Source organism: Kitasatospora sp. NPDC001539, from assembly GCF_040298565.1.
GTDB lineage: Bacteria > Actinomycetota > Actinomycetes > Streptomycetales > Streptomycetaceae > Kitasatospora.
On record NZ_JBEPAK010000026.1, the window covers coordinates 1 to 41,731 of the forward strand.

A 41,731-nucleotide genomic window follows, 5' to 3' on the forward strand; every position below is an offset into this window, starting at 1 on the left:
GTGGCCGGCTTCGCCCGCCACTGCGACGCCCGGGGCTGGACGCCCTGCTTCTACAGCGTCTCCGCGGAGACCAGGGCCGCCGCCGCCCGGCTCGGCTGGCGTTCGGTGCAGGTCGCCGAGGACACCGTGGTGCCGCTGCCCGAGCTGGCGTTCACCGGCCGCAAGTGGCAGGACATCCGCACCGCCCTCAACAAGGCCGGCAAGCAGGGCATCACCGCGGAGTGGTGGGCGTACCCGCAGGCGCCGCTCGGGCTGCGCGACCAGATCCGGGCGATCTCCGAGGAGTGGGTCTCCGAGAAGGGCCTGCCCGAGATGGGGTTCACGCTCGGCGGGCTGGAGGAGCTGGACGACCCGGACGTGCGGGTGCTGATCGCGGTGGACGCGCAGGGGACGGTCCACGGGCTGACCAGCTGGATGCCGGTGTACGAGGACGGCGTGCCGGTGGGCTGGACGCTGGACTTCATGCGGCGCCGCTCGGAGGGCTTCCGCGGCGTCAACGAGTTCCTGATCGCCTCGGCCGCGCTCGGCTTCCAGGGCGAGGGCGCGCGCTTCCTGTCGCTGTCGGGCGCGCCGCTGGCCCGCAGCGGGCAGGACGAGGAGCCCACCGGGCTGCAGCGGATGCTGGACGGGATGGGCAAGGTGCTGGAGCCGGTGTACGGCTTCCGCTCGCTGCTCGCGTTCAAGGCGAAGTTCCAGCCGGAGTACCGGCCGATGTACATGGCCTACCCGGACCCGGCCGCGTTGCCCGGCATCACCCGGGCGATCGGGAAGGCCTACCTGCCGCACCTGACGCCCGCCCAGGGCGTGCGGCTGATGCGCCGGCTGACGGGCTGAGCGAACCGACGGGCCGAGCCGGCTGCCGGCCCCGGCGCCGCGCGGTGCGCCCCTTTCATGGGAGCCGGGGCGCTCAGTCGAGCAGCTGGGCGAGCGCGCGGTCGGCGTCCAGGTGCAGGTGCTCCTCGCCCTCGGCGACGAGCAGCCGGCTGCGCCCCAGGAAGCGCCGCAGGTCGGTGCTGGCGAACCGGAGCAGCGCGGTGCCCTCCGGGGCCCGCAGTTCGACCATGGTGTGCCGGCCGGGCGCGGGGCGGACGTGGACGTCGCCGACGCCGGCGGGCGAGTCCAGTCCCGCGGACAGCAGCTGACGGGCGAAGACCCAGACGATGTCCGCGCCGTGCCCGCCGTCCTCGGGGTCGTCCAGCGAGAACTCGGCGGGAAAGGCCATCCGGACCGCGAACGGGTCCTCCGGCCGGTAGGACAGCACCACCCGCAGCCGGGCGGAGCGGTGCGCGGAGAGGATCAGGTGGGCGTGGGCGGTGTCTTCGACGCGGTGGTGCACGGCGGGTCCCTTCGAGCGGTGGGGTGGGGCGGCCTCACACCTGTGAGAGCGGTGGGACGGCTTCCGATTACGCGCTTTCCATGGGCCGTGCGAGTGACCCGCATCACGTCGATTTCCGGCCGACCCGCCCTCCGCCGGGGCCGGGTCGCAGCGCCCGGACGGCGCCCGGGCCGGTAGGCTGGGCGGGTTGTCCGATCGCCGCCCGACCGCGGAACGGGGCCAGAAAACCGCCTCTGACCTGCGATGATCCCCCTCGGAGACCGTGAGTACTGCCGCCGCCTCCTCGATGCCGCTGTTCTCCGACGTACCGGAGACCCAGACGCCCGTCCGGGCCGCCGGGCATGCCGCGCCCGCCGCCTCCCACCACCTCTCCCCGGCCTTCCCCGGCCGCGCCCCCTGGGGCACCGCCGGCAAGCTGCGGGCCTGGCAGCAGGCTGCGCTGGACAAGTACATCGAGACCCAGCCGCGCGACTTCCTCGCGGTCGCCACCCCCGGCGCGGGCAAGACCACCTTCGCGCTCACCCTGGCGTCGTACCTGCTGCACAACCACCTGGTGCAGCAGGTGACGGTGGTCGCGCCGACCGAGCATTTGAAGAAGCAGTGGGCCGAGGCCGCCGCGCGGATAGGCATCAAGCTGGACCCGGCGTACTCCTCCGGGCCGCTGTCCCGGGAGTACCACGGGATCGCGATCACCTACGCGGGCGTCGGGGTCAACCCGATGCTGCACCGCAACCGGACGGAGTCCCGCAAGACCCTCGTGATCATGGACGAGATCCACCACGCCGGTGACTCCAAGTCCTGGGGCGAGGCCTGCTTCGAGGCCTTCGAGCCGGCCACCCGCCGGCTGGCGCTGACCGGTACGCCGTTCCGTTCGGACACCAACCCGATCCCGTTCGTCTCCTACGAGGCCGGCGCCGACGGCATCCGCAAGTCCGTCGCCGACTACACCTACGGCTACGGCAACGCGCTCGCCGACCACGTCGTCCGTCCGGTGATCTTCCTCAGCTACAGCGGCAACATGCGCTGGCGCACCAAGTCCGGCGACGAGCTGGAGGCCCGGCTCGGTGAGCCGATGACCAAGGACCTGATCGCCCAGGCCTGGCGCACCGCGCTCTCCCCGCAGGGGGAGTGGATCCCGGCCGTGCTGCAGGCCGCCGACCGCCGGCTGACCGAGGTCCGCAAGGCGATCCCGGACGCGGGCGGGCTGGTGATCGCCACCGACCAGACGGTGGCCCGCGCGTACGCCAAGATGCTGCGCGAGATCAGCGGCGAGAAGGTCACCCTGGTGCTGTCCGACGAGGCCGAGGCCTCGCAGCGGATCTCCGACTACGCGGCCGGGACCTCGCGCTGGATGGTCGCCGTCCGCATGGTGTCCGAGGGCGTCGACGTGCCCCGCTTGTGCGTCGGCGTGTACGCGACCTCGATCTCCACCCCGCTGTTCTTCGCCCAGGCCGTCGGCCGCTTCGTGCGCGCCCGCAAGCGCGGCGAGACGGCCTCGGTGTTCCTGCCGACCATCCCGATGCTGCTGGGCTTCGCCAACGAGATGGAGCTCCAGCGCGACCACGTGCTGGACCGGCCCAAGAAGGAGGGCGACGGCCTCTTCGACGAGGAGGACCGGCTGCTCGCCGAGGCCGAGCGGGCCAACGACGGGCCCGACGGCGCGGGCGGCGAGGAGTTCTCCTACGAGGCGCTGGGCTCCGACGCGGTCTTCGACCGGGTGCTGTACAACGCCATGGAGTTCGGCATGCAGGCGCACCCGGGCAGCGAGGAGGAGGACGACTACCTCGGCATCCCGGGCCTGCTGGAGCCGGACCAGGTGCAGATGCTGCTGCAGAAGCGCCAGCACCGCCAGATCCAGCGCAGCAAGACCAAGCCCGCCGAGGAGGCCGACCTGCTGGAGCTGCCGGCCGAGCAGCGGCCGGTGGTCACCCACCAGGAGCTGCGCGAGCTGCGCAAGGAGCTGAACGCGCTGGTGGCCGCCTGGCACCACCGCACCAGTCAGCCGCACGGGACGATCCACAACGAGCTGCGCCGCCAGTGCGGCGGGCCGCTGACCGCGCAGGCCACCGCCAACCAGCTGAAGGCGCGGATCGCCCGCATCCGGGAGTGGGCGAAGTAACGGTCCGGCAGGCGGCGGGCCCGCTCCCGGGCGGCCGGGCCCGTCCGCCCGGCCCGTCTGCCCGGCCCGTCCGGTCGGCCCGTCCGCGATTCGCCCGGGTCCGTCCGTCCGCCCCCGTCCGCTCCGCCCGTCCGCCATTCGCCCGGGTCCGTCCGTCCCGTCCGTCCGCTCCGGCCCGTCCGCCTGGCTCGTCCGCCCGGCCCTTTGCCCCGGTGTGTCCGGAGATCGGACCGGAGTCGAACTCGTGCTCCGGTGCGACGGGCGAATTGGGGGTGTTCGTCCGGAATTCCGGGCGGTGTCGGTGACGATCACGCCCGAATTTTGGACAACCACTTCCGCCACGACACTTCCTTCACTACCTTTCCCCCACGCTCTTCCGCCGGGCAACCCCCGCGGGACGGGCTCCGCAGGACCGCGCTGCCGTCGAGGACGGCGCCGCCGGTCCGAGCGCGGCCACCCCCACCTGCGCGCGACACCGACCTTGGACCGGCGCCGCCTGCCCCGCGAGCGCCGCGGAAAGGATTGTCCGTCGTGACTGCCGAGACCTCCCAGACGCTGGACCGCGGTGTCCGCGTCCTCAAGCTCCTCGCCGACTCCGAGCGCGGGCTGACCGTCACCGAGCTGGCCGCCCGGCTGGCCGTCAACCGCACCGTCGTCTACCGGCTGCTCGCCACCCTCGAGCAGCACGGCCTGGTCCGCCGCGACATCGGCGGCCGCGCCCGGGTGGGCCTCGGCGTGCTGCGGCTCGCCCACCGGGTGCATCCGCTGCTGCGCGAGGCCGCACTGCCGGCGCTGCGCAGCCTCGCCGAGGACCTCGGCGCCACCGCCCACCTCACCCTGGTGGACGGCAACGAGGCGCTGGCCGTCGCCGTCGTCGAGCCGAGCTGGACGGACTTCCACGTCGCCTACCGGACCGGCCTGCGCCACCCGCTCACCGAGAGCGCGGCCGGCCGGGCGATCCTCGAGGCCCGCGGCTTCCCCAGCCAGCGCCGCCCCGAGCAGGGCTTCGTCATCACCCGTGCGGAGGAGCAGTCCGGCGCCAGCGGGGCCGCCGCCGCGCTGCTCGGGCTGAGCGGCATCGAGGGCAGCGTCGGCGTGGTGATGCTCAACGGGCTGGTGCCGGAGCGGGTCGGCCCCCGGGTGGTGGAGGCCGCCACCGAGGTCGCCGACGCCCTGAGGTAGCACCCGCGCCCGCTCACCGCGACGGCAGCAGGGCGGCCTCAGCACGCGGCGGCGCCGGGTGTGTTTGGATTCCCCTTGTGTCCGACACCAAGCTGCCCAAGGCCCTCTCCTCCCCGCGGACCCGCGTGCTCGCGATCTGCGGGGTGCTGGTCGCCGCGCTGTTCGCCGTGGCCGCCTTCGTCCCGCTGCCGTACACCCTCACCTGGCCGGGGCTGACCGCGGACACGCTCGGCACGTACGAGGGCCGCCCGGTGCTGACCATCAGCGGGGCGCCGCTGCGCACCACCGAGGGCGAGCTGCGGATGGTCACCATCACGGCCACCAACGTCGAGCAGCGGACCACCTTCCGGCGCGCGCTGCAGGCCTGGTTCGACACCGAGGAGGCGGTCCGCCCGACCGAGACGGTCTACCCGCAGAGCGATCCGGCCAAGGCCGACGAGGAGACGGCCCGGCAGATGTCCGAGTCGCAGGACAGCGCGACCGCCGCCGCGCTGAGCTACCTCCACCTCTCGCCGGACCAGGTGAAGGTCAAGGTCGACCTGGGCGCCGTGGGCGGGCCGAGCGCCGGCCAGATGCTGGCGCTCGGCATCGTCGACAAGCTGGCCGGGGACGGCAAGGGCGGCGACCTCACCGGAGGGCTCAGGATCGCGGGCACCGGCACCATCGACAACGACGGCACCGTCGGCCCGGTCGGCGGCGTGCCGCTGAAGACCCTGGCCGCCGCCCGGGACGGCGCGACGGTCTTCCTGCTGCCCAAGGACGAGTGCTCGGACGCCAAGGTGAACACGCCCAAGACGCTGCGGCTGGTGCCCGTCGGCACGCTCGCGGAGTCGGTCTCCGCGCTGGAGGCGCTCAAGGCCGGCGGCGCCGTCCCCAGCTGCTGACGGCGGCGGGCGGGCTCACCGCGGGCGGCCGCCCTACTCGGCGGCCGCCTGGTCCACCAGCGGCAGGATCCGGTAGGGCACCGGGTTCTCCAGCACGATCGCGGTGGACGAGCGGACGATCCCGTCGAACCCCACCACCCGGTCGATCACCCGCTGCAGATCGGCGTTGGAGCGGGCCACGATCCGCACCAGCATGTCCCCGATGCCGGTGATGGTGTGCAGCTCCAGCACCTCCGGCACGCCCGCCAGGTGGGCCCGCACGTCGGCGCCCTGGCCCTGGGAGATCTCCAGGGTGGCGAAGGCCGTCACCGGGTAGCCGATCGCCGCCGGATCCACCTCCGGGCCGAATCCGCCGATGACGCCCCTGGCCTGCAACCGGTCCAGCCGGGCCTGCACGGTGCCCCGGGCGACCTGCAGCCGGCGCGAGCACTCCAGCACGCCGATCCGCGGCTCCTCCGCCAGCAGCCGGATCAGCCGGCCGTCCAGGGCGTCGATCGCGTCGTTCCCGCCGCCCGGCGGCGGGGCGGACCCGCCCGCGGCGGCCGGGGCACCGGGTGCGCCGGGGGCACTCGGGGAGTGGACGGGGGGCATCGCGGCTCCTCTCCGGTGGGCATCGCGTGGTCCGGTGCGGCGATTCTCCCGCCCCGGGGCACCGCTTGACCAGGTCGGAGGCCCTCCGGGAGCCGGTGGCGGCGGTGCCGCGGCCTCAGCGGATCGCCGTCTCCACGACCGGCGGGTGCCCGTTCCAGTACACGAACACCGAGTTGGCCTGGTTGTCCTTGGTGAAGTCCACCCGCATCCACTGCGGACCGTTCCACACCTGCATCTGCCAGCCCGGGTCCGGGGTGGCGGAGACCAGCGAGGCCTCGTCGGCGCGGACGTCCAGCGCGACCCGGCCGCCCGGGATCGGGTAGCTCCTCACCGTGGAGGTCGGGGTGGCGGTCGGCGACGGCCGGCGGGCGGGTGGCGGGGTGGTCGGGGCGACGGCCGGCGGGCGGGTGGCGGTGGCGGTCGGGGCGGCCGACGGGGCGGTGGGCCCGTCCTGGGCGGCCGTGGGCGGCTGTTCGGTCGGGGCGGTCGCGGTGTACGGCGTGCCGTCGGCCTTCGGGGAGGGCAGCGGCAGCGCCGCCGGCTGCTCGAAGGCGGCGCCGGTCAGCACCGCGTGCACGCCGAACCAGGACAGCGCCACCGCCGCGCCGGTGGCCGCCGCCCAGGCGCCGAGCTGTACCAGTCCGTTCCGCATCGTCCGCACATCCTGCCGTACCCCGGCACCGCCCGGGACGACACCCCCCGGGACGACACTCCCCGTACTCGGCAGGGCAGTTGCCCGATGCCCCGGGCCGGCCCCCACCGGCCCCCGAGGTACAGACCACTGCCCGCCGATGGCGTACCGTGCAGGGCCATGGCAACAGTGCTCGTGGTCGAGGACGACCCCTTCGTACGCTCCGCCCTCATCCGCCACCTGACCGACACCGGTCATGCGGTCCGCAGTGTGGGCACGGCCCTGGAGGCGCTGCGGGAAGTCGCCCAGGTCGGCTGCGACCTGGTGATCCTGGACCTCGGGCTGCCCGACCTGGACGGCAGCGAGGCGCTCAAGATGATCCGGGGGCTGACCAACGTCCCGGTGATCATCTCCACCGCCCGGGACGACGAGGCCGAGATCGTCCGGCTGCTCAACGACGGAGCCGACGACTACCTGGTGAAACCTTTCTCCGGAGAGCACCTGAGCGCCCGGATGACCGCCGTGCTGCGCCGGCTCGGCAGCGGGGCCGCACCCGTCGCCCAGGTGCTGCGGGTCGGCGGGCTCGCCATCGACGTCCAGCGGCGCGAGGCCGTCCTGGACGGGCGGCCGCTCGACCTGACCAGGCGCGAGTTCGACCTGCTGGCCTTCCTGGCCGCCCGGCCCGGGGTGGTGGTGCCGCGCAAGGAGATCCTCGCCGAGGTCTGGCGGCAGACCTACGGCGGCGACCAGACCATCGACGTCCACCTCTCCTGGCTGCGCCGCAAACTCGGCGAGACCGCCTCCAACCCCCGCTACCTGCACACCGTCCGGGGCGTCGGGGTCCGGCTGGAGGCCGTCGACGGGCCCGGGGAGCCCCGGACGTGAAGCGCTTCGCGCACTCGCTGCGGTGGGCCATGATCAAGGCCGCCGTGGCCGGGACCACCATGGTCGCGCTGGCCTTCCTCATCCCGCTCGGGCTGATGGTCCAGCAGACCGCCCGGGACCGCGCGTTCACCGCCGCCGAACGGCAGGCCGCCGCCCTCGGCCCGGCGCTCGCCATCACCACCGACCAGGACGCCGTCAACCGGGCGCTGGCCAGTACCGACGCGGGCGCGCAGGGGCGGATGGCCGTCCACCTCCCCGTCCCCACCGGCGTGCCGACCGGCGGCGGACCGGACGGCCCCACCATCGGCGAGGGGCGCGCCCCGCTCGGCGACGTCGCCACCGCCGGCGGCCAGGGCCGCTCCTTCACCGTCGCGGTGCCCGGCGGGTACACCCTGCTCCAGCCGGTCGCGGTGGACACCGGGCGCACCGCCGTGATCGAGGTGTTCGTGGCCGAGAGCGACCTCACCAGGGGCGTCTCCACCGCCTGGCTGGTGCTCTCCGCCGTCGCGCTCGGCCTGGTCGCCATCGCGGTGCTGGTCGCCGACCGGATGGGCGGCCGGATCGTCGCCTCCGCCCGGCGGCTCGCCGCCGCCGCCCGCTCGCTCGGCACCGGGAACCTCGCGGTCCGGGTACCGGTGACGGGCAGGCAGGCCGACGGCAGTCCGGAGGAACTGCGCGAGGCCGCCCACGCGTTCAACGCCATGGCCGACCGGGTCGTCCAACTACTGGCTTCCGAGAGGGAGTTGGCCGCCGACCTGTCCCACCGGCTGCGCACCCCGCTGACCGTCCTGCGACTCAACGCCGCCTCCCTGGGCCACGGCGACGCGGCCGACGCCACCCGCCACGCGGTGGCCCAGCTGGAGCGCGAGGTCGACCAGATCATCCGCTCCGCCCGCCGCGCCCCCGAGGACGCACCGGCCGTCGCGGTCGGCTGCGACGCCGCCGAGGTGATCCGCGAACGGGTGGCCTTCTGGTCCGCCCTGGCCGAGGACGAGGGCCGCCAGTGGCAGCTGGCCGGCGCGGAACAGGCCGCCCCGGTGCCCGTCCAGCGCGCGGACCTGGCCGCCGCGCTCGACGCCCTCCTCGGCAACGTGTTCCGGCACACCGCCGTCGGCACCGCCTTCTCGGTGGACGTCCTGGTCACCGACTCCTCGGTGATCGTGCTGGTCGGCGACGCCGGGCCCGGCTACAGCGACCCGGCCGCCGCCCTCAAGCGCGGCGAGGGCCACGGCGGCGAGGGCTCCACCGGCCTCGGCCTCGACATCGTCCGCAAGCTCGCCGAGTCCACCGGAGGGGACCTGGCGCTCGGTCAGTCCGCCATCCTCGGGGGAGCGGAGATCAGGCTGCGGCTGCGCACCCGGCCGGCGGAGGCGTCCGCCGCGCGGGCCGGACGCCGGCGGCCGCGGGGCCTGCTCTTCCAGAGGTGAGGGGGCGTCGGGCCCGCCCCCGGCCGGCGGCGTGGCGTGGCCTGCTGTTCCGGACGTGAGGGGGCGTCGGGCCCGCCCTCGGCCACCTGCGCCGACCGGGCCGCGGCACCCGACCCTGCGCTGTTCCTTAACGGCGGCCTAAGGGAGTTCTACCCCTGGCTCAGCCGCCCGCCGGAGGCCCCGCGGCGCCGCTAGCGTCGGGTCGCGCCGGTCGCCCGACCGGCGAACGCACCCGGAGGTAGCGCGTCATGACCAGCCAGCCCAACCGCCGTTCCGGCCACCACAGGCGCAGCCGCAAGGGCGCCGTCATCGCGGCCGGCACGGTCGCCGCCGCCGTGGTCGCGGGCGGGGTCGTGGCGCTCGCCTCCTCGGCCAGCGCCGCCTCGCTCGGCGCCGTCTACAGCCGGACCAGCAGCTGGGACTCCGGTTACACCGGGCAGTACCTGGTCACCAACCCGGACAGCCGGCCGATCGACGACTGGACGCTCAGCTTCGACCTGCCGGCCGGGGCGAGGATCGACTCGCTCTGGAACGCCACCTTCACCGCCGTCGGCCGTCACGTCACCGTCAAGCCGGAGTCCTGGAGCAAGCGGCTGGAGCCCGGCAAGAGCGTGGTGGTCGGCTTCGTCGCCCAGGGCTCGGGCGCGGCGCAGGCGGAGCCGGACAACTGCCTGATCAACAACACCTCCTGCCGGGCGGGCGACGGCGGCGCGCCCACGCCCTCGGGGCGCCCCACGGCCACCGGCACGGCGGCCCCCACGGCCTCGGCTTCGCCGTCGGCGAGCGCCACCGCCAAGCCCACCGCGACCGCCACCGCCGAGCCCACCCGGACCGCCACCGCGAAGCCGACCACCCCGGCGCCGGTGCCCACCCCGACCGCCACCCCCACGGCGACCGGTGTGCCCCGCCCCCCGGCCGGCGCCGGGGCCGGCTTCGCCCCGTACGTGGACACCTCCCTCTACCCGCCCTACGACCTGGTCGCCACCGCCAAGGCCACCGGAGTGAAGGACTTCACCCTCGCCTTCGTGGTCTCCGGCGGCGGCTGCGAGCCCAAGTGGGGCGGTGTGAGCGACCTGTCCGCCGACGCGGTGGCCGCGCAGATCGGCGCGCTGCGGGCGGCCGGCGGCGACGTCCGGGTCTCCTTCGGCGGCGCCAACGGCAGCGAGCTGGCCCTCGCCTGCGGCTCGACCGCCGACCTGACCGCCGCGTACCAGAAGGTCGTCGACGCCTACGGGGTGACCAGGCTCGACTTCGACGTCGAGGGCGGCGCGATCGCGAACACCGCCGCCAACACCAGGCGCGCCCAGGCCGTCGCCCAGCTGCAGCGGAACGCCGCCGCCAAGGGCAAGGCCCTCGACGTCTCCTTCACGCTGCCGGCACTGCCCTCCGGCCTCACCCAGGACGGCGTCGGCCTCGTCGCCGACGCCAAGGCCAACGGCGTCGCGATCGGTGCCGTCAACATCATGGCGATGGACTTCGGCGACGGTGTGGCCCCCGACCCGCAGGGCCGGATGGGCGCCTACGCGATCGCCGCGGCCACCGCGACCCAGGCCCAGGTCAAGAGCGTGCTGGGGCTGGACGACGCGGCCGCCTGGCGCAAGGTCGCGGTCACCCCGATGATCGGTGTCAACGACGTCGCCAGCGAGGTCTTCACCGTGGCCGACGCCAAGCAGCTCGCCGACTTCGCGAGGACCAAGCACCTCGCCTGGCTGGCCATGTGGTCCGGGACCCGGGACAAGGCCTGCGAGGGCGGGGCCAAGGGCTACGCCGACGCCACCTGCAGCAGCATCGTCCAGCAGCCGCTGGAGTTCACCCGCACCCTCGGTAGCTACACCGGCTGAGGTCCGCCGGTCGCCGGTCGCCGGTCGCCGGTCCGCCGGTCCGCCGGTCCGCCGGGGCCCCTGGCCGCTCGGCCTCGGCTGCCCGGCCCCTGTTCAGCCCCGGTCGTCCGTGCTCAGTCCGCAGCCGTGCACGGGCGGCCGGGGCACCGGCATCCCCGCGCCGCTCCCGCTCGTGACGCTGGGTAGTCGGCCGTGCCCAGGCCGCGTCGGGCGCCATCCGGTATCGTCGCTGGTTGGCCGAGCGGTGGACGGAGTGGACAGTGACAGCGGTGCAAGACGAGCGAAGTCCGGTGCGGACCGTGCCCGATCCCGCGCCCGCCCCGCTGTCCGACCGGGTGCGGCTCGCGGTCACCGCTCCGGTGCGCGCACTGCGCGAGGCGCCCCGCCGTCCGATGCTGGCCGCGTCGGCCGTGGCCCTGCTGTCGCTGGTCGTGTACGCAGTGGTCCGCCACTTCGTCCACACCTCGATGGTGGACATGATCGTCTACCGGGCGGAGGGTGCCGCCGTCGCCAACGGCACCGACCTGTACGCGCTGCGCGTCACCGAGTGGAACCTGCCGGCGACGTACCCGCCCTTCGCGGCGATGCTGTTCGTCCCGACCACCTGGTTCCCGATCCCCGTCCTCCGGATGGCGATCACTCTCGGCAACCTCGCCCTGCTCGCCCTGCTCGCCCACCTCTCCTTCAAGCTGGTCGGCTGGCCGCGCCGCGAGCTGCGGCCGATCGGGGTGGTCCTGGTGACCGGCCTCGGCGTGTGGCTCGAACCCGTGTTCACCACTCTCCGCTACGGCCAGATCAACCTCGCGCTCGCCTGTCTGATCCTCTGGGACCTCACCCGTTCGGACGCACACCGCAGCAAGGGCATGGCGATCGGCATCGCCGCCGGGATCAAGCTCACCCCCGGCCTGTTCGCCGTCTACCTGCTCATCACCGGACGCGTCCGGGCCGCCTTCACGGCCGGCCTCACCTTCCTCGGCACCTTCCTGCTCGGCGCCCTCCTCCTGCCCGACGCCACCTGGGGCTTCTGGACCGAGTACCTCTACGACTCCTCCCGGGTCGGCAAGACCGAGATCGTCGACAACCAGTCGCTGCGCGGCGCCTTCGCCCGCCTGCTGCACACCGCCGACCCCGGCCTCGCGGCCACCGCCGGCGCCGGCCTGGTCGCGCTGGCCGGCCTCGCCGTCGCCGCCTGGGCCGCCCGCAGCGGACGCTGGCTGCCCCGCTCCGAAGCCTGGGGCGTCTGCTGCGCCGCCGTCACCGCCGTCCTGATCTCGCCGATCAGCTGGACCCACCACTGGGTGTGGTGCGTGCCCGTGCTGGTCCTGCTCGCCGCCGAGGCCTCCGTCGAGCATGCCCGCCCGGCGGGCGTGCGCAGGCTGCGCTGGCGGGCGGTGTTCTGGGCCACGGCCCTGGCCTTCGCCTCCTTCGCGATGTGGGCCGCGAAGCCGCTCGGCCCCGCCGTCCTCCACATGTCACCGCTGCGCCAGCTGCCCACCTCGATCTATCCGTGGGTCGGACTCTGCTTCCTGCTCGCCGCCGCCATCCGGATAAGGGCCCGGCGGCGCTCCGCCGGGGCTCCCCTCGTCCGGCTGCCCGGCCAGCGCAACGGCGGCGGCGGACCGGACGCCACCCGCGGTCGTCAGCAGGCCCCCGCGGCCCGCTGAGCCGGCGGGGGCGCCGTCCCCCTGCTCCCGGTCCTGCTCCTCCCGCCGGCGCCGGTGCGCCTCGTGGACGTGCCAGTGCACGCTGCGGCGCACGCCTACGCGAGCAGCTCGGCGAGCGAGCCGTCCATGTCCAGGGCGGCCAGCTCGCTGCCCGGCGGGACCAGCCGGTGCGCCCGCTCCAGCCAGGCCGCGACGGCCGGCAGCGGAGCCTCCAGCAGCGCGTCCCCGGCGGGCGAGCTCAGCGCCATGCAGAGCACGCTGCGCCGACCGGAGCGGGTCGGCCAGATCCGCACGTCGCCCTGGCCGCACGGGCGGAAGGTGCCTTCGACCAGCAGCTCGCGGGCGAACACCCAGGTCACCGGGGAACCGGTGTCCAGGTGGAAGGTGATGTAGACGGCGTACGGGTCGTGGCTGCCGTAGGTCAGCCGGGCCGGGACGGGGACGCTGTGCTCGGGGGAGAGCACCAGGCTGAGCTCCAGCTCGTGCTCCACGACGCTGACGGGGCGGTCCATGATCGTCTTCCTCTCTGGCTTCGGTTCGTGCCCGGTTCCGGGCGCTGTGACCTTTGAGAGGGCGGTCCACACCGGCTCTTACAGACGTTTCCTGTTTTTCTTCGGGAACTTCCGGGAGGGGTGGTGAAGGGGGCGGGATGCGGCGCGTGCAGCTGCGTCGCGCGCCGGTTCCCTTACCCCGGGCGGCCCGCCGCTGTCCGGCGATTGGCCAACTTCTCCTCGGCACTCCGGTGAGGTACTACCCTTTGTGACTGCTCGGCGACAGTCCGCCCATCGCCGGCGCCCCCACTCGCGCGCCGAGCGCCCGGGGCGCGCGCGGGCGCACCGCAGTGGCCGGCGACCTCGTTGAGACCTTGCGTGTTGAGACCCGTTCCGATCCGTTCCGACCGTGCCGACCCCCTTCGGCCCCGTCGAGACCTGGCAGGAGAGGAGACCCCCATGGCGGACCGCCCCTTCGCTGCCGACGGCGACCCGGCCGTCGCACCCGAGCCGGGCTACTACCCCGACCCCTCCATCCCGGGCTTCGTCCGGTACTGGGGCGGCGCGGCCTGGGTGCCGGGCACCAGCCGCCCGGCGCCCGCCGAGGGCGAGGTGCTGGTACCGCCCCGGTTCGCCACCCGGCGGCCGGGGCCCGGGCTCGGCTCCGGGGCCGGCCCTGGCTCCGGCTCCGGGCTCGGCCCTGGTCCCGGCCCGGCCGGGCCGCGGGTGGCGCCGCTCCCGGTGGTGCCCGTGCCGCAGGCCCGCTCGCACTCGCCGATGACGCCGTCACCGGCACCGTCACCGTCGCCGCCGGTGCCGTCGTCCCTGCCTCCGGTCTCGGAGCGGCCGCCGTCCCCGTTCGCCCCATCGCCCGTGCCGGCGCCCTCGTCCGCGCGCCCGTCCGGAACGTCCGGTGACACCGGGCCGGTCTACCTCGACCAGACCACCGGCGGGGCCTCCTTCGTGGTCGGGCCGCGCGTGGCCGAGGTGATCGGCGGGCCGGTGTTCCGCACGGTCGAGGCCGGCGCGGATGAGGCTCAGGGAGGGTCCGGCTGGCAGGCCGACCCGCGGGAGCAGCGGGGCCTGATGGAGACCGGCGGATCGCCGCGCTGGGTCTCCTGGGGGGTGCTTCCGGGGGCGCCCGAGGCGGAGGAGGGGCGCGCGGAGGTTGAGCATGCTCCGGTTGCCGTGGAGATCGCCGCCGCGACCGCGCCCGCCATGGCGGTGACCGTCCGGGAGGCGCCTGGGCCGACCGCGGTCGCCGCCGCGGTGGCGTCGCCGACGGCCGTGGCGGAGCCGATCGTCGGGGCGGAGCCGATCGTCGGGGCGGAGCCGATCGTCAGGGCGCAGCCGGGGCAGGAGCCGGCTCCGGATCCGGAGGCCGGGGCCGAGGTCGAGATCGAGGTGGAACCGGCGGCCCGGGCACGGGTCGTCGGGGTCGCCGAGGCCGAACCGGAGACCGTGCCCGTTCCCGGGCGGGAGGCGCCGGTGCCGGTTCCCCGGCCGGCTTCCGCGCCCGCGCCGGCACGCGTCTCCGGTGCCCCGCTGCCCGCCGTGCGGCCGGCCCGCACGACCGCGGTCCGGCGCCGGCCCGGCTCCGCCGCCCCGGCCGCCGCCACGGTGCCGGCCGGGCTCGGGCGGCGGCTGGCTGCGCGCGCGGTGGACACCGGCGTCCTGCTGGTGGTCGCCGTCGCCGCCGGTATCCCGCTCGGCCGCTCGGTGGCCGACCACCTCCAGCAGAAGCTCGACCAGGCCAAGATGGCCAGCTTCCTCGCCCGCCGTGAGGTCCAGGTCTGGCTGGTGGACGACGTGGTGCTGGGCAAGCTGGCCGTGCTGCTCGGCATCCTGCTGTTCGCCGGCCTGCTCTACGAGGTGCTGCCGATCGCCCGGACCGGCCAGACCTTCGGCAAGCGGCTCGCCCGGATCCGGGTCGTGGACGCCACCCGGCCCGGTGCGTCCAGGCTGAGCCTCGGCCGTTCGCTGCTGCGATGGGCCGTCAGACAGGTCGGGCTGGTGCTGCTGCTCGGCCTGGTGTGGCCGGTGTTCGACCGTCCGGCGCGCCGCGGGTGGCAGGACCGGGCAGCCGGGACCAGGGTGGTCCGCGGCTGAGCAGGCGGGCGTACCAGGCCCGGCTCCGAGGTCGGGGCCGGGGCCGTTTCGGCCCCGTGGCAACAAAACGGACAAAATGTCCTGAGCCTCGAGAATGTGCGGTGTTCTACTCGGGGAATGAGCACCCACGACCCCTCAGGCCCCCAGCCGGAGGGGGGCGGTAAGCCCTCCTTCGACAAGCAGCCACCGAACCCCGGCGGCGGCGCGCCGGAAGGCGAACCGCCGGGCCCGACCCCCTCCGGCACCCCGGCCGGCACCCCGCCCGAAGGCCCCGGCGCCTACCAGGGCACCTACGGCGGCTCCGGCTACGGCCAGGACCCGTACGGCCGACCGCCGTACGACCAGCCGCCCCACGGCCAGGTCCCGCCCGGCTACGGCCCCGGCGCGTACGGCACCCCCGGCGCCGGGCCCGTTCCCGGCATGCCCCCGATCGGCACCTGGCCCAGGCGGATCACCGCCCGGCTCATCGACTACGTCCTCATGCAGGCCGTCGGCGTGCTCGTCGTCGGCCCCTTCGTCGACCTCGGCACCCGCGAGGGCTCCACCGGCGCCTTCTGGCTCGGCTGCGCCATCTACCTCATCTACGAGGGCCTGATGCTCAGCCGGGACGGCCAGACCCTCGGCAAGAAGGCGATGAAGGTCCGCGTCGCCATGCTGATCGACGGGAACTCGCCCACCCAGTCCGCCGCCTGGACCCGCGCCGCCGTCTACATCCTCCCGGCCGTGCTCTGCTGCGCCGGCCTGTGGTGGCTCATCGACGGGATGTTCGGCGTCTTCGACAAGCCCTACCGGCAGTGCATCCACGACAAGGCCGCGAAGACCGTGGTGGTCACCACCGAACTCTGAGCGCGGCGGCGGTACGACGCCCGGCGGCGGATCAGCGCTGCCGGGCGTACGGGCGTCCGGCTCCGGCGGGGGCGGCCCCGGCCCGCTCGGCCACGACCGCCGAGCGGGCCGAGCCCGACCGCGGGAACACCGTCACCACGGTGCCGAGCACCAGCGCGACGACCACCGGCACCGCGACCCCCAGGACGCCCGAGGCACCCGACACGGCCAGCAGGGCCACCGTGACGGCGACGACGGTGAACGAGCCGAGGCAGAACCGGGCAGCGGACGGACGCGGCATGGCGGGGCCCTTCGCACGTCGGGGGAAACGGGCGGCGACGGTGCCGGCGCCAAGGGGCCCGTCCGTCAACGGAGTTCGCTGAGGCCAGGCTAACCCGCAGGATCGGGGGGCACGGGGGGCGCACGGGCTCACCCCGGGGTCGTCCGGGCCCCTCGGTACGGTGGGAGCCGCCCGCACCAAGCAGACCGGGGGAACCGACCGTGCCCATTCCTGCCGACTGGCCGACAACCGAGGCCCAGGCACTCGCCGAACAGGAGCGGCTCCGGCCGCTCGTCCAGGCCGTCGACGACGGACCCGGGGAGCGGCTGATCGCCGGGGTCGACGTCGCGTACGACGACGACCACGACCTCGTCGTCGCCGCAGCCGTCCTGCTCGACCGCGACACCCTGGACGTCGTCGAGGAGGCCACCGCCGTCGGCCGGATCGCCTTCCCCTACGTCCCCGGACTGCTCGCCTTCCGCGAACTCCCCGCCGTCCTCGACGCCCTGGCCGCCCTCACCCGCACCCCCGACACCGTCGTCTGCGACGGCTACGGCCTCGCCCACCCGCGCCGCCTCGGCCTCGCCAGCCACCTCGGCGTCCTCACCGGACTGCGCACCCTCGGCGTCGCCAAGACGCCCTTCACCTTCCACCACCGCGAACCGGACGCCGACCGCGGGTCCTGGGCCCCGCTCACCGACCCCGCCACCGGCGAGGAGGTCGGCCGCGCGGTGCGCACCCGCGCCGGCGTGAAACCCGTCTACGTCTCGGTCGGCCACCGCATCGGCCTCGACACCGCCGTCCGCACCACCCTCGACCTCGCCCGCCGCTACCGGCTGCCCGAGACCACCCGGCACGCCGACTCCCTCTGCCGCCGCGCCCTGGCCGACGCCCTGCGCACCCGGACGCCCTCGAACTGACCGTGCCCCGGGCGGGATTCGGGCCCGGTGTGTTAGACATGGGGCACCGGGGCCCGGCCCCGCGACCACAGGGGAACGGACGCACGGGGGAGGCGCCGAGGTGGGATCAGGAACCGGTTCGACCGGCGGCAACGGACAGGGCTACCGGGTCGAGATCGAACAGCTCCGCACCTTCGCCGGCCAAGTGCGGCTGCTGCTCAAGGCGTTCGAGAAGGACGCGAACGGCACCACCGCCCACGGGGTCAGCGGCATCGGCAAGGACGCCTTCGGCACCTTCGCCGAGGCCACCGAGATCCACAGCCGCTACAGCACCATGCGGGACGCCCTGCGCGACGTGCTCAACCAGCTCCAGAGCGCCGTCGACGAGGCCCAGAAGAGCGCCGAACTCACCGCGACCAACTACGAGGAACACGACCAGCACGTGGCCAAGAAGCTCAAGCTCGCGGACGACGGCTGGTCGGTCGCCGACCCGTCCGCCACCAGCCGGGCCGCCTACGCCGCGAACCAGGTCCCGTCCACCCGCGGCAACGCCACCCGCTAGCCCGCAGCCCGCCACCCGAACGGAGGGGAACCACCCGTGGTCTACACCGACTTCACCAAGTACAGCCACGCCCAGCTCCGCACGATGGCGCAGGCCCTCGACCCCGGCGCGGTGATGGCCGCCGGCGACCCCTGGCGCAAGGCGGCGACCACCCTCAAGGAGATCCGCAAGACCCTCACCAAGGCCAGCACCGAGGCCGCCACCTCCTGGGAAGGCCCCACCAGCAACGCCTTCCACACCCGCATGCTCAACCTCGCCGCCAGCATCAACGAGGCCGCCGCCTACGCCAACGACGCGGCCAACACCCTCCACAACATGTCCGAGGCCATGGCCAAGGCCAAGCGCGACATGCCGGAGGAACCGGGCAACTGGGACAAGCTCAAGGACACCGTCGGCGACGTCTTCAGCACCGACGACGAGCACGTCCCCATCGCGGACCGGAAGAAGGCCGAAGCGGCGGCGGTCATGCAGACCCTGGCGATGCACTACCGCATCGCAACGCCGGCGTTGAAGGCTCCGCCGTTGAACGGAAAGCCGTCGGCAAGGCGAGACGAACCCGATTCGGGATCACAGAACGACCCGAGTGGGGAAGCTGCAGTGGCGGCCGCCGTTGTCGCGGGGACGTCGTTCGGAACTGGGGGAACGTCGTCGAGGTCCACGACCGTACCCCCGTCGCAGTCGCGGAAGTCTTCCGTACCTCCGGCGGGATCCGGGTCCGCATCCAAGAATGTGGTGACCGACCCCGGTATCAAGGGAGGTACGGCACAGGCTCCACCGAAATCGTCGACCCCAGCGGGTCGTGGTCCCGAACCCGGCATCTCCGGCACTCCGGTGTCCCGCCCGGCTGGAACCGTGCCGAGTCCTGTGACATCCGGGACCCAGACGTCCGGCCTGAACACCCCACCACCGGCAGGTCCCGCGAGCGGGCCTGCTGGCGGTGGCGGACAGACGACTGCCACTGCTCCCCAGCCGATGCTGCAAGCCGCCCCGGTCGGACCGGGCTTCGAGCAGGACAAGGCGGCCGGAACCGCTGGCAAGGGGCCGCGCGGCACGGCACTAGTCGAGAGTGCCGGCCCCCACGGGCGCGGGGAAACATATCCGGGCATCGGAGCCGGCGGCCGTGCCGCACCCGTAGCCAAAGAGGTGGCCGGAAAACTGGCCCGGCCTGGCGGAGCGGTTCCTGAGAGAACCCCGCCCAGCTCCGGAGCACGCGGCGCACAGGCCTTCACGGAGGGCGGGACCGGGCTAGGCGCCCGAAACAGAGTGGCTGCCGAGTCCGGAATCCCTGGTACAGGCATCATGGCGTCCGGCGGTCCGGCTCCCGATGCGCAGCGCCGCAGAAAAGACCGGGGTAAGAGCGGTCAGCGGCCGGACTTCCTCGTCGAGGACGAGGAAACCTGGGCGTCGGACAAGCCGTCCAACCCGAACGTGGTGGAATGAGGCCGGTCCGTGAGCGGACCGGCGATCTGATCGCATCCCGCAGATCAGTGATTTGCGGGATGCCTCGTTGAATGGGGTGACCGGGTTTGACGAGCCGCCTGTTGGCGCGTGGTACGTCGGTGTTTGCCGCCGGGGCATTGGTCTGGGTCGCCCTACCGGTGGCATCAGCTGATCAGATCAGAGACCAGCAGTGGGCTTTGAAGTCGTTTGCCGCAGAGACGAAGGTCTGGCCGAGCAGTCAGGGCGACGGGATCGTCGTTGCTGTCATCGACACCGGTGTGAACCAGGAACACCAGGACCTGATCGGTCAGGTGCTTCCCGGAGCCGACTTCTCCGGCGGTGGAACGGACGGGCGCGTTGACACCGACGGCCACGGCACCGGAATGGCGAGCCTGATTGCCGGGCATGGCCACGGCGCACAGGCAGGGATCATGGGACTGGCCCCAAAAGCCAAGATCCTGCCAGTGAAGGTGCGCACGGATGGCGACGGGCCTGATTCCCAGCCGAGTCCTGATTCTCAACAGAACGACCTGGCAGATGCGATCCGCTTCGCGACGGACCACGGCGCGAAAGTGGCCAGTATCTCTCTCGGAGGGCGCTCCCGTTTCGACTCACGACTGCGAAAAGCCGTCAACTACGCGATTTCGAAGGACGTTGTGCTCGTCTCCAGTACCGGCAACACCGGGGCGGACATGGATGTCGAATATCCTGCTGCATTCCCAGGTGTGGTAGCCGTCGGGGCCGTCGATGTCAACGGAGCTGTCTGGGAAAAGTCCACTTCGGGCCCCGAGACCACACTCACCGCGCCCGGTGTGGGAATCTATCGAGCCACGGCCAAGTCATCGACCGATGCCGAGCGCAGGAGCGGCACCTCCGACGCCACCGCCTACGTCTCCGCCACCGCTGCGCTCATCCGGTCCAAGCACCCCAGCCTGTCCGCCGGCCAGGTGATCAACCGGATGATCAAGACCGCCACCCCTCCGGCCAACGGCTCGGTCGTCCCCAACAACCACTACGGCTACGGGACCGTCGCTCCCGCGAAGGCGCTTGAGGCCGATCCGGCCGTGGACAACGGGCCCACCGAGAACCCGTTGGTGAAGCGGCCGGAGTCCAAGGGCGCCCCGCCGGTCGATGACGATGCGGACGCGACGGACCAGCCCTCCGTGGCGCCCGTGGTCCCCGCAGCGGACGGTGGGGGCAACGGCGGCGACGGCACGGGCCTGGTCCTCGGTGCCGCGGCCGCCGGTGCCGTGGTGATCGGTGCGTCGGTGGCCGCGGTGCTGGCGGCTCGGCGACGGCGGCGGAGGCGGACGGCGACGGCCGCCGCCGCAGCATGGCAGCAGCAGCAGCCGCCGCCGTACCAGGACTCCCAGCAGTACTCCCACCAGCCCCCGCAGGACCGCCGACCCCCGCACGGCGGCCCCGGTCGGTGAGCGGCGGGCCGGCCGCGCTATTCGGCGACGGCGATCTGCTGCCGGTGGTGGGCCGGGTCGGTGACTTCGTCGACGACGGCGAGGGCGAGGTCGGCCTGGGCGATGCGGGTGCCGAGGACCTGGGGGCCGCCGACCCGGTAGCGGCCGGTGCCGGGGGCGGTGCGGTCGAGGTCCATCGACGGGGTGACCACGACCCAGTCGAGCTCGGCGGGGGAGCGGCGCAGCAGGTCGAGGGCGGCGGCGTGGCCGAGGGAGAAGGTGCGGTACTCCTCGGGGAACGCGGGGTCGTCGTGGACGGCGACGCCGGGCGTGGTCTCCAGGGTGGTGGCGACGCCGACGCTGACGAGTCGCCGTACGCCGGCCCGGCCGAGGCCGGTGACGAGCGCCGTGGTGGCGGCGGTGTAGAAGTCGGCGGACGGGGTGTCGGGGGTGTACACGGAGCTGACGGCGGCGGTGTGTCCGGGGGCGCTCGCGGCGACGGCGGCCGGGTCGGTGACGTCGCAGCGCAGCAGGGTGACGCCGTCCCCGGCGAGGTCGGCGTGGCGTCCGGGGTCGCGGACGGCGGCGGTGACGGTGAGGCCGCGGCGGCGGGCTTCGGTGAGGACGGCTCGGCCGACCTGTCCGCCCGCGCCGTAGACGATGACGTCCGCGCGGTGCTGTCCGGTCGTGGTGCTGGTCATGGGCGCTCTCCTGTCCGGTGGGGCGGGCGTGGCGTGCCGCCGTTGCCGGGACGGTAGTGCGGAGGGTGCCGGTTACTTCAACGGTACCGACCGCGGCGGGTACGGTCGGGGGTATGACGCGACCCGTTCCCGAGCCGCTTCCGGCGGACTTCTTCCCGGCCGACTGCCCGGTGCCGACGGTGCCGGTGCTGGGCAGCCGCAAGTGGGCGTGGAAGATCATCCGCTGTCTGGAGGGCGGCCCCCGCCGCTTCTCCGAGCTGCGCGTCCCGTTGGTCGGCATCACCGCCAAGGTGCTGGCGGAGTCGCTGCGTTCGATGGAGCAGGACGGGGTGGTGGCCCGGACGGCGTACGCCGAGAACCCGCCGCGGGTGGAGTACGAGCTGACGCCGCTGGGCCGTACGCTGCTCGTGCCGATGGACTCGCTGTGCGAGTGGGGCCAGGAGCACCTGGGCAGCCTGCTGGCGGCCCGGCTGGAGCACGAGCGCCACGGCGGCTGAGCCGGACGTCCTGGCAGTATTTCGGCGACCGCTGGCGCCCCTGCCGCTGGTGGACGGACGATCCGGGCGGCGATGCTGGCCCCATGACCACTGCTGAGAACGCCCCGAGCCCCGCCGACGCCGTCGTCCCGGACACCAAGGACTGGACGTGGGTGCTGGAACGCCCCTGTCCGGACTGCGGGTTGGACACCCCCGGGGTCGTGGCCACCGATGTCGCCGCGATGGTGCGGGCCAACGCGGACCGCTGGCTGGCGGTGCTGGCGGGGGACGAGGAGGAACTGCGCCGCCGTCCGTCCCCGGGGGTCTGGTCGGACCTTGAGTACGCCTGCCACGTCCGGGACGTCTTCCGGTTGTTCCTCGTCCGGTTGAACCTGATGCTGGACCAGGAGGACCCGCTGTTCGCCAACTGGGACCAGGACGAGACGGCGGTGGCCGAGCGCTACGGGGAGCAGCGGCCGCAGGCGGTGGCGGGGGAGCTGGCGGAGGCCGCCGAGGCGCTGGCGGCGGGGTTCGAGGCGGTGGCGGCCGGGCAGTGGCAGCGGACCGGGAACCGCAGTGACGGGGCGCGGTTCACGGTCGAGTCCTTCGCCCGGTACCTGATCCACGACCCGGTGCACCACCTGTACGACGTCACGGGCGAGCGGGTCTGACGCCTCCGGGCGAAGGCCGGTTCACCAGCCGGAGGCCTCGTGCAGCATGGTGCGCCGCAGTCGCCCGGCCACGCTGGCGGTGTCGGTGCCGATGACGTCGGCGATCTCGGGTGCGGCGAGGCCGACGACGTAGTGGAGGATCGCCAGGTCGTCGTCGGCGGGGTGGCGGTCGGGCGTGCCGGCGGCCTGCCGGCTGTGTTCGGCGACGGTGGTGCGCAGGATCTGCCAGGCGAGCGCGGTCGGGTTGGGGCTGGTCAGCAAGTCGCGCCAGTGGACGGCGATTTCGGCGAAGGCCTGCTGCACGGCGGTGGCCGCGTCGACCTGCTCGGTCAGCCACACCCGGGCGTAGCTGAGGTACCGGGGGCGGTGGAGTTCGCAGAAGGCCGCGAATTCCAGTGGTAGGTCCTCCGGTTCGCCGGGCTCGGGATGGTGCTCGGCGGCGCTCGTGTGACGGTTGGTCATCTCGTCTTCTCGGAAGGGGAGATGGGTTTGTGACGGTCGATCATCTGTGCTCACTCTACGGTAGGCCCTCGGTGCGCTGGGTGACCAATCTGATGGAATGCCCGGAACCCGCCGCCGCGCGACCGGTTCCGGCGAGAGCGGGTGCGGCTCGGGCGGCGGTACTGCCGGTCGGGGTCGGGCGGGGGTCGGCCGGGGACCGGACCGGGAAGTGCTGCGCAGTGGAGCGGGGGGACGTAGGTGCGAGCGTGTCGCTGCTGGTCAGAGGGTGTGGCAGGTCGATTGCTGCGGGCAGTTGAGGTGCCACCGTAGGGCCTCGCGGGGCCTGCGTCCACGCCCACGGCGCGAAGCGGCGCCCGCACAACCATCCGCGCAACCGCACTCACGGCGGGTGTTTCATCCGGGCGGGTCGGGCTGGACGGTCGGCGTGCGGGGATGGTCGTTGTGCGGGGATGGTCGGCGTGCGGGGGCGGCCGACGTGCGGCGACGGCCGGCGGCGCGGGACGGCCGGCCGCAGCGGCTCCCAGCGGCTCGCAGCGCCCTGAGCGCCCTGAGCGGCCCGGGGCGCGGGGCTCGGCGTTCGCGCCCCGGTGGCCTGCGGCGACCGGGGCGCGGGGCGGGGCGGCGCGGGGCCGCCCGGTCAGGAACCGGTGCGGACTTCCGAGGGGGAGAACCGGTCGCCGACGGTGCTGCCGCGTTCGACCTGGGCCGGAAAGCCCTCGACGGCGCGCCGCCGGGCCAACTGGGCGGCCGCCGCGGTGGTGTCCTCGCGCTCGCACCGGTGGGTGCCGAGGCTGCCCGGGCCTCCGAGGCCGCCGGAGCCGTTGAGCCCCCCGGAACCGCCGGGACCGCCGGCGGTGCAGGTCGGGTGCCCGCCGGCCCCGTGCCCGTCGGCGGGGTGCCCGCCACCCGCATGCGTCGTCCCGGGGTGCCCGCCACCCGCGTGCGTCGTCCCGGGGTGCCCGCCACCCGCGTGCGTCGTCCCGGGGTGCCCGCCACCCGCGTGCGTCGTCCCGGTGTGCGCCCCGCCCGCGTGCGACGCCCCGGCGTGTGCCGCCCCTGCGTGCGCCCCCGCCGCCCGTCGGCGCCGGCCGAGCGCGATCCGCTCGGCGTGTTCCTCGGCCGCCTGTCTAGCCGCCAGATAGGCCTGCACGGCCGCCATTCCGTAGACCGGCTGGATCAGCTGGTGCCCCTTGAAGAACGGTCTGGCCGGTGCGAATCCGGCGGCGACCACCAGGTCGCGGATCTCGGCTATCTCCGCCTCGCTGCGGGCGGTGAAGCGGACCTCCCAGCCCTTCTTGTACGTATGGCCCTTCTCGCCGCTGCGGCGCGCCGGGTCCGGGCGGCGGACGTATCCGGGCAGTCGGCCGAGGCGGAGCTGGGCCGCGCGGAGGCCGGCGGTCTCGTCACGTGACATGACGCAAGCCTAGGCAATCGCGGGGGCGGGTTTGACGCCCGGAGGGTCCCTCGCCGTATGCCCTTGGTCACTCTGGGTCAGGCGACCAGGTCGACGATCGTTTTTGATCGAACCTGATAGGCGCATGAACGTCATTTACTCCAAATGGGTGAGGGTATGGGGACTTTAGTGCGGGCTGGTCCCGGTTTCGCGACGGTTGGGTAACAGTACGTCAGGCTGCGACTCACGGGCCGCGGTCGTTGGGGATGGTGTCGGCATGAGTTACCGGATCCCCTCGCCGCCGCCCTCGCTCGAGGAGTTGGCGAAGCGTCAGCAGAACGTCGTCACCGCGAGCCAGCTGCGCGCCCGGGGCGTGCCGACCCGGGTGGTCACCGAGCACTGCCGCCGGGGCGGCCCCTGGCAGCGGCTGCTGCCCAGGGTCTACCTGCTGCAGTCCGGCGAGCCCACGCCGGAGCAGCGGATGTGGGCCGCGCTGCTGTACGCGGCGCAGAACGGCCGGGAGGAGGGCCGCCGCGAGGGCGCCGTGATCACCGGCGCGGCCGCGCTGGCCCTGTACGGCTTCGCCGCCGTGCCCCGGCTCCCGGCGGTGACCGGGGTGGACGTCCTGGTGCCGCGCCAGCGCCGGCTCAAGGACGCCGGTGAGGTGCGGATCCGGCGCACCGAACGGGAGTTGGTGGCCCGCTCGGTGCACGGCCTGGCCTGCGCGCCGGTGGCCCGGGCGGTCGCCGACGCGCTGCGCGAGTGGACCGCCGACCCGGCGACCGGGGCGCCGGTGCGCGAGGTGCTGCGCGAGGCCGTCTCCCGCCCCGAGGACCGCTGCACCGTCCGGGAGTTGACGGCCGAGCTGGTCGACTCCGGGCTGACCGCCGATCCCAGGGTGCGCGCCGCGCTGGACGAACTCCTCGCGGCCGAACGGGACTTCGTCCTGGAGCAGGTCGACCGGATGGTCGACGAGTGGTTGCTGCCGGCCCCGCTGACCGCCCCGGAGCTGCGGATGCGCGGCGGCACCTACATCGCCGTCCCGGACCTCTACTGGCCGGAGCGCGGCGTCGCCGTGGAGGTGGACTCGGACCTGCGCTGCGTCAGCGAGGGGGAGGCCGCCTGGGTGCGCGGCGGCCAGCACCGGATGGAGTACCTGGGCATCCGGGTGGTGTACGTCTCCGGGGCCCGGCTGGCCGCCGACCCGGAGGCGGTCGGGGACGAGCTGTGCGAGGCCTACCGGGTCGGCGGGACGGACGTGGTGGAGCTGCTCGTGGTCTGAACGCCGCCCGCGGTCACCGCACTTACCGGCGGACCACCGGTGTGCCGACCAGCTCCACCCCGGCCGCGCGCAGCTCCTCCAGCGCGGCGGCGGTGGTCTCCGGGGCCACCCCCGCGGTGAGGTCGAGCAGCACCCGGGTGGTGAACCCGGCCCGTGCGGCGTCCAGGGCGGTGGCCCGGACGCAGTGGTCGGTGGCGATCCCGACCACGTCGACCTCGTCGACCTGCCGTTCGCGCAGCCACTCCGCCGGGCCGCGCTCGTTCTCGTCCAGCCCCTCGAAGCCGCTGTACGCCGCCGAGTAGGCGCCCTTGTCGAAGACCGCCTCGACCGCGCCGGAGATCACGGCGGGCGCGAAGTTGGGGTGGAAGCCCACGCCCTCGGTGCCGGCCACGCAGTGCACGGGCCAGCTGGAGACGTAGTCCGGGTCGGCGGAGAAGTGGTCGCCCGGGTCGATGTGGTGGTCCCGGGTGGCGAGGATGTGCCGGTACCCGGCGGCGGACTCGGCGATCAGGTCGGTGATGGCGGCGGCCACCTCGGCACCGCCGGCGACGGCCAGGCTGCCGCCCTCGCAGAAGTCGTTCTGCACGTCGACGACGATCAGTGCCCGGTGCATGGCTCGCATCCTCGGATGTGGGGGCGGTGCGCCCCGGTGGTCGGGGTCCTCGGCGGCTCGGTGAGGACTGGCTGAACTCTACGGCTGACTCTAGGGAGTGGCGCGCGGGGGCGGAAGGCCCGGGGACCGACCGCCGGTCCGCGCGGATCCGGCCCGGTCGGATCAGCCGATCAACTCGGTGGGGATGACCGGGTCGCCCTTGGAGAGCTGGGTGGCCGACAGCGGCAGTGCCGCCCGGGCCCTGATGTGCCGGTCGCGGGCCGCGGCGAGCGGCTCGCGACCGACCGTCTCGCCGCCCAGCACCAGCGGCACCTGCACGAGGTGCGGCCGCAGGGCCTCCGGGACGGGGCCGGTGCCGACCACCTCGGCCTCGGCCACGCCCTCGGCGTCGGGGCGGCGGGCGGCCCACTTGCGCCCGCCGATGCTGGTCTTGCCGCCGGCCGCGCGCTTGGCCACCGGCACCAGCGGGCCGTCCTGCCCGCCGGCCCGGGCGACCAGCTTGTAGACCATCGCGCAGGTGGGGTGCCCGCTGCCGGTGACCAGGCTGGTGCCGACGCCGTAGCCGTCCACCGGCGCGGCGGCCAGGGCGGCGATCGCGTACTCGTCCAGGTCCGAGGTGACGATGATCCGGGTCTGCTCGGCGCCGAGCTCGTCCAGCTGCCGGCGGACCCGGTGCGCCGCCAGGATGAGGTCGCCCGAGTCGATCCGGACCGCCCCCAGCTCCGGGCCGGCCACCTCGACCGCGGTGCGCACGGCCTCCCGCAGGTCGAAGGTGTCGATCAGCAGCGTGGTGCCCTTGCCCATCGAGGCGATCTGCGCCTGGAAGGCGTCCCGTTCGCTGTCGTGGACGAGGGTGAAGGCGTGGGCGGAGGTGCCGGTGGTCGGGATGCCGTACTGGAAGCCGGCCTCCAGGTCGGAGGTGGCGGTGAAGCCGGCCACGTACGCGGCGCGGGCGGCGGCGACGGCGGCCTGCTCATGGGCCCGGCGGGCGCCCAGTTCGATCACCGGACGGCTGCCGGCGGCGGCGGTCATCCGGGAGGCGGCGGCCGCGACGGCGGAGTCGAAGTTGAGGATCGAGAGGATCACCGTCTCCAGGATGACCGTCTCGGCGAAGCTGCCCTCGACGGTGAGCAGCGGGGAGCCGGGGAAGTAGACCTCGCCCTCGGGGTAGCCGTGGATGTCGCCGCGGAAGCGGTAATCGGCGAGGTAGCGCAGCGTGTCGTCCTCGACCACGCCCTGGTCCGCCAGCCAGTCCAGTTGGGTGGTGCTGAAGCGGAAGTTCTCCACCGCGTCCAGCACCCGGCCGGTACCGGCCATCACGCCGTAGCGGCGGCCGGCGGGCAGTCGGCGGGTGAACACCTCGAAGACGGAGCGGCGGTGCGCGGCCCCGCTGCGCAGGGCGGCCTGCAGCATGGTGAGCTCGTAGCGGTCGGTGAGGAGCGCGGTCGACCCGGCCGCGCGCACTGAAGTGGCGTCCATGAGGATGATGCTACTACCACTTAGCGTCAGAGTGACGATTTCTCGCGACGCGACCTGGGTCGGAATCGCCCGGGTGTCCCCCGGATGGCAGCATGGGCCTTGAGGGTTCACGGACGAGTGTGCAAATGAGGAGGCCCGGCGGTGAGTGTCGCGCCCGCGGAGATCGAGCGCCCGGAGGTCGAAGGACAACCGGTGGCCGAGCCGGACACCCCCTGGGTGACCATCGTGCACAACGACCCGGTCAACCTCATGAGCTACGTCCAGTACGTCTTCCAGGCCTACTTCGGGTACCCGAAGGACAAGGCCCGGAAGCTGATGATGGACGTGCACACCAAGGGCCGGGCGGTGGTCTCCAGCGGCTCCCGCGAGGAGATGGAGCGCGACGTCCAGGCGATGCACGGCTACGGCCTGTGGGCGACGCTCCAGCACGACTGAGCGCCCGCCCGGCGCGCCGGGCCGAGCGCACCGGAGCGGACGCTCCGGGTGCACCGGGTGCCCGCCGGCACCCCCCATACGACTGACCGCCCGCCGGCCCGGCGGCGCGGCCGAAGACGACGAAGACGGGCTGACCGATACAGATGGCTGGGTTGTTCGAGAGCACCGGCGATGGCGGCGCGGCGATCGCGCTGGACGAGGTGGAGGCCTCCATCCTGCGCTCGCTGGAAGTGCAGATGCTGGAGCTGATCGGGCCCGGCCCGGGCGGCGACGGGGGCGACCCGCTGGCCGCGCTGTTCGCCGAGGGCCCGTCCGAGGCCCCTGCGGACCCGGCGCTGGCCCGGCTGTTCCCGGACGCCTACGGCGATCCGGCGAAGCCGGACGACCCGGAGGCGCTGGCCGCCTCCGCCGAGTTCCGCCGCTACACCGAGCTCGACCTGCGGGCCCGCAAGCGGGACGACGCGCTGCAGGTGGTGCGGACGCTGGACGGCCTCGGCGACGCCGGGGTGGTCAAGCTGCCCGCCGCGGAGTGCCCGCGCTGGCTGGGCGCGCTGAACGACCTGCGGCTGACCCTCGGCGTGCGGCTGGACGTCACCGAGGAGGACGAGCGGGGCCTCTACGAGCTGCCGGACGGCGACGAGCGCAAGCCGCTGGTGATGGCCTACCTGTGGCTGGGTGCTCTCCAGGAGTCGCTGCTGGAAGCGATCACCGACTGAGAACGGTCACCGGCTGAGAACGGTCACCGACCGGAAGCGGAGTCCTTCCGTCCGACCTTCGGTGCGATCCTGCCCGTTTTCGGGCAAACGACGACTGTTCCGTCCAGCATGTGGACGATCATCAGGAACATTTCTGTCCAAATCGGGCAAACCCTATCAGGTCATGCTCAAATATCGCTCAGATGAACACCGCTATCCGGAGCCTGCGTGGTACGACTTCTCCCCACCCACGACCCACCCAGGACGGTGACCATGGCCGAGCAGATATACGACCAGGTGGTCGACGCGAAACCGGACGAGGAGGGCTACGAGCGGGGTCTCGGCAGCCGCCAGATCCAGATGATCGCGATCGGCGGCGCGATCGGAACCGGCCTCTTCCTCGGCGCCGGCACCGCGATCTCCAAGTCCGGACCGAGCCTGATCCTCTCCTACGCCGTCGCCGGCCTGGTGATCTTCGTGATCATGCGGGCCCTGGGCGAACTGCTCACCTACCGTCCGGTCTCCGGCAGCTTCGCCGAGTACGCCCGGGAGTTCCTCGGCCCCTTCGCCGGCTACGTCACCGGCTGGACGTACTGGCTGTTCTGGGTCGTCACGGGCATGGCGGAGACCACCGCCGCCGCCGTGTACGTCAAGTTCTGGGCACCGGACATCCCCCAGTGGGCCAGCGCACTGACCTTCCTGGTCATCCTCTACGCGGCCAACCTGATCTCGGTGAAGCTGTTCGGCGAGATCGAGTTCTGGTTCTCCATGGTCAAGGTCACCGCCATCATCGGCATGATCCTGATCGGCATCGGCGTGCTGACCCTCGGCTTCAGCAAGGCCGGCGACACCGCGTCGATCACCCACCTGTGGCAGAACGGCGGCTTCTTCCCCAAGGGCATCGGCGCCACCGTGATGACCCTGCAGATCGTCATGTTCGCCTACCTGGGCGTCGAACTCGTCGGCGTCACCGCCGGCGAGAGCGAGAACCCCGAGAAGACCCTGCCGCGCGCCATCAACACCCTGCCCTGGCGCATCGCGCTGTTCTACATCGGCGCCCTCGTGGTCATCCTCTCGCTCGTGCCGTGGCAGGAGTTCCAGCCCGGTGTCAGCCCGTTCGTCGCCGCCTTCGGCAAGATCGGCATACCGGCGGCGGCCGGCATCATCAACTTCGTGGTGCTCACCGCCGCGCTCTCCTCCTGCAACTCCGGCATGTACTCCACCGGCCGCATGCTGCGCGACCTCGCCCTGCGCGGCCAGGCCCCCGGGCAGCTCACCAAGCTCAACAGCCGGCGCACCCCCGCCTTCGCGATCACCGTCTCCTGCGTGCTGATGGGCGCCGGCGTGGTGCTCAACTACCTCGTGCCGGCCCGGGCGTTCGAGTACATCACCTCCGTCGCCACGGTCTGCGGCCTGTGGACCTGGGCGATGATCCTGATCTCCCAGATCCGCTACCGCAAGGCCTGGCAGGGCGGCCACCTGCCCGCGCCCACCTTCAAGGCCCCTGGCGGCGCCTGGATCAGCTGGGCCGCGCTCGCCTTCCTCGCCCTCGTCGTGGTGCTGATCGGCCTGGACGAGGACAACCGGATCTCGCTGTACGTCTTCCCCGGCTGGGCCCTGGTGCTGGTGATCGGCTACCAGCTGCTCAAGCGCCGCAACCCGCAGGCCGTCCGCACCCTCCCGCACGACCACGTGCACGCCGCCGACAACGCCTGACCGGGACCGTCCGCCCCCCCTCGACCGGGTGGCGGACACCCCGTGACCGGGCCTCGGACGCCCCGGCGGACAGCCGCCGGGGCATGGCATCCTGACCGGATGCTGACCATCACCCGAGAACTCCGCGACCGGATCGTGGCCCACGCCCGCGCCGACCACCCGGACGAGGCCTGCGGCGTGATCGCCGGACCGGCCGGCAGCGGCCGCCCCGAGCGGTTCATCCCGATGCTCAACGCCGCCCGCTCGCCCACCTTCTACGAGTTCGACTCGGGCGACCTGCTCAAGCTCTACCGCGAGATGGACGACCGGGACGAGGAGCCCGTCGTCGTCTACCACTCGCACACCGCCACCGAGGCCTACCCCTCCCGCACCGACGTGAGCTACGCCTCCGAGCCGTTCGCCCACTACGTCCTGGTCTCCACCGCCGACGGCAACGGGGAGGACGACCCCTACCAGTTCCGGTCGTTCCGCATCGTGGACGGCGAGATCACGGAGGAAGACGTCCAGGTCGTCGAGGCCTACCCGGCCTGACCGGCACCCGCCCGGACGAGGCCCGCCGACCCCCTCCGAGCGGTCGGCGGGCCCACGCCGCCCCCGGAACGTCTCACCATCGGATACCGGAACATCCGGATCCCGAGACGGGCATGTCCGAGCGGACCCGGGAATCTATACGATGAGCCCATGCGTTCCGTCGATGTGAGCAACCAGGCCCCGGGCACCCGCCTCGTGGCGCGCCTGCACATCGACCTGTGCCGGCACGCCGGCGCGATCTGTCCCGGCACGCCCGCGCGCTCGCGCTGAGAGCCGCCCGCCCCACCCCGGGCCCACCGCCGAACCGGCGACGCCGAGGCCCGGACACCGTCCGCCCTGCCGCGCCCGCTGCGGCCCACCCACTCACACGACTCGCCCAGGAGCGCACCCATGGCCATCGAGGTCCGCATCCCGACCATCCTCCGCACCTACACCGACGGCGCCAAGGCCGTCGAGGGCAACGGCAGCAACCTCGGGGAACTCTTCACCGACCTCGACTCCCGCCACCCCGGCATCGCCGCCCGCCTGCTCGAGGGCGGCGAGCTGCGCCGCTTCGTCAACGTCTACCTCAACGACGAGGACGTCCGCTTCCTGGAGGGCATCTCCACCGCCGTCGCCGACGGGGACAGCGTCACCATCCTGCCCGCCGTGGCCGGCGGCGCCCGCTGACCGGCCCGGCTCCCCCGCCCCGCCGGCGGGGGAGCCGCCCTGCTCACCCCATCGCCGTGGCCGGAGGCCCCCCCTTGCGTTACGACAGCCCGCTCGAAGCCGTCGGCAACACCCCGCTGGTCCGCCTTCCCCGGCTGTCCGCCGCCGTCCCCGGCAACGCCGACGGCCTGGTGAACCTCTGGGCCAAGCTGGAGGACCGCAACCCTACCGGCTCGATCAAGGACCGCCCGGCGCTCCACATGATCGAGCGCGCCGAGGCCGAGGGCCGGCTCACCCCGGGCTGCACCATCCTGGAGCCCACCAGCGGCAACACCGGCATCTCACTCGCCATGGCCGCCAAGCTCAAGGGCTACCGGATGGTCTGCGTGATGCCCGAGAACACCAGCGAGGAACGGCGCGAACTGCTCCGGATGTGGGGCGCCGAGATCATCTCCTCCCCGGCCGCCGGCGGCTCCAACACCGCCGTGCGGATCGCCAAGGAGACCGCCGCCCAGCACCCCGACTGGGTCATGCTCTACCAGTACGGCAACCCCGACAACGCGGGCGCCCACTACGCCACCACCGGCCCGGAGATCCTCGCCGACCTGCCGACCGTCACCCACTTCGTCGCCGGCCTCGGCACCACCGGCACCCTGATGGGCGTCGGCCGCTTCCTGCGCGAGAAGGTCCCCGGCATCAGCATCGTCGCCGCCGAACCGCGCTACGACGACCTGGTGTACGGCCTGCGCAACCTCGACGAGGGCTTCGTCCCCGAGCTGTACGACGCCGAGGTGCTCACCACCCGCTTCTCCGTCGGCTCCGCGGACGCCGTCCGCCGCACCCGCGAACTCCTCCAGCAGGAAGGCATCTTCGCGGGCGTCTCCACCGGCGCCATCCTGCACGCCGCGATCGGCGTCGGCCGCAAGGCCGCGACCGCCGGGGAACGCGCGGACATCGTCTTCGTGGTCGCCGACGGCGGCTGGAAGTACCTGTCCACCGGCATCTACACCGCCGAGTCCACCGAAGCGGCGGTCGAGGCGCTGCAGGGCCAGCTCTGGGCCTGACGCCGGCCCGGCCGGACCCGCCGGACGGCCGTCAGCCGCGCTGGAGCGCCCGCTGCGCCCGGTCCCAGACCTGCCGGTCCACCGTGCCGGCCCGGCGGCGGAACGCCGACAGCGCCACCTCGCGCAGCTCGTCGGTCTCCAGCCAGCTGGTCCGGCCCTGCCGGTCGCCCACCGAACCGGGCGGCAGCGGCAGCACCCCCGGGCGCTCGGCGTGGTGCTTGCTGGTGATCTTCGCGACGGTGGCGGTCCTGCCGTGCACCCGCAGCACCAGGCACGGACGGTCCTTGGCCCCGGGGCCGTCCTCGAACGGCACCTCCGCCCACCAGATCTCCTGCGGCTCCGGGCGGGCCCTGGTGCTCGGCCTCGGCCGCGGGCCGGTCGGCCCGGCCGGGCGGGGGGCCGGGCGGGTGCGCCTCACCAGCACCACCGTCACCAGCACGGCGAACGCCGCCCCCGCCAGGACCGGCCAGATTCCCGTCATGCCGCTCATGCGCCCACCTCGCTCCGCTCGCCCACGCGGCGAACCGTACCGGGCGGGCGGTGAACGCCACCACCGTGGCGGCTGTGACACTTGAGCATTTGTCCGTACGTTGCTCCCGGTTCGTCACGGATCCGCCACGGCGCCCGTTCTGTCGCGAACACCCCGCGCCGTCCGGAAAGGCTGCCCTCACGACCGTCCGCCCCCGTCCCCCCGGAGGTGCCCTCGTGAGAAGGACCGAACTCTGGTCGTACGCCGAGATCGCCCGGCACATCAACGTCCAGCCCGAGACCGTCCGCAACTACCGGCGACACGGGCTGCTGCCCGAACCGGACGCGACCGACGGCAGCGGACACCCCCGCTGGTACCCCGACACCATCCGCACCTGGGCCCGCAACCGCCCCCGGCACCGCTGATCCACGGCCCCCGCCCCCGGCCCCGGGCGTTCTGGGTGATTCCAGCCACAGCCCGGCACGGGGACGGGGGCAAAGTGCCGGTCCGCCCTTACCCTCGACACACCAACGCAGTGCCCCCGGCCGGCCCACCGGCCCGGCCTGCCGTTTTCACGCTGTTTTCCATGCCGTTTTCCAGCAGCAGCCAGGACGTGTCGGGGCGGAGGGGCTCGGATGAAACTGACCGTGGTGGGGTGCTCGGGGAGCTTCCCGTCCGCCGACTCGCCCTGCTCCAGCTACCTGGTCGAGGCCGACGGCTACCGCGTCGTGATCGACCTCGGCAACGGCGCGCTCGGCGCCCTGCAGAAGTACACCGGCCTCTACGAGGTCGACGCCGTCCTGCTCAGCCACCTGCACGCGGACCACTGCGTCGACCTGTGCGCCTACTGGGTCGCCCGCAACTACCGGGCCGGGGGCTGCCCCGACCTGCTGCCCGTGTACGGCCCGGCGGGCACCGCCGAGCGGCTCGCCCGCGCGTACGACATGCCGGAGAACCCCGGGATGAAGGAGGTGTTCGAGTTCCGCACCGTCACCCCCGGCAGCTTCGAACTCGGCCCCTTCCGGATCTCCGCCGCCCGGGTCAACCACCCGGTCGACACCTTCGCCTTCCGGCTCGAGCACGGCGGCCGCTCGCTGGTCTACTCCGGCGACACCGGCGAGAGCCCCGAACTGGTGGAACTCGCCCGCGACACCGACCTCTTCCTCTGCGAGGCCGCGTACCTGGACGGCCGCGACACCTACCAGGCCGTCCACCTCAACGGCCGGGAGGCCGGCGAGCACGCCGCCGCCGCCCGGGCCGGCCGGCTCGTCCTCACCCACATCCCGCCGTGGACCGACGCCGAGCGCAACCGCCGGGACGCCGCCGCCGCGTACGCCGGCCCGGTGGACCTGGCCCGGGCCGGCGCCGTCTACGAGATCTGACCGCACCGCTCGGCTCCAGCACCCGGAGCCCCCGGACGAGCGCGAGGCCCCGCCCGGCCGCTGGGGGAGCAGCGGCCGGGCGGGGCCTCGCGGGGACGGAGGGGCCGTCAGGCCTTGGTGACGTCCTCGATCTCGTCGTCGTCCTCGCGACCCGGGGTCTTGAGGTCGAACCTGTTGATCGCGAAGCGGAACAGGAAGTAGTACAGCGCCGCGAAGACCAGGCCGATCGGGATGATCATCCACGGGTCGGTGGCCTTGCTCCAGGCCAGCGCGTAGTCGATCAGACCGCCCGAGAAGGTGAAGCCGTCATGCACCCCGAGGGCCCAGGTGATGGTCATCGAGGCGGCGGTGAGCACCGCGTGGATGACGTAGAGCGCGGGGGCGATGAAGACGAAGGCGAACTCGATCGGCTCGGTGACACCGGTGACGAAGGAGGTCAGGGCCAGCGAGAGCATCATGCCGGTCACGGCCTTGCGGCGGTGCGGCTTGGCGGCGTGGGCGATGGCCAGCGCGGCGGCGGGCAGGGCGAACATCATGATCGGGAAGAAGCCCGACATGAACTGGCCCGCGGTCGGGTCGCCGGCGAAGAAGCGCGGGATGTCGCCGTGCACGATGGTGCCGTCGGCCTTGGTGAAGTCACCGGTCTGGAACCAGGCGTAGGAGTTCACGAACTGGTGCATGCCGACCGGCAGCAGGCCGCGGTTGACGAGGCCGAAGGCGCCCGCGCCGAACGCGCCCGCACCGATCAGAGTGTCGTTCAGGCTCTTGATGGCGTCGCCGACGGGGCCCCAGACCAGGGCGAACAGCACGCCCACAGCGGTGCCGACGAAGGCCATCAGGATCGGCACCAGCCGGCGGCCGTTGAAGAAGCCCAGCCAGTCGACCAGCTTGGTGCGGTGGTACTTCTGCCACAGCACCGCGGCCAGCAGACCGATCACGATGCCGCCGAGCACACCCGGGTTCTGGTACGTCGGGGCGACCCACTTGTCGCCGTCGATGTGGCCCTCGGTGATCGGGAACGCGGTCAGCACGTTCTTGTAGACCAGGAAGCCGACCAGGGCGGCGAGGGCGGTGGAGCCGTCCGCCTTCTTGGCGAAGCCGATCGCGATGCCCACCGCGAACAGCAGCGGCAGGTTGTCGAAGACGCCGCTGCCGGCGGTGCTGAACACCGCGGCGACCTTGTCCCAGCCGAGGCCGTCCTTGCCGAACACGTCGTCCTGGCCGAGGCGCACCAGCAGACCGGCGGCGGGGAGCACGGCGATCGGCAGCTGGAGGCTGCGACCGATCTTCTGCAGGCCCTGGAGGAGGTTCTGGCCGAACTTCTTGGCGGGGCTTGGCGGGGCCGGAGCCGTGGCGGGCGCCGGTGCCTGCGCGGACTGACTCATGGGGGTGGGTTCCTAACGGCATGGCGGTCGGTCGGGGGAAGGCACGGAGGCCGAACCGCGAACTGGTCTACACCACGTGTGGTGTAGACCAGTTTTGTAGCACGGGCGGACAAGCCGGGGAACCCCGGAAAGCGCCGGTGCCGGGAAGCGCTATGAAATCGAAACCTAGTCGCGGAACGACGATCATGATTTCAGTCGCGATTGCGATTTTGGCTATTTGCGCAACAAAAAGCGCCGGGCCGTGCGGCGCCCGGGCCGGACGGGCGTCCGGGGTCGGACGGGGCGACGCCGCCGCTCCCGGGCGTGCACCGCGAGTGCTCAGAGTGACCGCCCTGTCGCAGGCGTGCCCGAGGTGGCGCCTCCCACCCCCGCTCGGCGGTGCCCCCACCGCGACCGGGGCGGGAGCCGCCCGCCCCGGATCGCGGCCGAATTACCCGCCGGGCCGCCCCGGGATGTCGAATTCCACCTTTCCCTGAAATGCCGAATTCCCCCGGGCCGGTGGTCCGGGGAATTCGCGACGGGGCCGGACGGCCGGAATCAGGCCTTGGTGACGTCCTCGACCTCGGTTTCCTCCTCGCGGCCCGGAGTCTTCAGGTCGAATTTCACGATGATGAACCGGAAGAGCGCGTAGTACACCACGGCGAAGCAGGGCCCGATGACCAGGATCAGCCACGGCTTGGTGGCCAGCCCCCAGTTGATCACGTAGTCGATCAGGCCCGCCGAGAAGCTGAACCCGTCGTGCACCCCGAGCCCCCAGGTGATCGCCATCGAGGCGCCGGTCAGCAGCGCGTGCACGCCGTACAGGGCCGGGGCCAGGTAGGCGAACGAGTACTCGATCGGCTCCGTGACCCCGGTGACGAAGGAGGTCAGGGCGACCGAGAGCATCAGCCCGTAGATCTCCTTGCGGCGGTGCGGCTTGGCCGCGTGGGCGATCGCGAGCGCGGCGGCGGGCAGCGCGAACATCATGATGGGGAAGAAACCGGTCTGGAACTGGCCGGCCGTCGGGTCCCCCGCGAGGAATCGCGGGATGTCCCCGTGCACGACGGTGCCGTCGGCCTTGGTGAACTCGCCGAACTGGAACCAGACGAAGGTGTTCAGCAACTGGTGCATACCGATCAGCAGCAGTGCGCGGTTGAAGACGCCGAAGATGCCGGCACCCCCCGCGCCGAGATCGGCGAGGTTCTGCGAGAAGTCGTTCAGACCGCGGCCGATCGGCGGCCACGCCCACACCGCGAGCACCGCGAGCAGCATCCCGACCAGCGCGGTGATCATCGGGACCAGCCGGCGGCCGTTGAAGAAGCCCAGCCAGTCGACCAGCTTGGTGCGGTGGAACCGCACCCACAGCCAGGCCGACATCAGACCGAGCAGGATGCCGCCGAGCACCCCCGGGTTCTGGTACGTCGCGGCGGCCGCCTTCGCCGAGGAGTAGTCCACGCACTGGTCGCTGACCAGCACCGTCGGCGGCTTGCAGCTCTCCGGGAAGGCGTGCAGGACCCTGTAGTAGACGAGGAAGCCGACCACCGCCGCCAGCGCCGTCGAGCCGTCCGCCTTCTTGGCCATGCCGATCGCCACCCCGATGCAGAACAGCATCGGCAGACCCAGCGCGGAGTCGAGCAGGGCGCCCCCGGCCGCCGCGAAGACCTTGGCGACGTTGTTCCAGCCCAGACCGTCCTTGCCGAAGACGTCCGGCTGGCCGAGCCGGTTCAGGATGCCGGCCGCCGGCAGCACCGCGACCGGCAGCTGGAGCGAGCGGCCCATCTTCTGCAGGCCGCCGTAGAAGGTGTGCCACCACGTGGTCCGCGGGGCCGTGGCTCCTGCCGAACTCATCATCCGCCCTCCGGGAGCAGTTGCCGTCGGGAGACCCTGTGCGGGACCCTCGGGCGGGGTTCAGGAACCCCCCGGGTCCTTCCTGCGTTCATCGGAGTACACATATATTGGTGTAGACCACATGGCGCGCAGGCCGCACACCGGGACACTCGCCCCGCTGATCGTCATCCTCGGACGGCGGTCAGGAGCCCGCGCGCCGGAATGGTCCAAAAGTGGTCTAACGTGGCATACCGGACCGGCTCGGGTCATGCTTGTCGCGCTGCCCGGCAGCACGACCGCAGCTGAACCCGCGTCAGCCACCGGGCGAACCTCACCACCCCAACGGTCGAGGCACCAGCACAGCGCAGGACGGCACCCGGCACAGCCGCCGACGAGCCGGAAACAGAGGGAGAGAAGCAGATGGCCAGCAAGGCTGAGAAGATCGTCGCCGGTCTGGGCGGCATCGAGAACATCGAAGAGGTCGAGGGCTGCATCACCCGCCTGCGCACCGAAGTCAAGGACGCCTCCCTCGTCGACGAGGCCGCCCTCAAGGCCGCCGGCGCCCACGGTGTCGTCAAGATGGGCACCGCCATCCAGGTCGTCATCGGCACCGACGCCGACCCCATCGCCGCCGACATCGAGGACATGATGTGAGCTGAGCCACCGGGCTCACCGCTCCCGGCCCGCCGACCCGCACCGGAGGACGGCGGGCCGAGGCACATCCGGAACCCGCAGCCCGAGCGACTACGCTCAGTGCCTATGTCACGCATCGACGGCCGCACCCCCGAACAACTCCGCCCCATCACCATCGAGCGGGGCTGGAGCAAGCACGCCGAAGGCTCCGTCCTCATCTCCTACGGCGACACCAAGGTGCTGTGCACCGCCAGCGTCACCGAAGGCGTCCCGCGCTGGCGCAAGGGCAGCGGCGAAGGCTGGGTCACCGCCGAGTACTCCATGCTCCCCCGCGCCACCAACACCCGCGGCGACCGCGAAGCCGTCAAGGGCCGCATCGGCGGCCGCACCCACGAGATCAGCCGGCTCATCGGCCGCTCGCTGCGCGCCGTCATCGACCACCGCGCCCTCGCCGAGAACACCATCGTCCTCGACTGCGACGTCCTCCAGGCCGACGGCGGCACCCGCACCGCCGCCATCACCGGCGCCTACGTCGCCCTGGTCGACGCCATCTCCTGGGCCCGCGACAAGAAGCTCCTGCGCGCCAAGGGCCAGCCCGTCACCGGCGGCGTCAGCGCCGTCAGCGTCGGCATCATCGACGGCGTCCCGATGCTCGACCTCCAGTACGAGGAGGACGTGCGCGCCGGAACCGACATGAACATCGTCTGCACCTCCGACGGCCGCTTCGTCGAGGTCCAGGGCACCGCCGAAGGCGCCCCCTTCGACCGCGACCTCCTCAACCAGCTCCTCGACCTCGGCACCCTCGGCTGCGCCGAACTCGACGAGATCCAGCGCAAGGCCCTCGAAGGCTGAACCCGCGCCGGCCCGACGCGTAGCGAGGACGGACGCATGCCGCCCGCCCTGCTGTACAGGCCGGGCCCGGAGACCGTACGGTTCCCGCAGCACCCCCGCTGCGGGAACCGCGCACCCCCCGGCGCGCGTCCCCACCACGGAACCCGCGCCCCCCAGGAGGACCGGATGCCGTCCAGCATCGCCCGCCCCACCGCCCTCGCCGTGGCCGGACTGATCGCGATCCTCCCACTCAGCATGGTGAGCTGCTCCGCGGCGCAGAAGGCGATCGACTGCGGCAACACCGCCGTGAGGATCACCGGCGACATCGCCGACGTCACCACCGCCTACGACAACGCCAGCAACGACTCCGCAGCCGCCGGGAAGGCCCTGCAGAAACTCAAGAACGACCTCGACCAGGTCGGGAAGAACTCCAAGAACACCGATGTCGCCAAGGCCGTGACGGACCTGCAGAAGCAGGTCGAGAACGTGCAGCGGGCCGCCGACCGGAACGAGGTCCCCGACCTCAAGCCGCTCGGCGACGCCGCCGGCAACCTCACCACGGTGTGCACCGGCTGACGACCGGGCAGCGCTCGGTAGGGTGGGCGATATGTCCACCCGCCTGATCCTCGCCACCCGCAACCAGCACAAGGTCGCCGAACTGCGCGCCATCCTCGCCGACGCCGACCTCGACGTCGAACTCGTCGGCGCGGACGCCTACCCGCAGATCCCCGACGTCCCCGAGACCGGCGTCACCTTCGCCGAGAACGCCCTGCTCAAGGCCCACGCCCTGGCACGCGCCACCGGCCTGCCCGCCGTCGCCGACGACTCCGGCCTCTGCGTCGACGTGCTCAACGGCGCACCCGGCATCTTCTCCGCCCGCTGGTCCGGCAAGCACGGCGACGACCGCGCCAACCTCGACCTGCTGCTCGCCCAGCTCTCCGACATCGCCGAGCCGCACCGCGGCGCCCACTTCTTCTGCGCCGCCGCCCTCGCCCTGCCCGACGGCACCGAACGCGTCGTCGAGGGCCGCCTCCTCGGCACCCTGCGCACCACCCCGGCCGGCACCAACGGCTTCGGCTACGACCCGATCCTCCAGCCCCTCGGCGAGACCCGCACCTGCGCCGAGCTGACGGCCGAGGAGAAGAACGCCATCAGCCACCGCGGCCAGGCCTTCCGCGCCCTCGCGCCGGTGGTGAAGGACCTGCTGGGCTGACGCGCCGTCTGCTGAACGTCGAAGGCCCGCCCCGGGATCACCCGGGGCGGGCCTTCGATTCTTAGGTGTAAGGCTGGTGCGGCCTGAGGGATTCGAACCCTCACGGGGTTTCCCCCACCGGAACCTAAATCCGGCGCGTCTGCCAGCTCCGCCAAGGCCGCGTGGCCCCTAGTCTAGGGCCTCGCCTCCGGTGGGAACACCGCGATTCCGTGCGGCGCCGGGCGCTTGTTCTTGTTCCGTCCGCAGTAGGTGTCGGTGACGGAGTGGCAGTTCGGGCACAGCAGCCTGAGGTTGTCGGGCCGGTTGTCGGACCAGTCGCCGTTGACGTGGTCGACCTCCAGGGTCATCGGCCGTCCGCGCCACTCGGGGCCGGTGCCGCAGCCCTCGCACAGCTCGGGTCGGCCGAGCTCGGCAAGCGCGCTACGGATCCGCGCCCCCGGGATCCGCTTGGCTCCCGCCGGCCGCTGGACCAGGAGTCGCTCGGCCGGAATCCTGGTGGGGAACCGCCTGCCGCGGGCGTGGGCCTGCCCGGTGAAGTGCGAGGTGTCGATCGCGAGTTCCTTGATCCGCCGTCCGATGTGGGCCTCGGTGCCCCCGGCCTGGCGCCGGCGAAGGTGCCGCACCACGCCGGCCACGCTGTGCGACACCGCGACGGCCTCCTGAAGGAGTTCCCGGGTGTAGACGGTCCCGGCCGAGCGGAAGTGCGAAGTGTCGATCCCGTACTCGGTGAGCTTGCGGCGCAGGTACTTGCGCCGGTCGCGGTTCGGCAGGCGGCCGAGTGCGATCAGCACCTCGTCGAGCGTGGTCGCTGTGGCGGCAGCCTCGGCGAGCACCTCCGGCGAGTACTGACGTCGGCCGTCCGGGCAGCCCCGGCCGAAGTGCGAGGTGTCGATCCCGTAGTGCCGGAGCCGCTTGCTCAGGTAGCCGTGCGCGCCGCGTGTCATCGGCGCGCCGAGCTTGCGCATCATCTCGTTGACGCTGCTGGACTCGGCCGCGAGGGCGGCGAGCAGTTCGCGGGTGTACTTGACCGCCATGGTCGGTCCCCCTGGGGGCTCGTGACAGCCCCTTCCCCGTAGGAGGAAACGAGTGGCGGGTGGATCGGTCACGGCCGGAGCGGCTCCGGGACGTGGGGGCCGGGGGGGGCGGCGGGGGGGGCCGGCCGGGGGGGCGCGCGGGTCGTGGCCGGGGGGGGGGTATCGGGCCCCGCCGCAACCCCGGGGGGGACGTTCGGGTCGCCCGGGCGGATCACCGGCCGCTGGGGGCGTTCG

Annotated in this window: 43 protein-coding genes, 1 tRNA gene and 1 pseudogene; 30 read left to right on the forward strand and 15 right to left on the reverse strand. The window is 73.1% G+C overall.

Going from position 1 to position 41,731, the window contains the following annotated elements:
• The coding region (locus tag ABT247_RS07290) for a bifunctional lysylphosphatidylglycerol flippase/synthetase MprF (RefSeq protein WP_350739318.1) at nt 1–834 on the forward strand (834 nt) is incomplete at its 5' end.
• Nucleotides 835–907: 73 nt separating this feature from the next.
• Here the strand turns inward: ABT247_RS07290 and ABT247_RS07295 are convergent.
• Nucleotides 908–1,336 (reverse strand): SsgA family sporulation/cell division regulator, encoded by a 429-nt coding sequence (locus ABT247_RS07295; protein WP_350739320.1) that lies wholly within the window; start codon nt 1,334–1,336, stop codon nt 908–910.
• Between the two features lie 286 nt (nt 1,337–1,622).
• Here ABT247_RS07295 and ABT247_RS07300 point away from each other — a divergent pair, with 286 nt between their 5' ends.
• From ABT247_RS07300 to ABT247_RS07310, 3 genes are all read left to right on the forward strand, one after another.
• Entirely contained in the window at nt 1,623–3,455 is a 1,833-nt protein-coding gene (locus ABT247_RS07300) for a DEAD/DEAH box helicase (RefSeq protein ID WP_350739429.1), read from the forward strand.
• Between the two features lie 531 nt (nt 3,456–3,986).
• On the forward strand, nt 3,987–4,637 hold the full coding sequence (locus tag ABT247_RS07305) for an IclR family transcriptional regulator (protein ID WP_350739323.1): 651 nt from the start codon (nt 3,987–3,989) through the stop codon (nt 4,635–4,637).
• 77 nt (nt 4,638–4,714) lie between these two features.
• Entirely contained in the window at nt 4,715–5,521 is an 807-nt protein-coding gene (locus tag ABT247_RS07310) for a S16 family serine protease (protein WP_350739326.1), read from the forward strand.
• A gap of 33 nt (nt 5,522–5,554) precedes the next feature.
• Here the strand turns inward: ABT247_RS07310 and ABT247_RS07315 are convergent, their stop codons facing one another.
• The gene (locus ABT247_RS07315; protein ID WP_350739329.1) at nt 5,555–6,112 is read right to left on the reverse strand and encodes an Lrp/AsnC family transcriptional regulator; all 558 of its coding nucleotides are present in this window, start codon (nt 6,110–6,112) and stop codon (nt 5,555–5,557) included.
• A gap of 115 nt (nt 6,113–6,227) precedes the next feature.
• Entirely contained in the window at nt 6,228–6,764 is a 537-nt protein-coding gene (locus ABT247_RS07320) for a hypothetical protein (RefSeq protein ID WP_350739332.1), read from the reverse strand.
• Between the two features lie 159 nt (nt 6,765–6,923).
• Here ABT247_RS07320 and ABT247_RS07325 point away from each other — a divergent pair, with 159 nt between their 5' ends.
• The 4 genes from ABT247_RS07325 (at nt 6,924) to ABT247_RS07340 (ending at nt 12,560) form a co-directional block, all read left to right on the forward strand.
• Complete coding sequence (locus ABT247_RS07325; protein ID WP_350739335.1) at nt 6,924–7,628, forward strand: response regulator transcription factor; 705 nt, start codon at nt 6,924–6,926, stop codon at nt 7,626–7,628.
• A 17-nt stretch (nt 7,629–7,645) separates the two neighbouring features.
• Nucleotides 7,646–9,055: a sensor histidine kinase gene (locus ABT247_RS07330; RefSeq protein WP_350739432.1), complete on the forward strand. Its 1,410-nt coding sequence runs from the start codon at nt 7,646–7,648 to the stop codon at nt 9,053–9,055.
• A 248-nt stretch (nt 9,056–9,303) separates the two neighbouring features.
• A complete protein-coding gene (locus ABT247_RS07335; protein WP_350739338.1) occupies nt 9,304–10,896 on the forward strand; it encodes a glycoside hydrolase family 18 protein in 1,593 nt (530 codons plus the stop codon).
• Between the two features lie 299 nt (nt 10,897–11,195).
• Nucleotides 11,196–12,560 (forward strand): glycosyltransferase 87 family protein, encoded by a 1,365-nt coding sequence (locus ABT247_RS07340; RefSeq protein WP_350739341.1) that lies wholly within the window; start codon nt 11,196–11,198, stop codon nt 12,558–12,560.
• Between the two features lie 95 nt (nt 12,561–12,655).
• On the opposite strand, the gene ABT247_RS07345 is transcribed toward ABT247_RS07340, so the two are convergent.
• Nucleotides 12,656–13,072: an SsgA family sporulation/cell division regulator gene (locus ABT247_RS07345; RefSeq protein ID WP_350739344.1), complete on the reverse strand. Its 417-nt coding sequence runs from the start codon at nt 13,070–13,072 to the stop codon at nt 12,656–12,658.
• 438 nt (nt 13,073–13,510) lie between these two features.
• Between ABT247_RS07345 and ABT247_RS07350 the strand changes: the two genes are divergently transcribed.
• Together ABT247_RS07350 and ABT247_RS07355 are read left to right on the forward strand one after the other, a co-directional pair.
• Nucleotides 13,511–15,160: an RDD family protein gene (locus ABT247_RS07350; protein ID WP_350739347.1), complete on the forward strand. Its 1,650-nt coding sequence runs from the start codon at nt 13,511–13,513 to the stop codon at nt 15,158–15,160.
• A 117-nt stretch (nt 15,161–15,277) separates the two neighbouring features.
• Nucleotides 15,278–16,006, forward strand: coding sequence for an RDD family protein (locus tag ABT247_RS07355; protein WP_350739350.1), 729 nt, complete (start codon nt 15,278–15,280; stop codon nt 16,004–16,006).
• A gap of 31 nt (nt 16,007–16,037) precedes the next feature.
• Here ABT247_RS07355 and ABT247_RS07360 read toward each other — a convergent pair whose 3' ends face one another.
• The gene (locus ABT247_RS07360) at nt 16,038–16,286 is read right to left on the reverse strand and encodes a hypothetical protein (RefSeq protein WP_350739353.1); all 249 of its coding nucleotides are present in this window, start codon (nt 16,284–16,286) and stop codon (nt 16,038–16,040) included.
• Between the two features lie 200 nt (nt 16,287–16,486).
• Here ABT247_RS07360 and ABT247_RS07365 point away from each other — a divergent pair, with 200 nt between their 5' ends.
• The 4 genes from ABT247_RS07365 to mycP all read left to right on the forward strand — a co-directional run bounded on the left by ABT247_RS07365 (nt 16,487) and on the right by mycP (nt 20,599).
• On the forward strand, nt 16,487–17,185 hold the full coding sequence (locus ABT247_RS07365; protein WP_350739356.1) for an endonuclease V: 699 nt from the start codon (nt 16,487–16,489) through the stop codon (nt 17,183–17,185).
• A gap of 100 nt (nt 17,186–17,285) precedes the next feature.
• A complete protein-coding gene (locus ABT247_RS07370; protein ID WP_350739358.1) occupies nt 17,286–17,726 on the forward strand; it encodes a DUF2563 family protein in 441 nt (146 codons plus the stop codon).
• 36 nt (nt 17,727–17,762) lie between these two features.
• Nucleotides 17,763–19,166, forward strand: a complete 1,404-nt coding sequence (locus ABT247_RS07375) for a WXG100-like domain-containing protein (protein ID WP_350739361.1) — start codon at nt 17,763–17,765, stop codon at nt 19,164–19,166.
• A gap of 86 nt (nt 19,167–19,252) precedes the next feature.
• Nucleotides 19,253–20,599, forward strand: coding sequence for a type VII secretion-associated serine protease mycosin (mycP, locus tag ABT247_RS07380; protein ID WP_350739364.1), 1,347 nt, complete (start codon nt 19,253–19,255; stop codon nt 20,597–20,599).
• 17 nt (nt 20,600–20,616) lie between these two features.
• Here the strand turns inward: mycP and ABT247_RS07385 are convergent, their stop codons facing one another.
• Nucleotides 20,617–21,279 carry an NAD(P)-dependent oxidoreductase gene (locus tag ABT247_RS07385; RefSeq protein ID WP_350739367.1) on the reverse strand — a complete coding sequence of 221 codons (663 nt, stop codon included), beginning with the start codon at nt 21,277–21,279 and terminating at the stop codon, nt 20,617–20,619.
• A 113-nt stretch (nt 21,280–21,392) separates the two neighbouring features.
• Here ABT247_RS07385 and ABT247_RS07390 point away from each other — a divergent pair, with 113 nt between their 5' ends.
• Both ABT247_RS07390 and ABT247_RS07395 read left to right on the forward strand, forming a co-directional pair.
• Nucleotides 21,393–21,776, forward strand: coding sequence for a winged helix-turn-helix transcriptional regulator (locus ABT247_RS07390; protein ID WP_350739369.1), 384 nt, complete (start codon nt 21,393–21,395; stop codon nt 21,774–21,776).
• Nucleotides 21,777–21,859: 83 nt separating this feature from the next.
• Entirely contained in the window at nt 21,860–22,426 is a 567-nt protein-coding gene (locus ABT247_RS07395; protein ID WP_350739372.1) for a DinB family protein, read from the forward strand.
• 21 nt (nt 22,427–22,447) lie between these two features.
• Here ABT247_RS07395 and ABT247_RS07400 read toward each other — a convergent pair whose 3' ends face one another.
• Together ABT247_RS07400 and ABT247_RS07405 are read right to left on the reverse strand one after the other, a co-directional pair.
• Nucleotides 22,448–22,888: an RNA polymerase sigma factor gene (locus tag ABT247_RS07400; RefSeq protein ID WP_350739374.1), complete on the reverse strand. Its 441-nt coding sequence runs from the start codon at nt 22,886–22,888 to the stop codon at nt 22,448–22,450.
• A gap of 637 nt (nt 22,889–23,525) precedes the next feature.
• A complete protein-coding gene (locus tag ABT247_RS07405) occupies nt 23,526–24,302 on the reverse strand; it encodes a hypothetical protein (RefSeq protein ID WP_350739377.1) in 777 nt (258 codons plus the stop codon).
• Between the two features lie 256 nt (nt 24,303–24,558).
• Between ABT247_RS07405 and ABT247_RS07410 the strand changes: the two genes are divergently transcribed.
• The gene (locus ABT247_RS07410) at nt 24,559–25,563 is read left to right on the forward strand and encodes a hypothetical protein (protein ID WP_350739380.1); all 1,005 of its coding nucleotides are present in this window, start codon (nt 24,559–24,561) and stop codon (nt 25,561–25,563) included.
• A 22-nt stretch (nt 25,564–25,585) separates the two neighbouring features.
• On the opposite strand, the gene ABT247_RS07415 is transcribed toward ABT247_RS07410, so the two are convergent.
• Both ABT247_RS07415 and ABT247_RS07420 read right to left on the reverse strand, forming a co-directional pair.
• The gene (locus ABT247_RS07415) at nt 25,586–26,176 is read right to left on the reverse strand and encodes an isochorismatase family protein (RefSeq protein ID WP_350739384.1); all 591 of its coding nucleotides are present in this window, start codon (nt 26,174–26,176) and stop codon (nt 25,586–25,588) included.
• Nucleotides 26,177–26,338: 162 nt separating this feature from the next.
• Nucleotides 26,339–27,655 carry a nicotinate phosphoribosyltransferase gene (locus ABT247_RS07420; RefSeq protein WP_350739387.1) on the reverse strand — a complete coding sequence of 439 codons (1,317 nt, stop codon included), beginning with the start codon at nt 27,653–27,655 and terminating at the stop codon, nt 26,339–26,341.
• Between the two features lie 141 nt (nt 27,656–27,796).
• Between ABT247_RS07420 and clpS the strand changes: the two genes are divergently transcribed.
• From clpS to ABT247_RS07455, 7 genes are all read left to right on the forward strand, one after another.
• Nucleotides 27,797–28,090 (forward strand): ATP-dependent Clp protease adapter ClpS, encoded by a 294-nt coding sequence (gene clpS / locus ABT247_RS07425; protein ID WP_350739389.1) that lies wholly within the window; start codon nt 27,797–27,799, stop codon nt 28,088–28,090.
• A 143-nt stretch (nt 28,091–28,233) separates the two neighbouring features.
• Nucleotides 28,234–28,806 (forward strand): DUF2017 domain-containing protein, encoded by a 573-nt coding sequence (locus tag ABT247_RS07430; RefSeq protein ID WP_350739391.1) that lies wholly within the window; start codon nt 28,234–28,236, stop codon nt 28,804–28,806.
• 252 nt (nt 28,807–29,058) lie between these two features.
• A complete protein-coding gene (locus tag ABT247_RS07435) occupies nt 29,059–30,501 on the forward strand; it encodes an amino acid permease (RefSeq protein ID WP_350739394.1) in 1,443 nt (480 codons plus the stop codon).
• Between the two features lie 99 nt (nt 30,502–30,600).
• Nucleotides 30,601–31,032, forward strand: coding sequence for a M67 family metallopeptidase (locus ABT247_RS07440; RefSeq protein WP_350739397.1), 432 nt, complete (start codon nt 30,601–30,603; stop codon nt 31,030–31,032).
• Nucleotides 31,033–31,182: 150 nt separating this feature from the next.
• Nucleotides 31,183–31,302, forward strand: coding sequence for a putative leader peptide (locus ABT247_RS07445; protein WP_317621128.1), 120 nt, complete (start codon nt 31,183–31,185; stop codon nt 31,300–31,302).
• A gap of 120 nt (nt 31,303–31,422) precedes the next feature.
• Nucleotides 31,423–31,701 (forward strand): MoaD/ThiS family protein, encoded by a 279-nt coding sequence (locus tag ABT247_RS07450; RefSeq protein ID WP_350739399.1) that lies wholly within the window; start codon nt 31,423–31,425, stop codon nt 31,699–31,701.
• A gap of 74 nt (nt 31,702–31,775) precedes the next feature.
• Nucleotides 31,776–32,744, forward strand: a complete 969-nt coding sequence (locus tag ABT247_RS07455; RefSeq protein ID WP_350739402.1) for a PLP-dependent cysteine synthase family protein — start codon at nt 31,776–31,778, stop codon at nt 32,742–32,744.
• A 31-nt stretch (nt 32,745–32,775) separates the two neighbouring features.
• Here the strand turns inward: ABT247_RS07455 and ABT247_RS07460 are convergent, their stop codons facing one another.
• Nucleotides 32,776–33,234 (reverse strand): type II toxin-antitoxin system PemK/MazF family toxin, encoded by a 459-nt coding sequence (locus tag ABT247_RS07460; protein WP_350739404.1) that lies wholly within the window; start codon nt 33,232–33,234, stop codon nt 32,776–32,778.
• Nucleotides 33,235–33,449: 215 nt separating this feature from the next.
• On the opposite strand from ABT247_RS07460, the gene ABT247_RS07465 reads away from it, so the two are divergent.
• Complete coding sequence (locus ABT247_RS07465) at nt 33,450–33,638, forward strand: MerR family transcriptional regulator (protein WP_350739407.1); 189 nt, start codon at nt 33,450–33,452, stop codon at nt 33,636–33,638.
• A 210-nt stretch (nt 33,639–33,848) separates the two neighbouring features.
• Nucleotides 33,849–34,595: an MBL fold metallo-hydrolase gene (locus ABT247_RS07470; protein WP_350739410.1), complete on the forward strand. Its 747-nt coding sequence runs from the start codon at nt 33,849–33,851 to the stop codon at nt 34,593–34,595.
• Between the two features lie 107 nt (nt 34,596–34,702).
• Here the strand turns inward: ABT247_RS07470 and ABT247_RS07475 are convergent, their stop codons facing one another.
• Nucleotides 34,703–35,980, reverse strand: a complete 1,278-nt coding sequence (locus ABT247_RS07475; RefSeq protein ID WP_350739413.1) for a PTS transporter subunit EIIC — start codon at nt 35,978–35,980, stop codon at nt 34,703–34,705.
• Nucleotides 35,981–36,517: 537 nt separating this feature from the next.
• Nucleotides 36,518–37,807 carry a PTS transporter subunit EIIC gene (locus ABT247_RS07480; protein ID WP_350739416.1) on the reverse strand — a complete coding sequence of 430 codons (1,290 nt, stop codon included), beginning with the start codon at nt 37,805–37,807 and terminating at the stop codon, nt 36,518–36,520.
• A gap of 360 nt (nt 37,808–38,167) precedes the next feature.
• Between ABT247_RS07480 and ABT247_RS07485 the strand changes: the two are divergent.
• The 4 genes and pseudogenes from ABT247_RS07485 to rdgB all read left to right on the forward strand — a co-directional run.
• A pseudogene (locus ABT247_RS07485) lies at nt 38,168–38,440 on the forward strand (PTS sugar transporter subunit IIB); the annotation flags it as partial.
• Nucleotides 38,441–38,545: 105 nt separating this feature from the next.
• Nucleotides 38,546–39,271 carry a ribonuclease PH gene (gene rph, locus ABT247_RS07490; protein ID WP_350739418.1) on the forward strand — a complete coding sequence of 242 codons (726 nt, stop codon included), beginning with the start codon at nt 38,546–38,548 and terminating at the stop codon, nt 39,269–39,271.
• Between the two features lie 165 nt (nt 39,272–39,436).
• The gene (locus ABT247_RS07495) at nt 39,437–39,826 is read left to right on the forward strand and encodes a hypothetical protein (protein ID WP_350739421.1); all 390 of its coding nucleotides are present in this window, start codon (nt 39,437–39,439) and stop codon (nt 39,824–39,826) included.
• Between the two features lie 31 nt (nt 39,827–39,857).
• Nucleotides 39,858–40,463 (forward strand): RdgB/HAM1 family non-canonical purine NTP pyrophosphatase, encoded by a 606-nt coding sequence (rdgB, locus tag ABT247_RS07500; RefSeq protein WP_350739424.1) that lies wholly within the window; start codon nt 39,858–39,860, stop codon nt 40,461–40,463.
• 74 nt (nt 40,464–40,537) lie between these two features.
• Here the strand turns inward: rdgB and ABT247_RS07505 are convergent.
• A tRNA-Leu gene (locus ABT247_RS07505) sits at nt 40,538–40,624 on the reverse strand.
• A 12-nt stretch (nt 40,625–40,636) separates the two neighbouring features.
• The gene (locus ABT247_RS07510) at nt 40,637–41,497 is read right to left on the reverse strand and encodes an HNH endonuclease signature motif containing protein (protein WP_350739426.1); all 861 of its coding nucleotides are present in this window, start codon (nt 41,495–41,497) and stop codon (nt 40,637–40,639) included.
• Nucleotides 41,498–41,731: the final 234 nt, after the last annotated feature.

What these genes read in the sequence shown, in the direction of transcription:
- ABT247_RS07300 (WP_350739429.1), top strand. Translation starts at nt 1,623, where the DNA reads ATGCCGCTGTTCTCCGACGTACCGGAGACCCAGACGCCCGTCCGGGCC.
- ABT247_RS07315 (WP_350739329.1), bottom strand. Translation starts at nt 6,112, where the DNA reads ATGCCCCCCGTCCACTCCCCGAGTGCCCCCGGCGCACCCGGTGCCCCG.
- ABT247_RS07320 (WP_350739332.1), bottom strand. Translation starts at nt 6,764, where the DNA reads ATGCGGAACGGACTGGTACAGCTCGGCGCCTGGGCGGCGGCCACCGGC.
- ABT247_RS07325 (WP_350739335.1), top strand. Translation starts at nt 6,924, where the DNA reads ATGGCAACAGTGCTCGTGGTCGAGGACGACCCCTTCGTACGCTCCGCC.
- ABT247_RS07335 (WP_350739338.1), top strand. Translation starts at nt 9,304, where the DNA reads ATGACCAGCCAGCCCAACCGCCGTTCCGGCCACCACAGGCGCAGCCGC.
- ABT247_RS07345 (WP_350739344.1), bottom strand. Translation starts at nt 13,072, where the DNA reads ATGGACCGCCCCGTCAGCGTCGTGGAGCACGAGCTGGAGCTCAGCCTG.
- ABT247_RS07350 (WP_350739347.1), top strand. Translation starts at nt 13,511, where the DNA reads ATGGCGGACCGCCCCTTCGCTGCCGACGGCGACCCGGCCGTCGCACCC.
- ABT247_RS07355 (WP_350739350.1), top strand. Translation starts at nt 15,278, where the DNA reads ATGAGCACCCACGACCCCTCAGGCCCCCAGCCGGAGGGGGGCGGTAAG.
- ABT247_RS07360 (WP_350739353.1), bottom strand. Translation starts at nt 16,286, where the DNA reads ATGCCGCGTCCGTCCGCTGCCCGGTTCTGCCTCGGCTCGTTCACCGTC.
- ABT247_RS07385 (WP_350739367.1), bottom strand. Translation starts at nt 21,279, where the DNA reads ATGACCAGCACCACGACCGGACAGCACCGCGCGGACGTCATCGTCTAC.
- ABT247_RS07390 (WP_350739369.1), top strand. Translation starts at nt 21,393, where the DNA reads ATGACGCGACCCGTTCCCGAGCCGCTTCCGGCGGACTTCTTCCCGGCC.
- ABT247_RS07395 (WP_350739372.1), top strand. Translation starts at nt 21,860, where the DNA reads ATGACCACTGCTGAGAACGCCCCGAGCCCCGCCGACGCCGTCGTCCCG.
- ABT247_RS07400 (WP_350739374.1), bottom strand. Translation starts at nt 22,888, where the DNA reads ATGACCAACCGTCACACGAGCGCCGCCGAGCACCATCCCGAGCCCGGC.
- ABT247_RS07405 (WP_350739377.1), bottom strand. Translation starts at nt 24,302, where the DNA reads ATGTCACGTGACGAGACCGCCGGCCTCCGCGCGGCCCAGCTCCGCCTC.
- ABT247_RS07410 (WP_350739380.1), top strand. Translation starts at nt 24,559, where the DNA reads ATGAGTTACCGGATCCCCTCGCCGCCGCCCTCGCTCGAGGAGTTGGCG.
- ABT247_RS07415 (WP_350739384.1), bottom strand. Translation starts at nt 26,176, where the DNA reads ATGCACCGGGCACTGATCGTCGTCGACGTGCAGAACGACTTCTGCGAG.
- ABT247_RS07420 (WP_350739387.1), bottom strand. Translation starts at nt 27,655, where the DNA reads ATGGACGCCACTTCAGTGCGCGCGGCCGGGTCGACCGCGCTCCTCACC.
- ABT247_RS07430 (WP_350739391.1), top strand. Translation starts at nt 28,234, where the DNA reads ATGGCTGGGTTGTTCGAGAGCACCGGCGATGGCGGCGCGGCGATCGCG.
- ABT247_RS07435 (WP_350739394.1), top strand. Translation starts at nt 29,059, where the DNA reads ATGGCCGAGCAGATATACGACCAGGTGGTCGACGCGAAACCGGACGAG.
- ABT247_RS07440 (WP_350739397.1), top strand. Translation starts at nt 30,601, where the DNA reads ATGCTGACCATCACCCGAGAACTCCGCGACCGGATCGTGGCCCACGCC.
- ABT247_RS07445 (WP_317621128.1), top strand. Translation starts at nt 31,183, where the DNA reads ATGCGTTCCGTCGATGTGAGCAACCAGGCCCCGGGCACCCGCCTCGTG.
- ABT247_RS07450 (WP_350739399.1), top strand. Translation starts at nt 31,423, where the DNA reads ATGGCCATCGAGGTCCGCATCCCGACCATCCTCCGCACCTACACCGAC.
- ABT247_RS07460 (WP_350739404.1), bottom strand. Translation starts at nt 33,234, where the DNA reads ATGAGCGGCATGACGGGAATCTGGCCGGTCCTGGCGGGGGCGGCGTTC.
- ABT247_RS07470 (WP_350739410.1), top strand. Translation starts at nt 33,849, where the DNA reads ATGAAACTGACCGTGGTGGGGTGCTCGGGGAGCTTCCCGTCCGCCGAC.
- ABT247_RS07475 (WP_350739413.1), bottom strand. Translation starts at nt 35,980, where the DNA reads ATGAGTCAGTCCGCGCAGGCACCGGCGCCCGCCACGGCTCCGGCCCCG.
- ABT247_RS07480 (WP_350739416.1), bottom strand. Translation starts at nt 37,807, where the DNA reads ATGAGTTCGGCAGGAGCCACGGCCCCGCGGACCACGTGGTGGCACACC.
- rph (WP_350739418.1), top strand. Translation starts at nt 38,546, where the DNA reads ATGTCACGCATCGACGGCCGCACCCCCGAACAACTCCGCCCCATCACC.
- ABT247_RS07495 (WP_350739421.1), top strand. Translation starts at nt 39,437, where the DNA reads ATGCCGTCCAGCATCGCCCGCCCCACCGCCCTCGCCGTGGCCGGACTG.
- rdgB (WP_350739424.1), top strand. Translation starts at nt 39,858, where the DNA reads ATGTCCACCCGCCTGATCCTCGCCACCCGCAACCAGCACAAGGTCGCC.
- ABT247_RS07510 (WP_350739426.1), bottom strand. Translation starts at nt 41,497, where the DNA reads ATGGCGGTCAAGTACACCCGCGAACTGCTCGCCGCCCTCGCGGCCGAG.